Here is a 57,671-nt window from a genome sequence, read left to right on the forward strand (position 1 = left end):
GGTCAGTGGAGGCGCATTATAGGGAGTTCCTGACAGCCTGCAACCCCTAATTTCAAAAAACTTTTCAACCGTGTTTTATTTCAACAATTTGCGGTCATAACCACCATTATTGCTATTTTTCGTACTGTAGCGCCGAGAAATTCTGAGTAAAACTACTAACCTGTTGCCAATCGGTATACTCAACTTCTTTACTGGTATCCGTTTCTCCACCCGTCATACGCATAATAAGTTGAATCATGACCTTGTCTATCCACCGATAGCGAGGATAACGCAGGGCTCCAGCGAATACGGCGCACAATGTTGGCTGCCAAGGTGTGCTAAGTAAGAACTTGCGCACATAGGCATTAGTTTGTGGTGAACGCTTCTCTGGTTTGCGCGCAGTCAGATTGACGGCAAAGAACGCACTCGGCATCTGATTAAGTTGTTCGACGTGTTTATTGACGAATTTACTCAACACCGGACTGAAATGCCCATAACGAACAGAAGCGCCAATCATCACTTGTTGATACTGGCTCAGATCTATTTGCCCCACCTCGGCCAAGTCCTGTATTTCGCACGTAGCTGCGGTTGATAATTCCTTAGCTATATAAGAGGCGATGGTTTGCGTTTGGCCGTCTCGGCTGGAGTAAAGTATCAATACTTTCATAGCAATGTTCCTTATGCAGAATTACTCACGCCAGAATGTTGGGGTGAAGAGAACCAGCAAAGTGAAAACTTCCAACCGGCCAAACAACATTGTTATCACTAATATCCATTTAGCAGCAGGATTCATAGAAGTGAAGTTATCAGCGACAACACCTAAGCCGGGCCCAAGGTTATTCAAAGTTGCAGTCACTGCCGCGAAAGCAGAAAACTCATCAACACCCGTCGCAATGATGGCCAACATGCTGATAATGAAAACCAAAGCATATGCGGAGAAGAACCCCCAGACAGCTTCCAGTATTCGTTCCGGTAATGCTCGCCGCCCCAGCTTGATGGTGTAAACCGCATTCGGATGAACCAAACGTTTTAATTCACGCGAGCCTTGTAGATAGAGCAACAGGATACGGATAACTTTCAAGCCACCACCGGTTGACCCAGCACATCCCCCGATAAACGCGGAGCATAATAAAAGTATCGGCAGGAACAACGGCCACTTAGAAATACTGTCCGTTGTGAAGCCCGCCGTGGTCGCCATTGAGACCACTTGGAAAAATGCCTGATTTAAGGTTTCCAGCCCCGACTTATATACGCTGTGCTGCCAGAGCACCAAGGTACAAACGATAACTAGCGTCAATTGTACAAAGATAAACATACGGAATTCGGGATCACGCCAATAAACTTTCAAACTGCGGCCACTGAGTACAGCGAAATGCAAACCAAAGTTACAGCCCGAAATCAGCAAAAAAACACCAATAATGGTGTTAATCGTTGGGCTGTTGAAATAACCGATACTGGCGTCATGGGTAGAAAAGCCGCCTATCGCGATAGTCGAGAAGCTGTGAGAGATAGCATCAAACACCGACATCCCCGCGGCCCATAAAGAAAGTGCACAGGCAATGGTCAGCAAGACATAGATAAGCCATAGTGTTTTCGCAGTTTCGGCGATTCGGGGGCGCATTTTATTGTCTTTCAATGGCCCTGGCATTTCAGCTCGATAGAGCTGCATCCCCCCGACACCTAAAATAGGCAGAATGGCCACTGCCAATACGATAATCCCCATGCCGCCCAGCCATTGCAGCATTTGCCGATAGAATAAAATGGCCTTAGGCAGTGAATCTAACCCCACCAGCGTGGTGGCTCCAGTGGTGGTCAGCCCAGAAAAGGATTCAAAAAATGCGTCAGTTAGCGAAAGGTTCGGGCGCTCAGAGAATAAGAAAGGTAATGCCCCGACACTGCCCAGCACCGTCCAGAACAGCACTACAATCAGAAACCCCTCGCGCGGTTTCAATTCATGCTTCTGCTTTCGGTTCGGTAGCCACAGCAACAGGCCTATCGACAAAGCAACAAAGAAGGTTTCGCTGAAGGCACGGCCGGCACCATCACGATAGATCAAGGCCACTAGCCCGGGAATAAACATTGTCCCGGAGAATAAGATGACTAGCAGGCCAACAATACGGGTTATGGCACGAAAATGCATTCCGGCACGTTCCTTAGCAATTCACTTGGATGGGGATTATTGCGAAATGGGCGTCAATTGCAACGTACCACGACTGAGATCCCGCAATTTATCCCCGACCTGACTGGCTTGAGTTGCTGGCAAAGAGAGATGAAGAGTCACGAGTTGTGCATATTCACTCTGTAAAATTTGGCCTTCAACCTGCTGTAATAGTGTTTCGACCATCGCGAGCTGCGCATAGTCACACTGCAAAGTATATTCTACCTGCGGGACTTTATATTTTACTTCAATCTGTTTTAACGCTTGCTGAACACCACTGCCATAAGCTCTGACTAACCCGCCAGTACCCAGCTTGATACCGCCATAATAGCGCACAACAACCGCAGTAATTTCACCTATCCCACTGCCCATCAATTGAGCCAGAATTGGTTTACCCGCTGTGCCCGAAGGCTCGCCATCATCGGAAAAACCTAATTGCTGTGAATCTGTGGGTGTCCCGGCAACAAAAGCCCAGCAATGATGCCGGGCTGTTGGGTGTTGTTGCTTTACCTGCTGAATAAAATCTTTCGCTTCATTCACCCCACAGGTATGAGCCAGTAAGGTGATGAAACGACTTTTTTTAATCTCTTCGCTGATAGTCACCGGAGCCGCAGGTATCAAATAAGGCTGCATCAGTCCAGCTTCAGGTCGCGTGTCATGTTCTCAACCCGATTATCATGAATAACGATATTGTCTTCTATACGAATGCCACCATAAGGCTTCAGTGTTTCAATAAGATCCCAATTGAAATGCTGACTGAACTCTCCTGAGCGCCAAGGTGCCAAGAGTGATTCAATAAAATAGAGGCCCGGTTCGATAGTCAGCACCATGCGCGGTTGCAGAATACGGGTACAACGTAAGTAAGGGTACTTGGAGGGCGCGCTGAGATGCGTCCCTTTATCATCCTGCATAAAGCCCGCAGTATCGTGCACTTGCAAACCTAGCGGGTGACCCAACCCGTGCGGTAGGAATGGACAAGTAATGCCTTGTTCAACCATTGCCTCTTCGCTGATACCGGTGACCAGATTATGAGTGCGCAGTAACTTCGCAATACGTTGATGCATCTGAACATGATAATCGGTGTAGCGCTCACCACTTTTAATGGTTTTGATCAGCTCAAGCTGTTCATAATTAAGGTCTTTGATCAGTGCAGCAAAATCGTTTTCACTGTCTGCAGCATAGGTACGGGTCAAGTCAGCAGCATAGCCGTTGTATTCAGCACCCGCATCAATCAGGAAACTACGAATCTCTGCCGGCGGCTGATGCTGTAAGGTGGTGTAATGCAATACCGCCGAATGTTCATTCAGCGCAACAATATTATCGTATGGAACATCAGTATCACGATGCCCCGTGGCCATCAGATAGGCCAGATTGATATCAAACTCGCTCATACCGGACTGAAATGCTTCATGAGCAGCCCGATGCCCAGCCACTGCGGTCTTTTGCGCTTCACGCATGCACGCCAGCTCATAATCTGTTTTATAAGAGCGGTAGAAATGAAGGTAATCCAACACCGGTTTAGGGTTAATGTTTTCAGCACTGAAACCCAGAGCCTGAGCGCGTTGCTGAGCATAACCAATATAGGCAACTCGCTCGCGCTGCACCGGCAATTGCTGTGCAATATCATCGGCATTGGCTAAAGGCTGAATATCAAGTGATTTGGTCCAGAAGCTGTCTGGAAGTGGCTCAACACTGTGCCAATAATCTACTGGGGAGTAAAACCATAACTTCGGCGTATTAACGCCATCAACCCATAACCAGCAGTTTGGAACTTGTGTCACCGGTACCCAAGCTTTGAATTGAGCATTAACCTTAAAAGGATAGTCGCGGTCATCAAGGAAAATACGTTGTAACTCACCGGAATGAATCAATAAAGCATCCAACTGATGGCGCTCTAACACATCGCGGGTGCGTTGTTGCAGGGTGGACAAATGTTCGTTATATAAAGAAGCCAGCGTTTCCATCACAGTACCCTTCGCTATTAGAACTTAATTTTTTCATCTTATCATAGTCGCCAAAGTCATGTTTCGACGACCTCTTATTTGCGAGTTAATTACGCTACCTTACGCGCAAAACTGTCGTGAATAAATATGATAAAAATCAATTATCCCACCTGATTGACTGTGATCTTCACTGCAAAAAATCAATCTCTTGTTTGCAATTCATTAACAAAATATCCACACTTCCTGAATATCTGGTCATACCAGATCACATGCGCTTATTCAGGAGATAGATATGCTCTACCAAAGCGAAACACTAAAGCTTCACTGGCTGGAAAACGGCATTGCCGAGTTGGTGTTTGATGCACCAGGTTCAGTTAATAAGCTGGATACCCAAACTGTAGCCAATCTGGGCGAAGCCTTGGTTGTGTTAGAAAAACAAAGTGAACTCAAAGGGTTGCTATTACGCTCAGCCAAAGCAGCCTTTATTGTCGGTGCCGATATCACCGAGTTTCTATCCCTGTTTAATGAGCCACCAGAAAAGTTGCATCAATGGTTGGTTTTCGCCAACGATATTTTCAATCGTTTGGAAGACTTACCGGTGCCAACCATTGCAGCAATCAATGGATATGCACTGGGTGGCGGGTGTGAATGTATCTTAGCGACTGATTTTCGCGTGGCCTCGCCAGAAGCACGTATCGGCCTACCGGAAACTAAACTCGGTATCATGCCGGGCTTCGGCGGTTCAGTTCGCTTACCTCGGCTATTAGGCGCAGACAGTGCGCTGGAAATTATTGCGGCTGGCAAAGACATTATTGCCAAAGATGCCTTAAAGGTTGGGCTGGTTGACGCCGTCGTCGCCCCCGAAAAGTTGGTCGATGCCGCGTTAAGCATGTTGAGACAAGCGATTGACGGAAAACTCGACTGGCAAGCTGCACGTCGCCCGAAATTAGAGCCACTGAAGCTCAATCCGACCGAAGCTGCGATGTGCTTTACCATTGCCAAAGGCATGGTCATGCAAGTCGCCGGTAAACACTATCCGGCTCCCTTGACTGCCGTAAAAACTATTGAGGCCGCGGCGAAATTTGGCCGCGCTGAAGCATTGAAACTGGAAACCAATAGTTTTGTTCCCTTAGCTGGTTCCAATGAAGCGCGGGCATTAGTCGGTATTTTCTTGAATGACCAATATGTTAAAGGTCAGGCTAAAAAGCTATCCAAAGGTGTCAGCGCCCCCAAACAGGCCGCAGTGCTAGGTGCCGGGATTATGGGCGGTGGGATTGCCTATCAGTCGGCACTGAAAGGTGTGCCGGTCATCATGAAAGATATTAATGACAAATCCCTCACATTAGGGATGAATGAAGCGGCCAAGTTGCTGAATAAGCAGCTGGAGCGCGGCAAGATAGATGGCCTGAAAATGGCAAATATCTTAGCAACCATCCAGCCAACATTAGATTATGCCGGTATTGAACGCGCCCAAATCATCGTGGAAGCGGTGGTAGAAAATCCAAAAGTCAAAGCGGCGGTTCTGGCAGAGGTTGAAACGCTTATTGGCGAAGAAACTGTTCTGGCTTCTAACACTTCCACAATTCCGATTGATCAGCTCGCCAAATCCCTTAAACGCCCAGAAAACTTCTGTGGCATGCATTTCTTCAATCCAGTGCACCGGATGCCATTGGTTGAAATTATTCGTGGCACCAAAACCTCAGATAAAACTATCGCCACGATTGTGGCATACGCCACACAAATGGGTAAAACCCCGATTGTAGTCAATGATTGCCCAGGCTTCTTTGTTAACCGTGTTTTATTCCCGTATCTGGCGGGATTCGGCATGTTAGTCCGAGACGGTGCGGACTTCCGCCAAATTGATAAAGTGATGGAAAAGCAATTTGGCTGGCCAATGGGCCCTGCTTATCTATTAGATGTGGTGGGCATTGATACCGCGCACCATGCGCAGGCCGTGATGGCCGTTGGTTTCCCTGAACGCATGAATAAAGATTATCGCGATGCGGTTGACGTGATGTTTGATAACCAACGGTTTGGTCAAAAGAATGGCCAAGGCTTCTACCGCTATACCCAAGATACTAAGGGCAAACCGCGTAAAGAGAATGATGAACAAGTAGATACGTTACTGGCGCAAGTCAGCCAGCCGCTTCAGAAATTTAGCGATGACGATATTATCGCCCGTACCATGATCCCGATGATCAATGAAGTGGTGCGATGCCTGGAAGAAGGCATTATTGCCAGCCCGGCTGAAGGTGATATGGCGTTGGTATATGGCCTTGGATTCCCTCCATTCCACGGCGGCGTCTTCCGCTACCTTGATACTATCGGCAGTGCAAATTATGTCGAAATGGCTCAACGCTACACCCATCTTGGGGCGTTGTATCAAGTCCCGCCGGGATTGAGAGCCAAAGCCGAACATAACGAAAGCTATTATCCTGTGGCAGCAGCGCTGCTTGATGTTTCTATCAGTCAACCGGCATGAGGTCTGAAAACATGGAAAATGTAGTCATTATTGATGCCGTCCGTACACCGATGGGCCGCTCCAAAGGCGGTGCATTCCGACAGGTTCGGGCAGAAGACCTCTCCGCGCATTTAATGCGAGAAGTGCTGAGCCGCAACCCTAAGCTGAATGCCGCCGAAATCGACGACATCTATTGGGGCTGTGTGCAACAAACTCTAGAGCAGGGTTTTAACATCGCCCGCAATGCGTCTTTGCTGGCAGAAATTCCCCATAGCGTCCCGGCGGTAACCGTTAACCGCCTGTGTGGGTCCTCGATGCAAGCTTTGCATGATGGAGCTCGGGCTATCATGGTGGGTGATGCACAAGTCAGTTTGATTGGTGGCGTAGAACATATGGGCCACGTGCCGATGAATCATGGCGTGGACTTCCATCCTGGCATGGGCCGCACGGTGGCTAAAGCCGCTGGTATGATGGGGTTAACAGCTGAAATGCTGGCAAAAATCCACAATATCAGTCGCCAGTCACAAGATGAGTTTGCGGTACGCTCCCATCAGCGCGCTTATGCTGCTACTCAGGCGGGCCATTTTGCTAAAGAGATTGTCGCCACCAATGGGCATGATGCTGATGGCATATTAAAACGCTTTGATTTCGATGAAGTTATTCGCCCAGAGACCAATCTGGCTGGGTTAGCGGCTTTGCGTCCAGCCTTTGACCCGGTGAATGGCACAGTAACCGCAGGGACATCATCAGCACTTTCCGATGGTGCCTCTGCCATGCTTATCATGAGCGAATCCCGAGCAAAATCATTAGGTTTAACACCACGCGCCCGTATTCGCTCAATGGCTGTCGTCGGCTGTGATCCGTCGATTATGGGATATGGCCCAGTACCCGCCAGCCAACTGGCACTAAAACGTGCTGGGCTTAAGCTCGAAGATATTGGGTTATTTGAATTAAATGAGGCGTTTGCTGCTCAGTCACTGGCTTGCCTGAAAGGCTTGGGTTTGCTGGAAAGTATGGATGATAAGGTAAACCTGAATGGGGGAGCCATTGCTCTCGGTCATCCATTGGGCTGTTCAGGAGCGCGTATTTCTACCACGTTACTCAATCTGATGGAGCGCCGTGACGTGCAATTCGGTCTGGCAACCATGTGTATCGGCTTAGGCCAAGGCATTGCTACCATCTTTGAGCGCGTATAACCCAAAAACATTTAGGGCCTGAATACAGGCCCTGATACCAGAGTTTAGTTGCCGTTTTCCCGCCTGTCAGGGGCGGGCTTTTTTATCTGCCATTTTACTTAGATAAAAGCGAAAGCATCACCATAGATATGCGCTTCCAGTGCACCGCGCTCGGCACAAAAACGCTCACGAGCAATCTTCGCCATTTCAAAACGACCTGCAATATAAATATCCTGCTCGGCAAGAGAACCATAATCTTGCAATACGGCACTTAGCACAGTTCCGGTTCGGCCACGCCAGCCTTCTTCTGGTTGCTCAACTACTGGGATAACTTTCAACTGCGGATACTGAATCGACAGCGCTTCTAATTCGCTGAGGTCATATAAATGCACCGCTTCGCGCCCACCCCAATAGATAGAAACTTCACGATCAGGCTGTTCTGCTAACGCCGCCAACAAAATTGAACGCGCATAGGAAAAACCGGTACCGCCTGCAATCAGTATCAGTGGACGATGACTGCCCTCGCGGAACCATGCCTCACCGTGAGGGATGTCCACATCCAACGTTTTCTCTTTCAGAATTCGGTCCATTACCGCCATGGCGTATAAATTCAGCTCCGAAGCCCCGATATGCAGCTCAATGGAGTCTTTTTGCAGTGGCGTGGATGCCATAGAGAATGGACGCTTATCGCGTTCATCCATCACGACCATCAAATACTGCCCAGCACGGAAAGAAAATGCAGATGCAGGTACCAATTGCACCCGGTACACCGTATCGGTAATGGCCTCTACGGAGGTTACTTTACAGCTTAAAGTTGTCATGCCTTCCCTCTGTCGGGTCATCAAATGCAAAACTAAGGACAAAATGGACGCCGGTTAGCGTTTCGTCTCTTTGTCACTGAAAATAGCGAGCTCGTCCCAAATAGCGTCAACGCGGGCGCGGACTTCTTCATCCATTTTAATTGGACGCCCCCATTCACGCGGAGTCTCAGCTGGCCATTTGTTGGTGGCATCCAGCCCCATTTTCGATCCCAAACCGGAAACCGGTGAGGCGAAATCCAAATAATCTATTGGTGTATTTTCAATTAACACCGTATCGCGCGACGGGTCCATTCGGGTCGTAATCGCCCAAATAACATCATTCCAATCACGGGCGTTAATATCATCGTCACAAACAATAACAAATTTCGTATACATAAACTGGCGTAAAAACGACCAAACGCCCATCATCACGCGTTTAGCATGACCAGCATACTGTTTCTTGATGGTCACCACTGCCAAACGGTATGAACAGCCTTCTGGCGGCAGATAAAAATCAACAATCTCTGGGAATTGTTTTTGCAAAATAGGAACAAATACTTCGTTCAGCGCAACGCCCATTACCGCCGGTTCATCCGGTGGACGTCCAGTATAGGTTGAATGATAAATCGCGTCTTTGCGTTGGGTAATATGTGTGACGGTAAAGACAGGGAAGCTATCAATCTCGTTGTAATAACCGGTATGATCGCCATAAGGGCCTTCCGGTGCCATCTCACCCTGCTCAATATATCCTTCCAATACAATTTCTGCACTTGCAGGAACTTCAAGTGAGCTGGAAAGACACTTTACGACTTCGGTTTTATGCCCACGCAATAAGCCGGCAAAAGCATATTCAGATAAAGTATCTGGCACCGGTGTTACCGCAGCCAAAATAGTCGCAGGATCAGCACCCAACGCGACGGCAACCGGGAAACGTTCACCAGGATGCGCTTCGCACCATTCTTGATAGTCTAAAGCGCCGCCTCGGTGGGAAAGCCAGCGCATAATTAACTTGTTTTTGCCCAACACTTGCTGGCGATAAATGCCCAGATTCTGCCGCTCTTTATGCGGCCCGCGAGTCACCGTTAGCCCCCAAGAGACTAATGGGGCAGCATCCTCCGGCCAACAGTGCATAACAGGGATTCGGCTCAGATCGACATCCTCCCCTTCCCACACTTGCTCTTGGCACGGGGCAGAGCTTAAGCATTTCGTCGGCATATTCAATACCTGCTTAAATTTAGGCAGTTTATCGAACAGGTCACGAAAACCTTTCGGCGGATCAGGCTCTTTCAGGAAAGCCAATAGCTTGCCGACATCTCGCAATGCACTGACATCTTCTTGCCCCATCCCCATCGCAACCCGCTTAGCCGTACCAAACAGGTTACACAGCACCGGCATGTTATAGCCCTTCGGATTCTCAAAAAGCAATGCAGGCCCGCCAGCTCGCAAAGTACGATCGGCTATTTCTGTCATTTCCAGATAGGGATCAATAGGCTGGCTAATTCGTTTAAGTTCGCCCCTCTGTTCCAGCAACGAGAGGAAGTCACGTAAGTCACGGTATTTCATGCTGATCATTTCGGCGGCCAGGTGATGCGCCATTATAGGCTGTCTTTATAGCAGTTGCTGTCTTTTTGTTAAAAATGAATGCGGGCCAACTCGAAAAAATAGCATGCTGCTATTTGGCATTAACATTTACCCGCACCGATAGAATGTTGTCGATATAAAATATAGCTAACTCTTTACATAACAAATATATATATCAAATGACGTTTTTTTGCTCACTGTATATGTATCCCCACTTTTGTTATGCTGCCAAGTAGTACCTAAAGGCATATGAAATTATGAAACATTGGCATTTATTATATTGTAAACGTGGTCAGCTTTTGCGCGCTAAAGAGCACTTAGAGCGGCAAGAAGTGAACTGCTGGACACCGATCGTCACTATCGAAAAGATAATGCGAGGAAAACGAATTGAAACCACGGAAGCATTATTCCCGAATTATCTATTTGTGGAGTTTGATCCGGAACATATTCATACCACAACGATAAGTGCCACCCGAGGTGTAAGCCACTTTGTCAGGTTTGGTGTACAACCTGCGGTCATTCCGGCAATGGTGATTAGCGAAATGCAATCCCATACAACGGATAAAATCATTGCGCCAGAGATACCTACGCCTGGTGATACCGTGATTATTACAGAGGGTGTTTTTGCTGGGTTACAGGCAATTTATACCGAACCAGATGGCGAGGCACGCTCAATGCTATTACTGAATATGCTCAATAGCCCAGTGTTGCAAAGCCTGGATAATCGTCAATTCGAAAAACAGTAAGATACTTAACTCACAGTGCCAAGGTAGGTATTTCAGTGCCTACCTTGGCACTTATTATTGATAACCAATCTTCTTGATAACCAAACGGTTAACGCTGCATCTGATCGTCATGCAGCCATTGTGCGACTTGCTTGGCAAAATAGGTTAATACCCCATCCGCACCCGCGCGTTTAAAGCACAATAGTGACTCCATCACCGTCGGTTTCTCTTGCAGCCAGCCATTTTGTATTGCAGCCATATGCATCGCATATTCGCCGGAAACCTGATAGGCAAAGGTCGGAACCCCAAAGGTATCTTTCACCCGGCGCACCACATCCAAATATGGCATACCCGGTTTAACCATCACCATATCCGCCCCTTCCTGTAAGTCCTGAGCGATTTCTTGCAACGCTTCATCGCTATTAGCCGGGTCCATTTGATAGGTTTTTTTATTGCCACCTTTCAAATTGCTACTGGAGCCAATGGCATCGCGGAATGGGCCATAGTAACAAGAGGCATACTTGGCTGAATACGCCATGATTTGTGTATTTACCAGCCCTTCAAGTTCTAACTGATCGCGAATAGCACCAATACGGCCATCCATCATATCGCTCGGGGCAACTATCTCTGCGCCAGCTTCTGCATGTGATAAGGCCTGACGCACTAAAATTTCTTTGGTGATATCGTTAATGACATAACCATCAGCATCAATCACACCGTCTTGCCCATGTGTTGTGTATGGGTCAAGGGCAACATCCGTAAGAATACCTAACTCTGGTACTGCGTCTTTTAATGCACGCACAGTGCGTTGTACCAAACCATTTGGGTTATAAGCTTCTTCCGCGTGTAATGACTTCATACCTGGTTCAATGACCGGGAATAACGATATGACCGGGACGCCAAGCTTGGCAATGGTCTCAGCTTCTTTCACCAACAAATCAATCGTCATACGCGAGACACCCGGCATAGACGAAACGGCTTGCTGATGGTTGTTTCCTTCCATAACAAACACCGGATAGATCAAATCATTAACTGTCAGCTGATTTTCAGCGACCAGTCGACGACTGAAATCATGACGGCGCACACGGCGCATACGGCGACCAGGGAAAGTGCCCGGAAATGCATAGCTCATATTGTTCTCCTAACTCAAACCAACCGGAAAATCCGGCGGGCGTTTTCATCAGTTTTCTGTCCCAGCCATTGAGGGTCTTCTTGTCGCCAGACAGCAACCTGCTGGACGATATGAGGCAGAAAGCAGGGCTCATTGCGGCGAGATGCAGGTTTAGGATGTATATCCCGCGGCAATAAATATGGGGCATCAGTTTCTAACAGTAATTGTTGGGCAGGAATACGCGGCAATAACACCCTCAGCTCAAGGCCACGGCGTTCATCGCAAACCCAACCGGTGATACCGATAGATAAGCCCAATGCCAGACAGGAATCCAATTCATCAGCAGTGCCGGTAAAACAATGCACAACAGCTGCGGGGATTTTATCTAGCCAAGGTGAAAGTAGAGTGATGAAACGATCATGTGCCTCTCGGCAATGCAGGAATACCGGCAAAGAAAGTTCAGCGGCCAAGGCTAACTGTGCTGTAAAGGCAACTTCTTGCTCAACTGGAGTAGAGAAATTGCGATTAAAATCCAGACCACATTCACCAATGGCGACCACACTGACATTGGTTGCCAATGCCCTGATTTGCTGTTCCACATCTATTTGCCAACTGCTCGCATGATGGGGATGAACACCTGCGGTTGACCAGCAATAATCCGGATAAGCCATTGCAAGCTCAAGGGCTGCCTGACTCTCTTCAGCATTTGTACCGGTAATCAGCATACCGGTAACACCAGCCTCTTTTGCCCGAGCCACGACTTGAGGACAGTCTTTTGTAAATTGTGAGCTGGTTAAGTTCACACCGATATCAAACATAAGTGTCCCAAAACAGAAGCCGCCCAGAGGGCGGCTAAAATATCAAAGTAGAAACTTAAGACTCTTTAGGATGATTATCGACTTCTTCATCCTCTTCCTCAATATCTGTACGGCGTTGTTTGCCGGTGTAGAAACGAGCAAAGAACACTCCCACTTCAAATAACAGATACATCGGGATCGCTAATAATGTCTGTGATAACACATCTGGTGGGGTGAGAAGCATCCCCACAACAAAAGCACCAACAAACACATAAGGGCGTTTTTTCTTCAATGCTTCAGGCGTTGTCACCCCAGCCCAGCACAGAAGAATTATCGCAATCGGTACTTCGAAAGAAATACCAAAAGCCATAAAAAGTGCCATAACAAAATCAAGGTATTTAGTGATATCCGTTGCGATAAGCACACTTTCCGGCGCTGTTTTGGCAAAAAAACCAAAAGCTAACGGGAAAACAACAAAGTAGGCAAATGCCATTCCCAGATAAAATAAGAAGCTACTAGATATCAGCAGCGGGACCATCAAGCGGCGCTCATGTTTATACAGCGCAGGGGCTATAAATGCCCAAACCTGATAGAGGATCATCGGCGCTGAAACAAACACCGAGACCATCATGGTCAATTTAATCGGGGTAAAGAATGGTGATGCGACATCTGTTGCGATCATACTGGAACCAACAGGAAGTTGTTTGATCAACGGTGCTGAAACCAGGTGGTAGATATCATTGGCAAAAAAAACCAATACGAAAAAAACCACTAAAATAGTGATGATGCAATTCAATAGCCGCTTACGCAGTTCTATTAAATGAGTAATAAGGGGTTGGGTATCATCAACAGCCATGTTTACCGATCGCCGCCAGGTTGGTGAGTTCGAGGTTGGGCAGCACCCTGTGAATCTGTGCTATGGGTGTCCACTGTAGCCGTTTGTACCTGAGTTACGGGTGTGTTCGTAACAGGAACCGGCTCTCTATCTACAGAAGAGATAGACGCAGAAAATGCCTCAACCTGAACAATGGGTTTCTCATTGTTATTAGGGACAGTTTCAACCGCTGTCGGGGTGACAGCTTTATCAACGTCAGTAGCCGGTGCTTGAGGTGATGCTTGAGCCTTCGTTGCAGACTCGGCGGGCGTAACACCATCATGAATAGCTTCCGGTTCGGTAATGAGCGGATTATGGATCGTGTGAGGTGCTTCCGAACCAATGTCAGAATGATATGAACGTTTCAGTGCCTCAGCAGCCTCTTTGAGTTCATCCATTGAGGCTTTCAGCTCTGGTGTCAGGTTCTGCAAACCGGCTTCTTCTGCTTTTTTCAGGCTGTCTTGCAACTCTTGAATCTTAAGCTCTTGCGCTAATTCGTTTTGCACGGTGGCCGCAAGTGAGCGCAATGTACGAATCCAACCCGCAACTGTTCTAACAGCAACCGGTAGCCGTTCTGGCCCGAGTACGACCAGGCCTATTACAAGAACCAGCAGCAGTTCACTAAACCCGATGTCGAACACAGCTTATCCCTGCTCTTTGTCGTGACTCTTAGACTCTTCAGCTTTAGCAACTGGCTGCTGTTTTTCAGTAATCGATTTTGCAAAATCAGCATCGTTACTGGTTTTATTAGCGTCAGTTGGCGGAGTTTGTGGCTCATCACCCATCGCCTTTTTAAAACCTTTGATGGATGCGCCCAGATCTGACCCTAATGTCCGCAGTTTGTTAGTACCAAACAGCAGAACAACAATCACGGCAATGATTAATAACTGCCAAATACTTATACCACCCATTACATTCACCTCTATATACAAGGGTTATTCCACAGAGGGCCGCATTATACGTCATATAACCTCTGTGAATACCTATCTAACTTACCGCATTTTGAACTAGCGCATAGCTTCTTAAACAAATAAGCGACTTATTGAATAACTTTTACATAACTCATAAGCCGCCTAATAGCCTATCCACAGATACTTTCAGCGATAAGTCATTAACTGGTTCGCCGCCAACCAATAAACCAAGCCAATACTCCAGCGACAATGAACCCAATTGAGATTTCTACCGCATTGGCCAAGAATAAAATGGTACCACTGACTAATAGTGTAGCGCCAACACCGAACAAATACCGTGATTGGCCCTGACGTTGTTGCTGGCCTTGCATTTGAGTAGTGAGTTTATCGACACTTTGCTGTAATAACTTATGCTGCTGCAAACTGTCATACACAAGCTCTGGCAGCTCAGGAAATTTTTCAGCCCAAAATGGTGCTTTTTCTTTCAATGCACGAATAACCGCAGGCAACCCAACTTGATCTCGCAACCAGCTTTCCAGGAAAGGCTTGGCAGTCGTCCAAAGGTCAAGCTGAGGATAAAGTTGGCGTCCTAAACCTTCGACATACAACAAGGTTTTTTGCAGTAAAACCAACTGTGGTTGTACTTCCATATTAAAACGGCGTGCGGTGTTAAAGAGATTCAATAGCACATGGCCAAAGGATATTTCAGCTAGCGGTTTTTCAAAAATTGGTTCGCAGACAGTACGAATAGCGAATTCAAAATCTTCAACATTGGTATCACGAGGAACCCAGCCAGAATCAACATGCAGCTCTGCAACCCGCCGATAATCCCGATTAAAGAAAGCAATAAAGTTTTCAGCAAGATAGCGCTTATCTGCTTTATTTAGTGAGCCGACGATACCGCAATCAATACCGATATAAAGCGGGTCATGAGGATGCTCATAACTGACAAAGATATTCCCAGGGTGCATATCTGCGTGGAAAAAACTGTCACGGAAAACCTGAGTGAAAAAGACTTGAACCCCGCGCTCAGCCAGCAACTTCATATTGGTGCCTTGATCTTCCAAAGCTGCAATATCAGATACCGGAATGCCGTAAATTCGCTCCATGACCAATACGCTTTCCCGGCAATAATCAGAATAGACCTCGGGAATATAGAGCATTGGACTGTCTTCAAAATTACGACGCAGTTGAATAGCATTAGCTGCTTCCCGCAGCAAATTTAGCTCATCAAGCAGTGTTTTTTCATATTCACGCACAACTTCCCGTGGACGTAATCTACGACCATCAGGTAAAAGTTTGGGTACCCAGCCAGCCAGACGGTACATCAACCGCACATCAGCTTTAATTATTGGCAAAATATCAGGACGAATAACTTTGAGTACAACTTCCTGGCCGTTCTCTTTTAAACGCGCCGTATGTACTTGCGCGATAGAAGCGGAGGCTAAAGCTTCTTGTTCAAAATCGTCAAACCATGTTTCTAATGGCCCTCCCATCGCGATTTCAATGTGCTTGCGTGCTAGCGCACCATCAAATGGAGCAACTCTATCCTGTAACAACGCAAGTTGATCAGCAATTGCTGGCGGGAAGAGGTCACGCCGTGTGGACATCATTTGGCCAAACTTGATCCAAACTGGCCCTAGCTCCTGCAAGGCAAGGCGCAAACGCTCACCCAGCGGTTTATCTTTATGACGATTAGGCAACCAGAAAAATAGATGACGACCAACACGTAATGGCAACGTCAAACGTATATTCGGGATTAACTCATCCAGCCCGTAGCTCAAGAAAACCCGAATGATAAGATACAGGCGCCGAAGTTCTCCTGGCGTCATTGTTTTGTCTCCATGGTTGCCAATCTGGCAGTCAAAGCCTCGGTTGCACGAGCGGTAGCATCAACCTCTTCGTTAAACCACACCACCTCCAGCGGCGCTGGCGCTATTTTCCATTCTTCAGTTATTGCTTCAGCAACATAATACTGTTGCTGTTGAAACTGCTTACTGAGAAAACGGTTACTTTTATGGATGACCTGCCCAATGGTTTCCGCTGCAATATCACCAATATAGGGAGCCAACCACTCAGCTGGTTCCCATTCAGCAAGATCAAGTAAGGTGATAAGTTGCTGAACTACTTGGATATCACCTTCGACAATCAATTCACCACTACGCATCAAAGGTGAAAGCTGCTGACGATCCCGTAACTTTGCCAGCACAGCAACGTTCGTTTTCACTGTGCAATCCGCATCACCATCCCATTGGCTTAAAACATCAACCTGCCGCTCGCTAAATACTAATAGCAGAGGAAAGCTCACCTCACGCAACTCGATACTCAGCACTTTTCCTGCTAAGCGTAAACGTGCAGCTTTCAAACTTTTATCACGAAATAACACACTATTTAGTGATGTTTCTATAGCGGCAGTTATTAGTGGCGACAGCAAAGTTGGTTTCAGTGACAAGGATTTAAATATCAGTGATTTTAGCGGCATAACCAGATTCCTGTTAGAACTTGAAGCCCCGATGTAACGCAACAATGCCACCGGTTAAATTGGAATAGGTTACGTTTTCAAACCCGGCATCCATCATCATACCCTTCAGTGTTTCTTGGTCAGGGTGCATCCGAATAGACTCAGCTAAATAACGGTAGCTTTCAGAGTCCTGCGCCACAAGTTCACCAATCTTGGGCAAAATATGAAAGGAGTAAGCATCATAGGCTTTACTCAAAGGTTCCAGAAGTGGCTTAGAGAACTCAAGAACCAGTAAGCGACCACCGGGCTTTAATACCCGAAACATCGATCGCAGTGCCTTTTCTTTTTCAGTTACGTTTCTCAAGCCGAATGAAATGGTAATGCAATCAAAGTAATTATCAGGAAAAGGTAACGCTTCAGCATTCGCCTGAACATAGCTGACATTACCGACAATACCTTTATCGCGCAGCTTTTCACGGCCCATACGCAACATTGACTCGTTGATATCAGCCAGAACGACCTCACCCTGTTCCCCCACCAGACGAGAGAACTTAGCGGTTAAGTCGCCGGTACCACCTGCCAGATCCAATACCCGTTGACCGCGCCGAACACCGCTACAGTCAATAGTAAAGCGCTTCCAAATACGGTGAACACCGAATGACATCAGGTCATTCATCAGATCGTATTTAGCGGCTACGGAATGAAAAACTTCTGCCACCATGCCTTCTTTTTGTTCTTTGGCTACGGTGCGAAAACCAAAATGAGTGGTTTCCTTCTCCTGATCTACCATTTTCTGTGCCTGCTTTTCAGTCAATCTTTCGAGGAAGTGTACCAGAACTCCGATGAAAGCCCCACCTCACCTGGTATTAAGGCAACTGCTTAATCGCAGCTTTCTCAACATCATACAGAAGAGGAACATGCAACTAACCCTGATACTTCAGCGGTGCAGAATCACTTATCTCGGATTCTGCATCATCGGATAGCGCTAAATCGTCCTCAGGTTGATTTTCCAGACTGGCTTTCTCAGCCAGTGTTGGACTAATAGGCCGTTTTACCTCGACCCCCAGAGTACGAAAACCTTCAACTTGCCCTATCAGGTTACCACGGCCTTGCGACAGTTTGTTCATTGCCTGACGATAACTTAACTGTGCTTTATCGAGGCTTTGCCCCAACGACTCCATATCATCAACAAATAAACGTAATTTGTCATAGAGTTTGGCGGCTCTCTCCGCAATTCGTTGCGCATTTTGGCTTTGATGCTCGTAGCGCCATAAATTGGTAATAGTTCGTAAAGCCACCAGCAATGTTGTCGGACTAACCAACATAATATTGTGCTGTAGCGCTTCACTGATCAACTCAGGCTGACGGTCAATAGCCACCAAAAACGCAGGTTCAACGGGAATAAACATCAATACATAATCAAGCGAACGTAAACCAGGAAGTTGCTGATAATCCTTGCGACCCAGCATCCTGATATGCGCACGTAGTGACGATAAATGCTCACTTAATGCCGCTTCGCGCTCAATATCATCTTCACTGTTAAAATAGCGCTCATAGGCTGTCAGTGACATTTTAGCGTCAATAACAACATCTTTACCCTGCGGCAAGCGCACAATGACATCTGGCTGCATACGGCTATTAGTATCAATCTTTACACTAACCTGGGTTTGATATTCATAACCCTCGCGTAACCCCGAAGCTTCAAGTACCTTAGCTAAAACGACTTCACCCCAGTTTCCCTGGGTTTTATTATCCCCTTTGAGGGCCTTGGTCAGGTTTAGAGCTTCCCGCGCCATTTGAGCATTGAGCTGCTGTAAGCTACGGATTTCATGGGTTAAAGTATGGCGTTCACGAGCCTCTTGCCCAAAGCTATCCTGTACCTGTCTTCGGAAACCATCTAGCTGTTCCCGTAGAGGTAACAGTAAGCGATCCAAGCTTTGCTTATTTTGTTCATCTGCCCGACGGCCAGTTTGTTCAAAGATGCGATTTGCCAGATTTTCGAACTGAGTGGTTAGTCGTTGCTCACTATTAAGAAGCAGGCGTTGCTTCTCTTCTGCAGTCAGCCGTGTTTCTTCCAAACGAATAGTCACTTCGCGTAGTTCAGCTTCTTGCGCGCTATTGACTTCTCGTTGCGCTCGTAATTCTTGATTGAGCTGCTCACATTCATTGCGCCAATGAGCTAATTGTTGCAGTTTTTCAGCATTTGCCGCGAGCTGGCTGTGCAAATTACGCTGTTCTAATTCACTTTGTCGCAATTGCTGTTCATTGCGTTGCAAAAGGGCCTGCAATTCTAGAGTGTTTTGCTGAGACTGTTGCAATGACTGCTCCAGCAACCGCCGCTCAATATCCTGCTGTGCTTTATTGCGCTGCTGAGACAAACTGGCAATCAGCCAACCTATAAGCCCACCAAGCAGGCAGCCTCCCAGCCCATAAAATAAACTGATATCCACGGTTATCTCCCCATTAACCTAATGTCAGTCAAGGTAAGGGGATACTGTATGGATGTCCAGAGTGTTTTTCCGTTACATCCCATCTTGCGAAGCTGCGCGCATAAATAATAAGCAGATAAAAAACCGCTTATTTTACGACAAAGAAATGGGTTAAAACTGTCAGCCACAAAATATGGAGCAGCCTCAGAACTCATGCAAAGTTAATCTATCCAGTGAGATAGCCACTGAATACCAAAAGCACCAGGGGCAAGAATACCGAATGCCCAAATGATGGCAGATGTGATATTAGCCAACTGGAAATAGAATTTTGGCATAGCACATATTCCGGCGACTAACGGGACAACTGCGCGCAGTGGGCCAAAGAAGCGGCCAATAAAAGCACCAAAGAACCCCCAGCGCTCAAAGAAAGCATGGCCGCGGACGAGTAGCTGAGGGTTACGGGAAAGAGGCCACAGTGTGCCGACGCGATCTTTATAATGATCGCCAATCCAATAGGAGAGCCAGTCGCCAAAAAAAGCCCCTGCTACAGCAGCGGCCCAAATCGGCCAGAAGGAAATCCCACTTTCACCGATTAATGCGCCTAGTCCAAGCAAGATAACCGTGGCGGGTAGCAGTAAGGAAAGAAAGGCTAGCGACTCACCAAAAGCGAGAATAAACACGATAGGCATTGCCCATGTTTCATGTTCACGAACAAAATCAATAACTATAGTAATGACGTCATTTAAGGTCACAGGCATTTTCCTGTTATCAATACAGTAGCCATTAGCATACTCAATGTGTCGACATTTTTACTTAACAAAAAATAAACGGCCGGGAGATTCCGACCGTTTATCAGGACTAAAGCTATCGATTTAGGATATCAGGCGTTGGCAGTAACCACCTTATTGCCAGCCATCTCAGCTGATCTACGAATCCACAGCTCGCGCCATTTTTTCAGTGCTGATATCAGGATAATGACACCCAATGTCATCATGATGATAGAGATGATGCCATTAAACAGGTTGTAACCTTTCGCTGCTGAATTGAAGTACACGTGGGTGATCATCCAGTAACCAGCATAGTTTACGGTGACAAACAGGTAAGCCAATGGAATCACACAAGTCAGCATGTAAATCCGTTTGGTTGCCAGACGCAGAATAATAGTGGCACCGATAATCAAACCAACAGAAGCCATTAGCTGATTTGATACACCAAACAGCGCCCAGACTGAGTTGATATCACCAGAGTTAAGAAGGTAACCCCACAGCGCACAAGCAATAACACTGCATGCTAATGTGCCCGGCAACCAATCAGTACGTTTTAATGGAGCCCAAATATCGCCCAAGAAATCTTGCAGCAGGTAGCGAGCAACACGGGTACCTGAGTCAACAGCTGTCAGAATGAATACAGCTTCAAACATCACAACAAACTGGAAGAAATAAGCGGCCAGACTACTAAACCACGGCACACGAATGAAGATATCCGTCATACCCACAGCTAAGGTGACAGCACCGCCGGTACGACCATATAAATCTAAGCCAATTTCCTGACTCAGTTTTGGTAGATTAACCACTTCCATGCCCAGCACACTCCAGGCTTCGGCTGAAGAGTTAATCGCGAAGTAGTCAGCAGGATGCAGAGATGTTGCAGCGATCAAGGCCATGACCCCGACCATACACTCGGCCAGCATCGCACCAAAACCAACGGGTAAGATGTCACTCCATTTATCGATTTGTTTTGGTGTAGTACCTGAACCAATAAACGCGTGGAAACCAGAAATAGCGCCACAGGCAATGGTAATAGAGATAAATGGCCAAACTGGGCCAGCCAGAACCGGGCCACCGCCGTGGATAAACTGTGTTACTGCTGGGAATTGAATTTCAGGGTTAATAAATACAACGCCAACAATCAGTGCACCGAATACGCCGATTTTCATAAAGCTGGAGAGATAACCGCGAGGGGTCAATAACATCCAGACAGGTAGAGCCGTAGCGAAGAAAGCATACATTGGAAGAATGATACTGACGGTATCTGCTTTCAGCATGAGCCATTCGCCAAGCCAAGTATGTTCAATATAAGGGCCGACGAACACGCACACCATAATGGCGGCGATACCAACATAAGAAGCCCCTTTCATGCTGCCGGTCATGCGTTCCCATAAGCCAACACAAATCGCGATAGGGATTGTCATGAACACCGCGAAAGTACCCCAAGGGTTACGTTCCAGCGCATGTACTACAACCATTGATAACCCAGCCATAGTAATAGTAATTATAAATAGCATCGCCAGACCGGTACACCAGCCCGCGACTGGCCCGAGTTCTGATTTAGCCACTTCAGATAGGGATTTACCCTGATGTTTCATCGAAGCGAACAGCACAACGGTATCGTGAACGGCACCGCCGATAACACAACCAATCAATAACCACAGGAAGCCAGGTAAATAACCATACTGGGCCGCCAATACAGGGCCAACTAAGGGACCAGCCGCAGCAATGGCTGCAAAGTGGCTACCAAAGTTCACCCATTTTTTAGTTGGGACGTAATCTTTACCATCTTCAAAGGTGTGGGAAGGTGTTACTTCACTGTCATCGACGCGCAGGACCTTACGAACAAAAAAGATACCGTATAAACGGTAGCAGATCACAAGGACACACGCTGAGGCGATAACAAAGGTAATCGCATGTTGCATGAGCATTCTCTCCAGGGAATTTGTCAGGCGTTAACATACGCCTGCTCCCCAAGAGAAATATCAGCGAATTGGTTAAGCGGTAGTTTGCATCATTAAACGGTTAAAAAGAGCCACTTAGTGGCTCAGACTGCTGACAAACTTCGATAACTCGATCTTGGCTGGTGAGGACAGGTAGAAGAGTAAAGCGTGCGCGCCAGGGACGGCGCGGCTCGAGCCCCCAGGGAAGCTTGTTTTAACAAAAGAAGTATGGCGTCTTTACGAACTGCTTGTTTTCACCGTTACGGGCACTTTGTCATTAACCTCAGCCACTTAGTAGTGGCTCAATACAGGAGGAATAAGAAGATCAATCTCTTGGTAAACGATTACTCCAGGAAATATGACTGCAACTTTTCGCGCTCAATGCTGCCAAGACCAAATTCCTGCTGTAGCCATTGCTCGCGGCTCCCGTAACGCTCTTGAATACATCGCAGTGCAGTTTGAATAAACTCTTCTCGAGCCGACAATACAAATGCAAACTGCCCTAGCGCCTGAGAATTTAGTTTTAATGCCAATTCCGCCAGCATGTGTTCACGGAAAGGTGCCAGTGTTGTTTCAGTCAACAGGTAATCTTCCAATACCGTCGATTCATCAGCGCCTAAAGCAAACAACACCAAAGCCGAACCCACGCCAGTGCGGTCTTTCCCGACGGCACAATGCTGTACCACGCCAGCAGCTGCATGCTCTGGTGAGGCACTATTTTGTAGCAAACTGACTAACTGTTTATAAGCTTGATTATTAAATGGCAGGCGACGGTACAGCTCTAACATGAATGCTCTGGCATCAAATGTTGCTAACGTCTCGTTAGTCAGTTTTTCCAGATTGGCGTTAACTTCACTGCTGAGGGGGTTGGCTGGAATATTGTGATAACTGGCACCTTGCCACACAATATCGGGCTTAGCCTGAACTTCATCCGCATCGCGGTAATCAAGGATTTGAGCGACAGAGCCGCTGCTAAGAACAGCACAATCTTTGGTGCTCAAACGGTCAAGTGATCCTGAACGAAACAATAACCCGCGCTTAATACGCCGGCCATCGGCAACGACGTTACCACCAAGATCACGGAAGTTAATACCACCATCCAGTGGCAGTAGGGAAGGATGAGATAGAGCGGATGTCGTCATGTTTTCCTCTTATTTTACTGTCCATTATAAGAACTATGACATTAACAGATAATCAGCCGAAAAAAAGAACGGGCCAGTAAACTGACCCGCTCATTTGGTATTCATTGATTCGCTTATTGCGGGTTTTACCCATAGGCCGCTGTATTACAGCAGGCGACGAGCCGCCTCAACGACGATTTTTACTGCGTGGCTTTCAGTCGCTTTCATGGTTTCTTCGTTCGGGATCTCTTGCTGGGTGCGGTTAACAATCACACCTGCGACCATACCGGCACGCAAGCCTTGGCTAGCACACATTGTCAGCAAAGTGGCAGATTCCATTTCATAATTCATCACGCCCATAGATTGCCATTCTTCCATAGAACCTTTAAAGCGGCGAACAACACGTCCAGAGTATGTATCGTAACGTTCCTGCCCTGGATAGAAAGTATCTGAAGACGCGGTAACGCCAATATGAGTCGTCGCACCGACTGATTTAGCCGCGTTAACTAATGCCGTGGTGCAATCAAAATCAGCCACCGCCGGGAATTCCATTGGTGCAAAGTGCAAGCTGGCACCGTCTAAACGCACCGCTGCGGTGGTGACCAATACATCACCAACATTAATATGTGGCTGAATAGCACCTGTAGTACCAATACGTAGGAACGTCCGCACACCAAGTTGTGCCAACTCTTCAACTGCAATAGAAGTTGATGGGCCACCAATACCGGTTGAGCAGACAATCACAGCTTTGCCATCGAGTTCGGCACGCCACGAAGTAAATTCACGATGTGAAGCCAGATGCACTGGGTTATCCATCAATTTAGCGATTTTCTCAACACGCTGTGGATCACCCGGAACGATCGCCAGAGTCGCCCCTTGCAAATCATTTTTAGTCAGGCCCAAGTGAAAAACGTCTGATTTAGCCATGTGTGAGACTCCTCTTTCATGAGAGATGTTATGTCCGTCATACTTCAAGCTGCATATGCGTTGGCTACGTTTAATCCCCAGAATCACTTGCTTATGTAAACTCATCGGAATTAATTCACTTACCGCCTTCCTGCAACTCGAATTATTTAGGAATATAGGGAGGTACAAAGGAATACTTTACTCAAAATCATCACATAATTTCGTGACGACAATCACCTTGATAAAAGAAATGATAAATACAAATACATTAAAAATGTGATTTAAATCACACATTAAGACTGTATAGCCTGAAATTTATACAAACACCGCCCACCGCAGTAGTGATTTATATATGAATATCAATAGTAGGACTCATTGAGCAATGTTGGATGAATATCTTGTTATCAGCGACTGACTTATCTACCGTACTCATGCCGCAATAAAATGCTTAATTACTGTAAACCTCATCTCATTAATCCCAAAGATTACCTATAGTTAAAGTCGTCAACAGCAAATACCAAGGGCGATGGATAGCTCAACCCAATAAGATTTTACCGAGTCATACTTTCCTCATTTCATAAGGAGACCACCATGAAAACTGATCAATCTATGACTCTCAGGCAGGCGACAAGCGGATTCACACCCGCAGTAGATCCTCTGGCCTCGACGATCCGCCATACCGATCAACAAGGTATTCACTGCACAGAAACTACCATCCCATCTCAAGGCGATGAGTTGCCAGCTTATATTGCCAAACCGGCCCAACACTCGGGGCCATATCCTGTGGTGATTGTTGTGCAGGAAATCTTTGGTGTGCATGAGCACATTCAAGATATCTGCCGCAGATTGGCAAAGCAGGGTTATCTGGCCATTGCTCCTGAGCTGTTTTTCCGCCAAGGTGATGCCAAAGAATATGATGATATCAATGCGTTAGTTAAAAACTTGGTTAGTAAGGTACCCGATCGACAAGTCATGGTAGATCTTGATCATACTGCCCACTGGGCATCGCGCCACGGTGGCGACACCAGCAAATTAGCCATTACTGGTTTTTGCTGGGGTGGGCGTATTGCATGGCTATATGCCGCCCATAATCCACAATTAAAAGCCGCAGTGGCCTGGTATGGCAAACTGGTAGGAGAAAAAACTTTACTGTTACCAAGATATCCGGTTGATGTTGCCATCGACCTTAGCGCCCCCGTGCTGGGGCTGTATGGTGGTAAAGACGGTAGTATCACGCAAGAGCATATCGATACCATGCGTCAGGCATTGCGAGCAGCAAATGCTGATGCCGAAATCATTGTTTATCCAGATGCAGGGCATGCCTTTAACGCTGATTACCGCCCAAGCTACCACGAAGAATCGGCACTGGATGGCTGGCAGCGCATGCTTGATTGGTTTGCGCAGCACGGAGTCGCAGCGAATCCTATTAACGAAGATGATAAATAACAGCCATAAAAAAGGGCGCAAGATATGCGCCCAAAGTTTCACAACACAGAGTAAACCGTTATTAATCAGACTTGTTCTTCACGCAGACGTTGTGCTGCCAGTACCATGTTTGCCAGAGCCTGGCGGGTTTCCGGCCAACCACGGGTTTTCAGGCCACAGTCGGGGTTAACCCACAGACGTTCCGCCGGGATACGCTGGGCCGCTTTGCGCAGTAAAGCTTCAATCCATTCCACACTTGGCACATTCGGCGAGTGAATATCATAAACACCGGGACCAATTTCATTCGGATACGCGAAATCTTCAAATGATTCCAACAGTTCCATATCTGAGCGGGAGGTTTCGATGGTAATCACGTCAGCATCCAGCGCAGCAATGGAATCCATGATGTCATTGAATTCGCAATAACACATATGGGTGTGAATCTGAGTATCGTTTTGCGCAACCGCAGCATTCAATTTAAAAGCATCAACCGCCCACTGTAGATAAGCTTGCCAGTCAGTACGGCGCAGAGGTAGGCCTTCACGCAGCGCTGGTTCATCTATCTGGATGATACCGATACCGGCTTTTTCCAGATCTTCCACTTCATCACGCAGTGCCAACGCAATTTGCTTCGCGATGGTTTCGCGGCTGACATCTTCACGTGGGAATGACCAACACAGAATAGTCACCGGCCCAGTCAACATGCCTTTTACCGGTTTATCGGTAAGTGATTGAGCATATTTCGCCCATTCAACGGTGATGGCTTCAGGGCGGCTGATATCTCCAATAATCACTGGTGGCTTAACGCAACGTGAACCGTAGCTCTGTACCCAACCATTTTGTGTAAAGACAAAACCGTCCAGATGCTCGCCGAAATATTCCACCATGTCATTACGTTCAGCTTCGCCATGAACCAACACATCCAGCCCCAAACGTTCCTGTTCAGCAATAGCTTGTTTGATGTGTTCGCTAATACCGGTGCGGTAGTTTTTACCATCCAGGCGGCCTTGCTTGAAGTCCAAACGCAAGCCACGGATCTCGGTCGTTTGTGGGAATGAGCCGATGGTCGTGGTCGGCCAGGCCGGTAAGTTAAAGCGCTTACGTTGGGCAGTTGCACGTGCTTCGTAAGGTTGTTGGCGTTCAATATCTTGCGCGGTGATCGCCGCCAAACGCTGTTCTACTTGCGGATTATGCACACGGCTGGAAGCGCGACGAGCACGAATTGGTGCACTATAAGCCGCTAATTCAGCCAGTTTGGCTTCACTTGGTGCATTCAATGCCTGGGTCAACAGCGCCAGTTCGGCACATTTTTGCAGGGCGAAAGCAAACCAGCTCTTCACTTCAGCATCAAGACGCGTTTCTTCACTTAAATCAATTGGGCTATGCAATAAGGAACAAGAACTCCCCAGCCACAGCGGGCGGCTATTCACCAACGGTTGCAAGCGCTCAAACCAGTGACTCAGATCGGCACGCCATACGTTACGGCCATTGATAACGCCCAGTGATAGCAACCACTCTTGCGGCAATGTTGCATTCAGCTCAGCAATATCATCCTGACCGGCAACCACATCAACATGCAGCCCTTGCACTGGCAGAGCGCGGATAATGTCGAGGTTATGACCGATACTGTCGAAATAGGTGGTCAGCAACAATTTAACCTGACCTTGCAGCGCTTGATAAGCCGGTTGATAAGCATCCAGCCACTCTGGTGGCAATTCCAGCACCAATGCCGGTTCGTCAATTTGCACCCACTCGATACCGCGTTTGGCCAATTCACCCAACACTTGCTGGTAAACCGGCAGAATGTCATTCAATAATGACAAGCGATCAAACTGCTCACCTTTCACTTTACCCAGCCACAGATACGTTACCGGGCCAAGCAGTACCGGCTTGATTTTGTGACCTAATGCTAATGCTTCATCCACTTCATCCAACAGCTGAGTCCAGCCCAGTTTGAACTGCTGACCTTGTTGGAACTCTGGCACCATGTAGTGATAATTGGTATTAAACCACTTGGTCATTTCTGCCGCAGCTGCCGGTGTACCGGTTGGTGCTCGGCCACGGCCAATGCGGAATAAGGTATCTAAATCAATCGAACCATCAGCATTCTGATGGCGTTCCGGGACGTTACCTAACAGCAAACTAGTGGTCAGAACATGGTCATACCAGGCGAAATCACCGACTGGCACTAAATCAACGCCAGCTTGCTGTTGCTGTTGCCAATGGCGGGCGCGCAATTCACGACCCACATTGAGCAATTCTTCTTGCGTGGAGTTGCCTGCCCAGTAACTTTCTTGTGCTTTTTTCAGTTCACGTTTCAGACCTACACGCGGAAAACCCAGTGTGTGATTTAAAATTGTCATCGTCTTATTTCCCATTTAGCCATCCAGATGTTTACACATCCATAATCAGCAGGTACTGTATTAATCACAAGCGCAATTTGCTCACTGTCACTGTGAAGGACTCTCATGATCGAACTGAAACACTTACGCACCCTGCAAGCTCTGCGTAATACCGGCTCACTGGCTGCAGCAGCAACACAACTTCATCAGACTCAATCGGCGTTGTCCCATCAATTCAGTGATCTGGAACAGCGCCTCGGTTTTCGTCTGTTTGTGCGTAAAAGTCAGCCGTTACGTTTCACAACGCAAGGTGAGATCCTGTTGCAGTTGGCGGAACAAGTGCTGCCGCAAATCAAGCAAGCGCTGCAAACCTGCAACGAACCACACCAAACTGCGCTGCGTATCGCCATCGAATGCCATAGCTGTATTCAATGGCTGACACCTGCTCTGGATAATTTCCACAAAAGCTGGCCGCAAGTGGCGATGGACTTCAAATCAGGCGTGACTTTCGATCCACAACCAGCCTTGCAGCAAGGGGAGTTGGATCTGGTGCTGACATCGGATATTTTGCCGCGCAGTGGCCTGCACTATTCGCCGATGTTTGATTTTGAGGTGCGTTTGGTATTGGCACCTGACCATCCATTAGCCAATAAAGCTCGCATCGAGCCGGAAGATTTGGCACAAGAAGTGTTGATGATTTACCCGGTGCAACGCCAACGGTTGGATATCTGGCGGCATTTTCTGCAACCGGCGGGGATCAATCCCGCATTGAAAAATGTTGATAACACCTTACTGCTGATTCAAATGGTCTCAGCACGAATGGGGATCGCCGCCCTGCCACACTGGGTGGTAGAGAGCTTCGAACGTCAGGGGCTGGTGGTGACGAAAACACTGGGAAATGGTTTGTGGAGCCGGTTATACGCTGCCGTCCGAGATGGAGAACAGCGCCAACCGGTCACTGAAGCTTTTATTCGTTCGGCCCGGCAACACGCTTGCGAGAGTCTGCCGTTTGTAAAGAATGCGGAGCGACCCAACACCGGTGTACCCATAGCGAGGCCATTATCACAATTGCCCCAATGATAAAGCTGGGCCAATGGGGCTTTTCTTGCCAAATGGCCAGATTCACCAGTAACCCAGCCGGAACATGCACGTTATTCATGATACCCAGAGTGCCGGCATCGACTTGTGTCGCACCATAGTTCCACATGAAGTAGCCCAAGGCCGAAGCCCCGACACCCAGCCAAACCAGCACCCCCCACTGCAACGGCGTGGTGGGCAGTTTTTGTGGATTGCCGAAAGCAAACCAGGCAATGACAGCGACCATCAAAGCACCAACATAGAACCATGAAAAGGCCACATGCTGCGGGATAGGATGGACTTCCATCAAGCGTTTGTAGCCCACCTGTCCGATGGCAAAACAGATATTTGCCGCCTGAACCAGAACCAATCCCCACCAAAAATGTTCACTGAGATGGTCATAACGGATGATTGCCGCCCCAGCCACAGCCAACAAAGCGCTGAGGGCATAGCCCCACCGCAGCCGCTGGCGGCGCAGCAAATCATAGATTAATGTGACATACAGCGGTGTCATCACGGTGAACAGCAGAAACTCCGGTACCGTCAAATAGAGATACGCACGGAAGCTGAACAAGTACATGATACCCAGTTGGATTGCGCCCACCGTCATATACAGCACAATCACCCGCCAATTGATATTGCGCCAACGCAGGAAAGGCAAGAAGACCAGCGCTGCCAACCCGACGCGCATAAGCACAGAGAACCAGCTGTCCACCTGACCGGCCAGATATTCGCCAATCAGGCTAAAAGAGAACGCCCACAAGATAGTGGTAATAATCAGTAACAACACAATAATTGGCTCTTTGAGGTGATAAAGCGCAATTGTAACGGAAGTTGAACACTAATTATTAGCAAAGACAGTTTACATGTGAACAATAATAAACCAAACGAATGATATCCACTATCAGGAATGCCATTCGTTGGAGAAAACGCATTTTCTGCTGTTAAGACATCCCGACACCAATAATGGTCAGAATCAGTGGGGTCGTCACCGCCGCGAGCACCGTGGACATCACTAAACTGGCGGCGGCGGGGCCGGTCAGCACATTAAATTGGCGCGACATCAGATAGACGTTTACACCCGTTGCCATTGACCCGAGCAATACCACCACCTGTGTTTCCAGCGCGGGTAAATTCATTGCCCACGCCAGCGCCCATATCACCATCGGCTGTACTATCAGTTTCAGAAAGCAGATAGCACTGCTGATTTGCCAGCCCTCACTCACGCGATATTCCGCCAACCCCATGCCCAGCACAATCAATGACAGCGGCGGAGCCACCTGCCCCAGCATAGTGACCGGTTGGTCGATAAATTGCGGCAATTGTAAACCGGTCAGGCTAAATAAAGTACCGGATATGATCCCGATAATCAGGGGGTTAGTCAGTACACTACGGGCGGTTTTCGCAAACCCGGCTAACGTTGGTGAGCCATTGCGCGCCCACTCCACGGAGATAGTGACTAATGTCCACAAGATCAATCCGTTAAATACCAATACCAACGCCACTGCGGGAATAGATTTTTCTCCCAGCATAATGGTGGCAATGGGTAGCCCCAGCATCACGTTATTGGAAAAAATCCCCCCGAGGGCAAATACCGAGCCGGATACACCATCCAGATGAAATACCCGGCTGGCGATGATTCGCCCGATAACAAAGACCACCAGACAGCTGCCAAAAAAGGCAATCAACAAGCGGGCATCTACCGCAGGGCGTTCAGAGAAATCGCACATCATACGAAACAGCATGGCAGGTAACGCGAGGGAAAAGACAAAACGGGTCAAGCCATCGGTGATGGTAGATGGCCATTTACCAAATCGAACCAAACCGTAGCCCAGTGCGAGTAGAACAAACAGCGGCGAAGACAAAACAATCTGGTGCCAGAGCGAAATAACAAAGGCGGGCATGGTTCACTTCCTGTCAAGCCGGGCCAGGTCAGCCCGTAAATGTAAGAATGACTGACCGCTCTGTTTCCTTTTCTGTTTATATCAAAGTCATTGGAGTTACAGGTAGGCAGCAAGCTAACGCCCCTGTGGCTTCAAGGACGAGGATACTATATCAAAGTCATTGGCGTTACAGGTAGGCAGCAAACGAGCACATCCCGATGAGCATACACAAGTATGTGATTCGGGTGAGTGAGCGCAGCTAACGCCCCAGTAGCTTCAAGGACGAGGATATATCAAATCTATACGGTCAGTACAGACACAGTCAACGCCCCAATTTAACAATTCCTGCGCCCGCGCGGGTTGGTTGACGGTATAAACCAAAATACGCAGCCCTGCGGCTTTGAGTAACGCCACCCGCTCGGCTGTCAGTTGTTTGTGGTTGATATGCAAAGAAACGCAATCCAACTCGCGAGTCATCGCCTGCCAGTTATCATCCCATTTATCCAGCAATAAGCCGCGCGGCAACTCAGGTGCTGCCTGCTGCGCTGCCACTAATGCCTCATACGAAAAAGAGGATAATAACGGTGGAATCGCCTGACCTTGCCATAATAAGCGAGCAGCTAAAGCAATGGCCCGGCCGGTCGGGGTTTCAGCCCCGGTGGTCGGTTTAATTTCAATATTTACCGCCATACCATACTGGGCACAACGGGCCGCCACCTCAGAGAGCAATGGCAGGCGCTCACCACGAAATGCGGTGCTATACCAATCACCGGCATCCAGCTGAATCAGCTTTTCCCAAGGTAAATCTCCGGCCACGCCCCAGCCATTGCTGGTGCGATCCAGCGTGTCGTCATGCAGTAGAAATATCTGGCCGTCTTGCGATAACTTGGCATCAAACTCAATCATCTTGTGGCCGTGACGCGCGCCGACATCAATCGCCGCCAGCGTATTTTCTGGCGCTAATGAACCGCCACCGCGATGAGCAACAATCGTTGGATAAGGCCAGTTTTTACTCATGATTCCATCCGTAGTCCGCTTTCTGAATCAAAAAAGTGCAGCGCCGCAGGTGGCAGATACAAGTGCAATATACTGCCCGCCGCGGGCATCTCTTCATGGGATAAACGGGCGATCACACTCTGCCCCCCCCACTGCCCGTGCGCTAAATTATCCGCCCCCAACAATTCGAGCGTTAATAGAGTCATAGGCACACCCTGCGCTGAGGTTTTTTGCTGAGATACTGTTGGCTGAGATGCCGTTTGCTGAATATGCTCCGGACGGATACCCAGGGTCAAGCGCCGATCTGCCCATTGTGGCCGTGGAACCTCCAGCGGCAAAGTCATTCCGTCCGCTAAAATAAAGGCTCGCCCATCCGGGCTGACGGTGCCAGCTAATAGGTTCATCGCCGGTGAGCCGATAAAGCTGGCAACAAATAGAGTCGCAGGTCGTTGATACACTTCACTTGGCGTACCAATTTGCTCCGCCACGCCTTTGTTCATCACAATCACCCGCTGGGCCAGCGTCATGGCTTCAACCTGATCATGAGTGACATACAAACTGGTGGTTTTTAATCGCCGATGTAACTGTTGCAGCTCAAGGCGCATCTGTACCCGCAGCTTGGCATCGAGATTGGACAGCGGCTCGTCGAATAGGAACACCGCCGGTTCGCGCACAATGGCGCGGCCCATCGCAACCCGCTGGCGCTGACCGCCGGATAACTCGCGCGGTTTGCGTTTGAGCAGTGGCTCTAGTTCCAAAATACGAGCGGCTTCATCCACACGTAGGCGAATCTGCTCTTTGCCAAAACCACGGATTTTCAAGCCATAAGCCATATTGTCAAACACGCTCATATGGGGATATAGCGCATAGTTCTGAAACACCATGGCGATGCCACGATCTTTGGGTTCCATATCCGTCACCCGCAGATTATCGATATAGATATCTCCGCTGGTGGTACGTTCTAGCCCTGCGACCATACGCAGCAATGTCGATTTACCGCAACCGGACGGGCCGACCATCACGATGAATTCACCATCAGCGACATCTAAATCAATTTGCTTTATTACTGGCGTCACGCCGTCATAAGATTTGGTTACTGCTTGAAGCTTTAAACATGCCATATCAGATTACTTCTCACTGTCTACCAGGCCGCGTACAAACCAACGCTGCATCAGAAGGACCACCGCGACCGGTGGAATTAAAGTCAAAATCATTGCTGCCATCACCTGATTCCACTGAGTTGGAGCGCCCGAACTGGAAATCATGCTTCGGATCCCCGCTACCGCCGTCCCCATAGAAGCATCACTGGTAATCAGGATTGGCCAGAGATATTGGTTCCAACCATAGATAAAAGTGATAACAAACAGCGCTGCCAAATTGGTTTTTGATAGCGGCAAAACGATATCCCAGAAAAAGCGCATAGCACCCGCCCCATCAATGCGCGCTGCTTCCAATAGCTCATCTGGCAAGGTCATAAAGAACTGGCGGAATAAGAAAGTGGCGGTAGCGGATGCCATCAGCGGTAGAGTCAGACCGGTGTAGCTATCTAGCATATTCAGGTTGGCGATCACCTGAATCGTCGGGAAAATTCGCACTTCAACCGGCAGCATTAGGGTGAGGAAAATTAGCCAGAAGAACAGGTTACGTAGCGGGAAGCGGAAATAGACGATGGCATAGGCAGACAGCATCGATACCGTGATTTTGCCGACGGTAATCGCCAATGCCATCACAAAGCTATTAAACAGCATCAAGCCAAAAGGTGCGCTGTTATTGCCCACACCAGCATGCCAAATATGGCTGATGTTCTGCCATAAATGCGGGCCAGGAATCAGCGTCATTGGCACCTGGAACACCTGGGTGTCATCCAGAGACGCCGCGACAAAGGCCACGTACAGCGGGAACAGAATCAACAGCACGCCGATAATCAGCATGACGTGGCAAAAGATATCCAGCCCACGGCGATTCTCAATCATTGGTAACGCACCTTACGCTCAACAAAGCGGAACTGGATAACCGTCAGGCCAATCACCAGCAACATCAGAACAACCGACTGAGCCGCTGAACTGGATAAATCCAACCCGGCAAAACCTTCGCGGTAAATTTTATAAATCAGAGTGGTGGTCGCCTGCATCGGGCCACCGCCTGTTGCGGCATCAATTACCGGGAAAGTATCGAAGAAGGCATAGACCAGATTCACCACCAGCAGAAAGAAGCTCACCGGTGAAATCAGCGGCAAGACCAAATTGAAGAAGCGGCGCACTGGCCCGGCTCCGTCAATGGCTGCGGCTTCAACTAATGAGCGCGGGATGGATTGCAGTGCAGCAAGGAAAAATAAGAAGTTATAACTGATTTGCTTCCACACCGACGCCAATACCACCAGGAACATCGCCTGCCCACTATTTTGGGCGTGATTCCAGTTGTAACCGAGTGAGGCCAGAAAATGAGTGATCAACCCCAGACCGGGATTGAACAAAAAGATCCACAACACTGCCGCCACGGCAGGGGCTACGGCATAAGGCAGAATCATTAAAGTTTGATAGATACGGCTGCCGCGCAGCACATAATCCACCATCGCCGCCAGAAATAGCGACACCACTAAGCCAATTCCCGCCACCAGCGAGCTAAAAATCAGTGTGGTGTAAAATGAAGCCAAATAATATTCATCGTGAAACAGCGCAATAAAGTTACTCAGCCCAACAAATTCGCTGGAAAGGCCGAATGGATCGAGCATTTGTACCGAATACCACAGTGCTTCACCGGCGGGCCACAGGAAGAAAACGGCGGTAATAGCCAGTTGCGGTAATACCAGCAGGTAAGGTAACCAACTACAGGAAAAACCGGGACGGGAAGATGACATAAAATTAACCGTTTATCGAACAAGATGCTAATGGCAACACAGAGTCATTGGCCTGACGAATACGGCCAGTTTGGGTGCCAAAACATCTCACTCAAACTGGCTGGTAAAGTAGCCAAATAATATTACTTGTTGGTTTGCTCGAAACGACGCAGCAACACATCACCTCGTGACACAGCGGTATCTAATGCTTGCTGTGGCGTTTTCTTGCCAGTCCAAACACCTTCCAGTTCTTCATCCACCACCGTGCGAATCTGTGGCATATTGCCCAAACGCAAGCCCTTGGTGTACGGCAATGGCGGCTTGTTCAGCATTTGGCGAGTAGCAACATCAGCGCCTGGATTCTTGTCATAGAAGCCCTGTTGCTTAGTCAACTCATACGCGGCAGTGGTGATAGGCAAGTAGCCTGTCTTCTGGTGCCATTCAGCAGCAATTTCCGGCTGGGTCAGGAATTGTAGGAATTCAGCTACGCCCTTATAAGTATCTTTGTCTTTACCATCCATCACCCACAGGCTGGCACCACCAATAATGGCGTTTTGTGGCGCATTTTTGGCATCCGCGTCATAAGGCATCATGCCCACACCGTAATTAAATTTGGCGTAATGGCGTATATCCGCAAGTGATCCGGAAGAGGCGGTGGTAATAGCACAATCACCGTTATAGAACTTGGCAGTCGATTCATCTTTACGACCAAAATAGGTGAAATCACCTTTCTTGTTCATATCAGACAGCAATTGAATATGCTTAACTTGCAAAGGCTTATTGAATTCCAATACCGCATCGGTGCCATCAAAACCATTATTACGGCTGGCAATTGGCTGACCATGCCACGCACTGAAGTTTTCAATTTGAATCCACCCCTGCCAGCCGCTGGCATAACCACAACTTGATCCCGCAGCACGTAATTTAGCGGTATCTTCGGCCAATTCTTGCCAGGTTTTAGGCGGTTGATCTGGATTCAAACCCGCTTTTTTGAAAGCATCTTTGTTGTAATACAACACCGGCGTAGAGCTGTTAAATGGCTGAGATAATAAGTGGCCAGTTTTAGCATCAGTGTAATAACCCGCAACCGTCGGGACGAAAACCGATTCATCAAAATTAATATTGGCGTCTTTAAATACCTGGAATACCGGCTTAATCGCCTTACTCGCCATCATGGTGGCGGTGCCAACTTCATAAACCTGCAAAATAGCTGGCGCTTTCCCTGAACGGAAAGCAGCAATGCCCGCCGCCAGACTTTGTTCATAGTTGCCTTTATAGACCGGCACAATTTTATAATCGCTATGCGACTGGTTAAAGCGATCAGCTAACGAGTTAACTTCTACGCCTAACTCCCCTTCCATCGAGTGCCAGAAAGGAATCTCAGTTACCGCCATCGCATTGGCACTGAATGCCAAGGTCAGCGCGACACAAATCGACGTTTTACCAATAGAATTGTTAAACATATCTGGCCCCTGAATAAATCTGTATGGCCCATCACAATGAATTACGCGGATGAGCGAAATAAATCAGTTTTTGTTCGGAAGCAAACATGACACCTTTTCATGACAGAAATATAACCTTCATATGACAGGAAAGTGACAAAACAATGAAAATACCGGGTCAAACATGTGTCAGACAAGTTAATCTTTTAAATAACACTTATTAGTCAATAATGACTGTTTATTTCCTTAAAAAACAAACCCGACATAAAAATAATCGTGAAATTAATTAAACTTAAACGTCAATCAATCATTAATAATATACATCAAGCATAATAATATATTATTTATCACATTGAATAATAGAATGATGAAAACCAAATAAAATAGGACCAACTCTTACTTGAAGTAATGCCATTTAAAATGTTAGTGTTCTTCCCGGCTTCGGAGAGGTGTATTAACGCAACTATTTAACGCCCTCGTTATCATTGCCATATACACATAAGCCACTCGCATTATTAATTCCTTTCCATTTATGGATAAGGTTTTCATATAACACATAACGGACTATCGGATATTTACGATGAAAAAGACACTACTTTCAATTATGACTATGGCAGCACTAGCTAGTAGTACTGTTGTTTGCGCAGTACCAATGCATAAAGACATACCAATTACAGCAGAGATCCATAGCTCCATCTCTGTGACAAAAAATGGTGGTGATCAACTTAATAATATTGAGTTAGCATACGACTCTATAGCTAATGATGGTACATTCGAATATACCGAGGATATTACAATACAAAGTAACTCGGGTTCTAAAGTAAGAATAAAGCTCAGAGAACCTCTAACTATAGAAAATGATCAAGGTGCGCTTAAAGGATTTGATGATATTATAGTTAGGATAGGAGGAACTGAGTTAGCTACTGTCGATAAAACTTTTTTATTAAATGGTCATAATCAGACTAATAATAAACTAGTTATCCGGGCTAAAAAACCCGGAGATGCTGTATCAGGTGAAATATACACTGGGACTCTTGCTCTTGCTATCGAAGATGACATCTAATTAAGTAAATGTTGTAACTTTTATAGTTAATATATACAGCCAGCCAGGGGCTAACCTCTGGCTGCGATCCCAATTTAGTAAAATATATCGATTAATAGTATTAATAAAACTATTCATATAAAAATGTATTTATCAGAATGTACATATTGTCATTATTGAATGATGGAATGGAATCCTATGACAAATAACGCAATAATTAGAAAAATAAATTCATTTATTTTTCTAATTAGCATAATTAATTCAGCTTGTGCAGAAGATATAACCATTGAATATTTAGTTCCCGCTGGTTTTTCTGCCGCTGAAGAACATAATACACTGCAATTATTGGGTATATTAGACGGGAAACCACTGCCTAGCCCGCTGTTCTTCTCAGAAGAAAAGCAACAATTAAGCTTTGTTCAACAACAATATCGCGATAACCATATTGATGAATCTGCCATTGCATTATTAAGCGATATTTTACCGCAAATTCCTTATTTACAATGCCAAAATGGTTGTGACTATATCTTATCGAATCATCGTGTCACCGTAGATAAAGTCAATCATGTTGTTACCATATCCAATAACAGCAATCGATATTTTATGCCGGTAACCACTTGGGGGCTGGTACATAACCAATCCTTTGATCTGCGTATGACCGCCAAAAATTACCGCGCTATTTCCGCGCGAGGGCAAGGATATATTGGTTTGCCTTTTCAATCCTTTGGCTTTGTAAATTGGTTCTATAACGCCACTCGAACCAAAAATAATTACGCATTCGACAATCAATCACAATATCAGCAACAAACCCAGGTGGGCATCGGCAGTTGGTATCTACAAAAGAACTTTCAAGCACACTATTTGCGGGCTGGTCGGCAAAACAATCTTGATAACAGCGCGGGTAGCATTCACACCCTAATCTACCCGTCTTTAGACCAATTCGTTACTCTGGGTAGCCAAAGCTATTTAGCCATTGATAAACCTTCGGCAGGCAGTTTAGTGCTGTATGCCACCAGCGAGGGTGATTTTGAAATTTACCGCGATGGTCAACTGATCCGCCGTATTCCAGCCCAACTGGGCCGTAACGAAATTGATTACAGCCAACTGCCCGGTGGCTATTACACCGCTGAGATTCGTTTAGTGGATCGCACCGGAAAAGTCATCAATCAGGAAAGTCAGACCATCAGTAATATTGGTACACAAACCAATAATGGCTGGTTCCTGACCCTTGGCAAAGGTGCTGTGCGTAACAGTAGTCATCCTCATCTGATGCAATTTGGCCGCAGCATGAACCTGAAAAGTCTGCAAACTAATGTCACGCTACTAAAAGACACCGCCAGCCACTGGGCCGCAGAAGGTAATGCCTCGCATCCTTTGGGCGTTTCCAGTCTGGATATCACCCCAACGCTGGGAATAATGTCAGGTGAAAAACACAGTGGAGGATATTTACGCTTAACCGGTGGGAACTCTGATTTAGGGTATGCATCGGTTGCTCGTTACCAAACACCAGATGTCTCAATATACGCACCAAACGCGGGCAGCACCTCAGCCTCTTATAGCCGTCGTTTTGGGCCAACCCAACTAAGTTATCAATTCAATCAATATAAAAATAGCACTCAGCACCGTATTCAAAGTCGCTGGAACTGGCGGCGACCACAATATGGCATTGCTCTGTCACTCGGCGTGCAAAAGGGCGGCCAATGGAACAGCCAAAATAATTACGGCGTATTTCTCAATACCACTCTGTCTTTCCTCAAAAGTAGCGCCAGTATCAACAGTGCCTATACCCGACAACAGTTGACAACCAGTGCCAGCTATCAAAAAGAGTTTAGTGATAACTACGGCACCAGCACTTTTGGTATTAATGGCAGCACCAGTGGGAAAAGCAATAGCGTGGGTAGTTTTGCCAGTCGTAGAGGCAGCCGTGGCGATGTCTCGGCACGTTTTGGTATTGATAATAAGATAGCCAATGGTGGATTCAGCTATAACGGCATGCTGGCTATCGGCCCCCAAGGTATTGCACCAGGCCGCAGTAGCTACAGTGGCACCGCATTACTGATAGAAACACCGGATCTGGCGGGTACTCCTTATAGCTTCAATGCAGAAGGGCACCCAATAACTGGCGGCGGTACCTACGCAATACCCATTCCCCGCTACCAAGACAGTTTGTTCATCCGCACCCATAGCAATCGCAGTGATCTGGATATGAACATTCGGTTGCCGGTCAATATCGTGCGCGCTCATCCGGGCCAGGTCTTTTCCAGCAAAGCAAACATCACTTTAGATCTGCTTTATAACGGTTTTCTTAAAGACTCACAGGGGCAGCCAGTGAGTGGAGTTATTCAGGAAACCGGTGATAGCGTTCACCCCAATGGGCTGTTTTCTATCCAATCGGGCGTGATACTCAAAAATATCACGATTCAAAGTGCTTCTGCTCGTTACCGCTGCGATATGCGCCAGCAACACAATCACATTTACCTCTGTCATTTGGATTAAAATCAACAGGAATGGTCATGAAATACGCTTATTTATTCTCCGCAATTGCCTTATTGGTTACTCCTATTGCAGCCACTTATGCGCAATTAGTGGCTATCCCCACCCGCACCACGGTAGAGGCGTTGGATCAGCACCGCACTGTGCAGGTGTATAACAGCGGGGATAAGCCACTTTATCTGGATATCACATTACAGCGCGTCGATAACCCAGGAGTCAGTCCAGAACTGAAAACACTGATCAGCGACATCACTCAACCTGAAATGATTTTTAATCCTAATCGCATTACCTTAGGGCCGAAGCAAAAACGCGACATTAAGCTATTACCTCTGAAAGCACCCGCTCAGGAAACACTTTATCGCCTATATATCAATCCAGTGGTCGATATTAAAGCGGTTAACAAAAAAGAGGATGATAAGAAAATTCATGCTCCCGTGACCATCAGTATTGGCTACGGAGTACTTATTCATCATGTTCCCCCTCTGGCTGCACAAGCTCGTCACTGGCAGCATCAATGTTCACCTGATGGCACAATTGTCCTCAACTCCACCGGTACCGTTCATAGCAAATTTACACAGTTAAAATCGGGTGATAACCCAAAACTGACAGATAGCCTAAATCTCTACCCTGGCACCCCAGTCACTTTGTCAGCCAAACAACTTACCGGTGAGGCAGATAATGAAACCTTTACTGTGCATTGCGGCTAGTTTCCTGCCTCTTGGGGCTTTTGCTGCCATAAATATTCAGCCACATGTACAGGAAGTGCAGCAGGAAAGTGCGGTGGTCACAGTCACTAATCATGGCGCTGAAGCTGAATACGTCACCGTGCAACTGTATAAGCTCAATAACCCCGGTGAACCACCTGAACAGGAATTATTAACGCCGGTCGGCGAGCAACTGCAACCCGCCCTGTTTGCTGCCCCGGCCAAAATGACTCTTGGGCCGAAGCAGAGTGGGAAGATACTGCTTAAAGCGCTGAGTACGCCGGATAAAGAGCAAGTTTATCGATTAGCGGTTATACCGGTAAATAGCCGGAAAGTGACTGGAAATGGTGTTGTACTGGGGGTGCAACTCAGTTATATGGGGTTGATCCGGCACCTGCCAGCATCCCAACAGTACCAATGGTCACACCGCTGCATCAATGGTGCGGTGGAATTACACAATACCGGCAATACCCGCCTGCAGTGGTATCAATTAGAAGCTCGGGGGCACGTTATTGATGATTTTAATCTTTATCCCGGTAAGCAACGGCAGTTGGCTGTCAGTGAAGTGAAGGGAATGGTCGAGGATAAAATTTTCCACTTGCGTTGCCCTGCTGGCTAAAATAAGGAACGCTATGAACACACTAAAAATTGCGCTGATATTACTACTCCCCTGGCAGGTGAAAGCCGATGTGATTCATCTGAAGGACAATATTCGCATCACACTTGAGGTCACCGCACAACCCAAAATCGAGGTTGAAACACCCAGTAGTATTAACCTAATAAGCAGCCCCAAGAACAATGGGCTTTATGCGGCTAGCGTCCCAATAGCTGTAACTCTGCGCCGGCAAGAAAGCTTCCGTGTTTCAGTCACACAACCGCTAATTCTCACCCGTGACTCCAGTGTTGCTCAGGAGTTTTCTCCTGCATTAATCTACTTTGCCTACAAGGTAGGTACAGGTATAGGTGCCGCAAAAAAAGAGTTATCGGAAACGCCAGAAACTTTCAATCTAGCTAAGACCACTTCAAGCCAGAGCAGAATAGATCTTTTATTAAATATTTACGCTCAGGCACCCGATGGGCCAGATATAGCCGGTCAATATCACGGCCAGCTAACATTATTGTTTGAAACAAATAGCTGAGATTAATAACGGACAGTCATGGAGAGACCATCAAGTGAATGTGAACTATAAGAAATTAATAATGGGGCTATTGTTATTAGCACAACTCCCAGCCGCCAACGCAAATAGTGGAAGTACCATCGATTACACTGGCGTTACTTATTCCACTTCGTGCTCGGTAAATTTATTAGATGATAACAGCGTGGAAGTCTCTTTTGTGGTGCAGCAACCGAACTTAACATTTGCACCAATATTTCAGAGAGATATGGCTAAATTACTAAAAATTCCACAACAAGATGCCCAACATATTATATTTAACCCCAATAGTGCTCGGCTCTCGCTCTATTTCTATCGAGCTGATGGTATGCGAGATTCATCTATCCAGTTAAGTAATATCAAAAACCTTTTATTCAATGGTATCGCCCCTGACTTATTGAATTCAAAAGAGAATACTCAGAAAATACAGTTCAATAGTCAATCATTAATATATAGTGATAACCCTCCCACCGCTAAGGTATCGTTCAATGTTCCCGCGCATACCCTAACGAATATCAGCATAGCGGCTACTGTCGGTGGCGAATTAAAGTACAAAGATCAATCTCACTCATTTCTTTCCTCACAAGGCGTTTCTTTTAGCCCTGATGGCAAGCTTTGCAGGAGCTTCTATCCTCAAGCAGATATCGCCCCAGAAGCGCTGAAAATTGATCCTGAATTTCGGATGGATTCAGCTGTCTGGGAATTAGCGCCTCTCGATCTGGATGAATTACTTGATAAAACTGCCAATAATCGCGGTTTACCGGCTCTATTTAATCCTTCCAAAAATAATCGTTTTTGTCTCCATTATCGCTCAATTACCACACGAAATACTCAATATATGATTAGTGCCAATAATGACAATAAATTAGCGCCAAACAATCAACATTTTCAGTTAAAAGAAGCAGAAGGAAATAGCTTTATTAACTACAAGGTAGAGCTACGCAGTAATGAGAATGCTGGAACAGATTTTGAGCTTCCCAAAGACAAAAAATATATTCAGTTGAAGAGCGATGATAATCAGGTGATGTCAGATATGTGCTGGGAACCGAATATAACACTTTTCAGCACTGACACTACTGATAAAGGCAGTTATAGCGATACACTGAATTTTACTATCACACCTTTGGCATAAAGAAATTAATAAGGCCCAGATCTGGGCCTTAGAAAATAATAAATCGAAAGAGTTGAATACTTAACCGCCCAAATAAGCTGAACGCACCGCTTCATTTGCCAGTAAAGCAGCGCCCGTGTCTTCTAGCACGATACGGCCATTTTCCAGCACATAACCACGGTCTGCCAACTTCAGTGCCTGATTCGCGTTTTGTTCAACTAAAAAGATGGTCATCCCCTCTTCTCTTAGCTGTTGAATAGTATCGAATATTTGCAAAATAATAATCGGTGCCAGCCCCAGAGACGGCTCATCCAGCAGCAATAACTTAGGCTGACTCATCAAAGCGCGGCCAATCGCCAACATTTGTTGTTCGCCACCTGACATGGTGCCAGCGCGTTGAACACGGCGTTCGAACAACCGAGGGAATAAGTCGTAAACCCGCTCGATACGCTGTTGATATTGCTGGCGATCAGCAAAAAAACCGCCCATCGCCAGGTTCTCTTCCACCGTCATACGGGAAAACACCCTGCGCCCTTCCGGCACAATGGCAATCGCCTCACGCATAATACGTGCCGTCTGCCAGCCGGTAATATCCTGCTCGCCGAAAATAATACTGCCTTCGGTGGCTCGCGGTTCGCCACACAATGTGCCCAACAGGGTGGTTTTACCCGCACCATTAGCACCAATCAATGTGACAATTTCACCTTGTTGGATGTGCAAACTAACCTGATGTAATGCCTGAATTTTGCCGTAATGGGCTGAAACTTGATTAAATGACAACATGTTAGGTTAATGCCTCGCCCGTTTTTTATTGGCCTGATAGTAAGTTATTCACCCAAATAGGCTCGGATCACATCTGGATTATTACGAATTTCTATTGGTGAGCCTTGTGCCAACGGCGTTCCCTGATTCACCACATAAATACGATCAGAAATCCCCATCACCAGTTTCATATCATGTTCAATTAACAAGACAGAGACTTGGTGTTGGTCGCGTAATTCCATAATCAACTGATTCAGTTCATCAGTTTCTTTCGGGTTCAGGCCAGCAGCCGGTTCATCTAGCATCAATAGCTCAGGGCGAGTCACCATACAGCGGGCAATTTCCAAACGCCGTTGCTGACCGTAAGCCAGATTCCCCGCCTGGCGGTTGGCCAGTTCCAGCAACCCGACACGCTCTAGCCAGGTTGCCGCTCGTTCCAATGCATCAGCCTCTGCCCGCCGAAAGCCCGGCGTTTTCAGCAAACCGGCAAACACACCACTTTTAAGATGCTGATGCTGTGCCACCAACAGGTTCTCTACCACCGTCATCTCGCGGAACAAACGCACATGCTGGAAAGTACGAATCACCCCCATGCGCGCAATAACTTGCCCGGGTAACCCTTCAATATGGCGATCACGTAATTTAATTGTGCCGCCCGTCGGGCGATAGAAACCGGTCAGGCAGTTAAAGATTGTGGTTTTACCCGCGCCATTGGGGCCAATCAGCGAGACAATCTCCCCTTGATTGAGATTCAGGCCCACATTATTCACCGCCAATAACCCACCAAAGCGCATCGACAGCCCTTCGACCGCTAACAAAGGTTGCGTACTCATGCTTGCTCCCCTTGTTTAGCTTTGATATCAGCAACTTTCAGCTTCAATTGTGGCCTTTTCATCGGTAATAAGCCCTGTGGACGCCAAATCATCATCAATACCATCAATGCACCCAACAGCAACATACTGTACGCATTGAGGTCACGCATTAATTCACGCGACACCACCAGCAATATGGCCGCCAGAATAACGGCGAACTGCGACCCCATCCCACCTAAGACCACAATTGCCAATACAAAAGCCGATTCCACAAAGGTGAAAGACTCAGGGCTGACAAACCCCTGTCTGGCCGCAAATAGCGTGCCCGCAAAGCCAGCAAAAGCAGCACTGATGGTGAATGCGGTCAGCTTGATTTTTGTTGGGCTTAAACCTAATGAACGACAGGCAATTTCGTCTTCGCGCAGTGCTTCCCAAGCCCGCCCCAGCGGCATACGCAGCAATCGGTTAATCACAAACAAGGTCAGGATCACCAGCAACAGCGCCACCATATACAGGAAAATGATGCGGTCGCTTGGGTCATAAGTCAGGCCAAAGAAGTTATGGAAAGTATCCCAGCCACCGTCTTTTGCCGTGCGGCTGAACTCCAGGCCAAACAGCGTCGGTTTAGGAATTTGGCTAATCCCATTCGGCCCGCCAGTGATTTCCGTATTATTAAGCAGCAAAATACGCACAATCTCACCGAAGCCCAATGTCACAATCGCTAAATAATCCCCACGCAGACGTAAAACCGGGAAGCCCAACAGGAAGCCCGACAGTGCCGCGACAATCCCCGCCAGCGGTAAACTCTCCCAGAAACCCAGACCGTAATAGTGATTTAGCAGCGCATAGGTATAAGCGCCGATAGCATAAAAACCACCGTAACCCAGTACCAACAGGCCTGATAGCCCAACCACGACGTTTAATCCCAAGCCCAACATGACGTAAATCAGTGTCAGAGTCGCGATATCAACGGAACCTCGGGAGACCAAAAATGGCCAGGCTATTGCGGCGATAATAATCGCAGCTGCCAATAATTTCTGGCGCGGGGTGGTGCCGTCAAAGCTGGGCAATACCCATGCCGGGCCAGAGACTTTTTTAATCCCTTGCTGGATGAACGGACGCACCAATTGGAAGAAAAACACCACAATGCACGCCGCGCCGATCCACAGCCAGCGCACTTCTGACGCCCCTTGCACGATGAGTTTGGTGCCGTCTAACTGCAACTGCAACCCCATCACAAACGAAGCGAGGACGAGCAAAACAAAACTGGAAATAATGGCGTTAAGGAAATTGAGTTGTTTCATACTTTTTCAACCTCCGGACGGCCTAAGATCCCGGTAGGCATCACTAATAGCACAACAATCAGCAGTGCAAATGAAACTGCATCTTTGTATTCTGTGCTGAGATATGCAGAAGTTAATGCTTCCGCGATCCCCAGAATCAAGCCACCGATCATCGCGCCCGGAATACTGCCGATACCACCAAGTACAGCGGCAGTGAACGCTTTCATGCCAGCCATAAAGCCGATGTATGGGTTAATGACACCATAAAACTGCCCCAACAAGACCCCAGCGACAGCGGCCATCAGCGCACCGATAACAAAAGTCAGCGAGATAACACGGTCAGTATTAATGCCCAGCAAACTGGCCATTTTTAAATCTTCGGCACAGGCACGGCAAGCGCGGCCCATACGGGAATAGCGGATAAAGAGTGTTAGCGCCAACATTGCCAGGAAGGTCACTATCCAAATGGTCAACTGCATGGTGCTAATGGTTGCGGCAAAGCCATTGGTTTCTGCCAATGTCCACTGGCCGGTCACCAAACTCGGTAAAGCCAGATCCCGCGAACCTTGGTTAAGGCTGACGTAGTTTTGCAGAAAGATAGACATCCCGATCGCCGAGATCAGCGCGATCAAGCGCTTAGAGCTGCGAACCGGTTTATACGCAACTCGCTCAATACTCCAACCATAAGTACTGGCAATGACAATTGAGACGAGAAAAGCAGAGCCTATCAATAGCCAACTGGCATCAATCCCCACCATCATCAATGCGGCAATCACGATAAAGGAGACGTAGCTGCTGATCATATACACTTCACCGTGAGCGAAGTTGATCATGCCGATAATGCCGTACACCATGGTGTAACCGATGGCGATCAGCGCATAAGTGCTGCCCAACGTCACTCCGTTGAACATCTGTTGCAGGAAATAAAGAAACTGCTCTGACATACCCTAACCCTTTGATTCACTTGCCTGGCTGCCCTAGCCAACTGCACCTAATCTACTGTGTGCAGTAAGGAAAAATCCCCCCGGAACGTGGGGGGATACAGTTGGTAAAAGGGGCCGGATTGCTGCAACAACAACCCTATAACTTATTGATTCTAATATTATTTGACTGCGGTAGATGAGCCATCTGCATGCCATTCAAAAATACCGAATTCAAACCCTTTCAGATCGCCTTTTTCATCCCAGCTCAATGGCCCCATCACTGTTTCCACCGGCTTACCGGTTTTCAGATCTTTGACCAAATCGGCAGGTTCCTGGCTGCCACTACGTTCCATCGCGGTAGTCAGCGATTGCAGTGCGGCATAGGTTGTCCAAACGAACGGGCCAGTTGGGTCCAGTTTCTTCGCTTTCAGCGCATCAACGATAGGTTGGTTAGCAGGAACCTGATCATAGCGTTTTGGCAAAGTCACCAGCATGCCTTCAGAAGCATCACCAGCGATATTAGACAGTGAGGAGTTGCCAACACCCTCTGGGCCCATAAAGCGTGCTGTCAAGCCAGCCTGCTTAGCCTGACGTAGGATTTGCCCCATCTCTGGGTAGTAACCGCCGAAATAAACAAAATCGACGTTCTCTTTCTTGAGGCGAGCCACCAAGGTAGAGAAATCTTTATCACCTGCGGTTACACCTTCAAACAACACAGGTTCTGTACCTTGTTTTTTCAAACTATCACGCACAGAGCGCGCCAAACCTTCACCGTATTGCTGTTTATCATGTACCACAGCAATGCGTTTTGGTTTGATGGTTTCAAGAATATATTTAGCCGCAGTTGGGCCTTGATCCGAGTCCAGACCAGTGGTTCGCATAATCATTTTGTAACCACGAGTGGTTAGATCAGCGTTGGTCGCAGCAGGGGTGATCATAATCACGCCTTCATCTTCATAAATATCTGAAGCAGGCTGAGTTGAAGAGGAGCACAGGTGGCCGATAACGTAACGAATACCATCGTTAATCACTTTGTTAGCAACAGCTACGGCTTGTTTCGGGTCGCAGGCATCATCGTATTCCACGCCAACCAGTTTATCGCCTTTAATTCCGCCTTTGGCATTGATATCAGCAATAGCCTGACGTGCACCGGTAAATTCCATGTCACCATATTGGGCAACCGGGCCGGACATCGCGCCAACAATGGCAACTTTAATGTCTTTCGCCAGCACAGAATGGCTCATCGCCATTGCTATACACCCCGCCAGCAACACTTTACCTTTTGTTAATTTCATCCGCGAATTCCCCATCTGTCGTTGTGAACGTGCTTGTTGTGTTGGTCTTAACGTTTTATAGCACCGTAACGTTTTATTCATAAGTAATAATGATTTAGTCTCAAAAGTGATGCTTTTTTCTAATAAGACTTTATTTTTCATGCCATTAAACAGGATTTTTATGCTGCAAATCAACTGAGACAAGCAGAAACAAGCGGTGTAAACAGCATAAAATTAGGATTAAATTGAATGGGTTTTGCGCAAATGCTAGTGAGATGTGCTGGTTATGTGATCGTTTACTCTGTTAAAACTCGGAAAATGCAGTAACGAAAAAACATTTTCCCCCATGAACGTACAGAAAAACTTACACAACGCTCTGACCTGTGATCTAGTACAATAAACCACAGCCCTATAACCCTTACATCTTAGCGGTCTATTGACGATGAAACTGACTATTGAACGTTTAACAAACCTTACTCATCAGGATCTTATCGATTTAGCTAAAATTTGGCCCGAACAGCAACAAACCACTTGGCTGCAATGGATTAATGACGGCAAACCACTCTTTGCGGCGCGCTTCAATGAACGTTTACTCGGCGCAGTGAAAGTCATGGTGGATGGCCAACAGGCCGAGCTTGAGGATTTATATGTCAGGGAAGTGACGCGACGGCGCGGGGTAGGGCTTTATCTTATTGAAGAAACGTTGCGGCAGCTACCCACCATTCAACAGTGGCATCTGAGTGATAAGCAAGTGGTCGCCGCAAACTACGAAGCAATGGATGGCTTTATGCTGGCCTGTGGTTTTAGCCGCAATAAACAAGGCTGGCAACGGTAGGTTTTTTGGCAGTAAAAAGCAAAAGGGCGATATGAGTATCGCCCTTTCTTCGTATCACACAGCATTATGTCGCTGTATTAGGCTTCAATCGCCATACGTAATTTTTTCATCGCATTTTTTTCAAGCTGACGAACACGTTCAGCAGATACGCCGTACTGATCAGCCAGCTCCTGCAGCGTTGACTTGTTGTCATCGTCCAGCCAACGAGCACGAATAATATGCTGACTCCGCTCGTCCAGCCCTTCCAAGGCATATGTCAATTTGTCTGCCGCATGGTTATCCCAGTTATCCTCTTCGATGCCATCGGCAAAGTCTGAGGTTTTATCCTGCAAATACAGGACAGGAGCCATAGATTGACCATCACGTACTTCATCATCTGGAGTTGGATCAAAAGTCATGTCTTGCGCAGACATGCGTGACTCCATCTCGCGAACATCTTTACTGGTCACACCCAGTTCTTTGGCAACCAGCTCGACTTCATCCTGATTGAACCAGCCCAGACGCTGCTTAGTTTTCCGCAGGTTAAAGAACAATTTACGCTGAGCTTTAGTGGTCGCAACTTTAACAATCCGCCAGTTACGCAGAACATATTCATGAATTTCTGCTTTGATCCAATGTACCGCGAAGGACACCAGACGCACCCCGACTTCAGGGTTAAAACGGCGAACTGCTTTCATCAAGCCAATATTACCTTCCTGAATAAGGTCAGCCTGTGGCAAACCATAACCGGAATAGTTACGGGCAACATGAGCAACAAAGCGCAGGTGAGACAGGATTAGCTGTTTAGCCGCCTCCAGATCGCCCTGGTAATGCAGCCGTTCAGCCAGTTCCCGCTCTTCCTCTGCTGTCAGCATTGGATAGGCATTGGCAGCCCGAATATAGGCTTCCAGACTACCTTGGGGTACTAAGGCTAAAGTTTGCATTTCTTTGGTCATTCGAAACCCTCTCATTGCATGCATGTTTAGTGCAAATTTCTCTCAGCGCCGATATTTTATCACCTGCTTAAGCAGATTCAAGCGCTGGGCACCTTATCATTTCACTGTGTTGTTCGACCGATTATTGCCATAAAAGTTCAAACTGGATCACATTTTCTACCGCTGATCTTAGCAGATCAGCGGTTGTGCGTATCAGGCAGATTCAATGGGATTAAGTGGCCTACAATACCTCTTTCCCTGCCTCAAATGAACACCGCAGGGAAAGAGTATAACAAACATTTTTTACTGCGGTGTAAATCGGCGTAAATGTTGAACCGTTGCCAGCCAGGCGGCGATCCAGCCGATCATCGCCGAGATTAATACCAACAACAGGCATTCATCCCAGCTCAAACCATGTAGGGTAAAGCTGGTGCCAAACACGGTCGCTACCTGCGTCACAACGGAGCCTAGCTTCCATACCAGCGCTTCTGAGAGTATCAGTGATAACACCGCACCACCAAAGCCCAGCATCGCGCCACCATTCAAGAATGGCCGCAGAATAAATCCATCGGTTGCACCGATCAGCTTCATGACATTGATTGTATCGCGACGGCTAAAGATACTCAGACGTACACTGTTACCAATAACCAGGAATACGGCAACCACCATCAATACACCAATCATGGCCGCAACTTGTCCAACCAAGCCGGTTAATGCCGCTAAACGAGCAAACCAGCTGTCATCCATACGAACTTCCGCGACCCCTTCAACCTTACTCACCCGGTCACGCAGAGTATCGAGGGTACCAGAGCTTTGGAAATCCAGCTTAGGCGTGATGATGGCCACTGCGGGCAACGGGTTTTCTTCCAACATATCCAGAGCACCGCCAAAACCAGACCAGTTGCGGAACTCACCCATCGCTTCTTCCCGCGACAGATAATTAACTTTCTCCACACCGGCTTCTGTTTTCAGCGTAGTCACGACATTTTCAGCCGCGTTATCATCCAGCGCTTTATCCAGATAGACCGTCAATTGCGGGGTTGGATACCATTGATCCGCCGCCTGACTGACGTTTTTCCACACGATATAACACACGCTTGGCAAGGTCAGTGAGATGGCAATCACCATCACGGTTAACAATGTCGCCAATGGTTGGCGCATCATATCGGCAATAGCATTGACCCACGAATAGCGCCACTGCTCGCGCCAGCCACCTTTCAGTGCCTTGGTTTTTGCTTTCTGCGCACTATTATTCGCCATGATGCGCTCCTGACATCCGCCCCTGACTTAATGTCAGAATCGGGTAGCGACGCCGGGCAATTAACGACGTGTCGTGGGTTGCCATTAATACGGTAACGCCCACACGGTTAAATTCTTCAAACAAACGCAAAATACCTTCTGATAATGCATCATCCAGGTTACCAGTCGGTTCATCTGCCAATAATACCGCTGGCTTATTTACCACCGCGCGAGCAATACCGACACGCTGTTGCTCGCCACCAGAAAGCTGAATTGGGAAATTCTTTGCCTTATCCAATAATCCGACTTTATCCAGCGCAGCTGACACCCTGCGGCGAATATCTTCGGTACTGGCACCAGCAATAATCAATGGCATAGCGACATTGTCATATACCGTTCTGTCCAACAGCAAATGGTGATCTTGGAAGATCATCCCGATCTGGCGGCGCAAAAAAGGCACTTCGCGGTTTTTCAGGCGGCTGATGTCGTGACCACCAAACCAGATATGGCCGGCACTGGGGCGCTCAATGCCACAAATCAGTTTCAGCAGAGTACTTTTCCCTGCACCGGAATGGCCGGTCAAAAACGCCATTTCCGCCGGACGCAGATGAAAATCTACCCCTTGCAGCGCCTGTCGTCCGCCCAGATAAGCTTTACTGACCTGTTCAAAGCGAATCATCCGTATTAATCCTCTCGGGCAAAAAGAGCCTCAATAAAATCGTCAGCCTTAAATGGCCGTAAATCCTCTATACCTTCCCCAACACCGATATAACGGATTGGGATACCGAACTGATCTGCGATGGCAAAAATCACCCCGCCCTTAGCGGTACCATCAAGTTTAGTCAGAGTGATTCCGGTCAGACCCACTGCTTCATTAAACAGTTTTGCCTGACTAACCGCATTTTGTCCGGTACTGGCATCCAACGTCAGCATAACCTCATGAGGGGCATCGCCGTCCAGCTTTTTCATCACGCGGACAATCTTCTTCAGCTCTTCCATCAAATGGGCTTTATTTTGCAAACGCCCGGCAGTATCAGCCAACAACACGTCGATACCACGCGCTTTAGCAGCCTGAATAGCATCGAAAATAACTGACGCTGAGTCTGCACCAGTATGCTGTGCGACGACAGCAATCTTGTTGCGATCACCCCAAACTTGTAGCTGCTCTACTGCCGCTGCACGGAAAGTATCACCCGCAGCCAGCATGACGGATTTCCCTTCAGCCTGGAATTGGCGTGCTAACTTACCGATGGTGGTTGTTTTGCCCACCCCATTGACGCCAACCATTAAGATGACAAACGGATTTTTACCACTGACATCCAATGGCTTGTCTACTTTGGACAAAATTTCAGACATTTCCTCTTTGAGCTTGCCATACAGAGCTTCGGCATCTTTTAGCTGCTTACGGCTGGCATGTTCTGTCAGAGAGGTAATAATTTTACGGGTTGTTTCGACGCCAACGTCGGCGATCAGGAGCTGTTCTTCCAGTTCTTCAAACAGATCGTCGTCGATTTTCTTACCGCTGAACAACCCCATAAAACCGGAGCCAAGATTCTGCTTGGTTTTGATTAAGCTGCGTTTTAAACGGGCAAAAAAGCCTTCTTTGGTTGGCCGCTCTTGTTCTTGAGCCACAACCGCTACGACTTCCTCTTCAGCTTCAATTTCTTCTTCAAGAACAATCGGTTCTTCAATAACCTCAGCCTGAGACTCTTCCACAATAGCTTGCGGTGCTGGTGTATCAATAACGACATGGTGTTCCGTCAACGGTAATTCTGGCGCACTGACGGTGCCTTCATCCCATGAGTCAACATTGTCTTTATCATTTTGATTTTGTGAGAAATGATGCTGTAAATACTGCGGATCTTCAGCGAAATTTATAGGCTCTTCAACTGATTGCGCTGCCGGTTCCGCCCCGACTTCCGGCAAGGTTTCAGCCGCGACTTCACTGATCGCGGTGCTATCCCATTCACCTGGAGCCAGTGTAGAGTGCTCAGCCACAGACTCGCGCGCTTCTGCCTCGACAGAGATGTTATCGGGCGCGATTTCAGCCTGTTTTTCGCTGAGAACCTGCTCTTCAACAGCTGGATTTTCAACAAGTTGCTCAGCCGTTTCTTCTTTCTCAGTAGCCAATGGCTCTGCGGTGTGTTCTTCATTCTGACGGCCTAAGCCCAGCCAGGAAAAAAATCCACGTTTTTTTTCTTTTGCCATTTTTGGACTCTAATTACTTTGGGTTTGCATAAATAAGATAATAGTTCGCAAGTCTATCACTTTCCCCTGAACAGCAACACGCGCACGATGCTGCTTTCTATGGTGAATTCAATCAACAAAGGTTTAACGTTTCCCCCTCACTGCACACATAGGTAGAATGAGAGCTAACTTTTATATTCAGTGCTGCAATACTGGCCAATTTTCAAGCAAAGCAATCTATGGCAAAGCGACCTTTAGCAAAGCGATCTACAACCGAGCGATCTATAACAATGGCAAAACAAGCGCCACAACAGTCGGCAGGCCAAATCCGCATCATCGGCGGTAAATGGCGTGGGCGCAAATTACCGGTACCGGTTAGCCCTGGGCTACGCCCTACCACCGACCGGGTCAGAGAAACCCTATTCAACTGGCTCGCCCCCATGATTCAAGGTGCCCGATGCCTGGATTGCTTTGCGGGCAGCGGTGCCTTAGGGCTGGAGGCTCTATCCCGCTATGCCGGTTTTACCGTTCTGTTAGAAGCTGACAGACATGTCGCTAAGCAATTGAGCAATAACCTGACGTTATTGAGTGCCGACAATGGCCAAGTGGTCAATACCAACTCTTTACAATGGTTAGCCCAGCCAGGGCAGCCTTTTGATCTGGTTTTCCTTGATCCCCCTTTTCGTAAAGGTTTGCTGGCGGAAACAGTCAATTTATTAGAGCAATTCAACTGGTTGACAGCTGATGCCTGGATTTATGTTGAGGCAGAGGCCGAAAGTGCCGCCGCAGATGTCCCTGCCAGTTGGCAGTTACATCGAGAGAAAATTGCCGGACAGGTTGCCTACCGCCTCTATATTCGTAACAACGATGTTCCCCAAGACCGGGTATCAGTTGAAGAACAGGAGCAACATCATGTGGATTAATATCGGGCGGTTATTGATGTTAGGGGTATGGTTTTTCCTACTGCTGAATCTATTCCAGCCGTTCCCTAAGCCTTTGAGATATTTTATTGATGTCGCTATGATCTTCATGGTCTTGATGCATGGCTTACAACTAATATTACTTAAATCCACGCAGCCCAAAGACCAGCCAATCAGTGGATTACAACAATTTAAAATTTTTGTATTCGGGGTTTTCGAGCTGTTGGCCTGGCAAAAGAAACAACCGCCACTACCTAAAAAATAATACCCACTGTCGTTACATATATTTCTGTTATGGCGACAGGTTATTTATTTAGCGACTGAATTTGGGGCAAAGCTAATATAGCGAGTCCCTTGAAGGCGTAGAGTGCCCTTTGCGCCTTGCTCGACACGATTATATTCCTGCTGTGGAAGTACCATTTTGATTTCATTGCTCTTTTTTACTTCTATCCCGCTCAGCAACGGTTGAAAATAAACTTCATAGCGTTTTTCTTCCGCCACAATCTCTTCACGCTGCCGTGAACGACGATTGGGGGCTAAAACCTCACGTTTATCGATAACTTCAACTTGTAAACTGCGTACAGGTGAACGGTCATTTTCCGCGTCTTGCCGTTTCTTCTGCCAGTACTGGCGTGTTGCCAGCACCACAATCAATACCACCACGGCAATAAATAATAATGGAGGTTTATTCATCATAATCTTGCCCACTAAATCTCACTCTGAAGAGGGATTTAAGGTTTATTACCCGGTAGATAAGGGAAGCTCATCACGTTACTACCCAGTTCGGAGATTCGGGCGCTGCCCTTTTCAGTTACTGCATCAATGCGAATCACTGAATGAAGGGGGATATAGCTACGGTTAACACCGGAAAATTCTGTCTTCAATTTTTCTGTGGAGGGGTCAACCAGTAAGGTCGATTGACTATCAAAGACAAAATCAGCAATTTCAATAAACCCAAACAAAGTACTTGGGCCGACTTCTCGGACATAGAGCTGATAATTCTTGCCGTTATTTATAAACTGAATGCGATAAAGCAATTGTTCATTGGCCATGTGCTATTGCCTCTATCCCTTGATTTAGCGAACGGAAATCGGCGTTAACATAACATGTGGGCCGGACAAGACCAAGACTTCAGCTGGCCGACCTCTCCACTAAACCTGATTATGCGCACTACTACGCATTAAGTGGCACAAATCATGCAATTCACTGTAGTGTTGCTATCACTCTTGTGTTCCATCCCTTACACTTAATTAATGTATTATCAGAGTTGTTGGCATTGCGGATTATCATTACAACACAGGTATTTTCACTGAAACCTGTATAGAAAAAAGGATAAATAATGAGCTGGCCATTCCTTGCCGTATTCTTTTCTGGTTGGTTGTTTGTTGATGCAACTTACCGAGGCCCACGCTGGCAACGCTGGGTATTCAAACCCGTCACTCTGTTACTGTTGCTGTTACTTGCATGGCAAGCACCTATTCTTGGCCCTGCGGGCTATCTGATTGTTTTAGGCCTATTGGCAACGCTGGTTGCTGACGCCTTATTGCTGCTACCCAGTGAGCGCTTACTTTATGCTCTGGGTGCATTCTTCCTCTCTCATTTACTGTATACCATCAGTTTTGCCAGCCAGATGACATTCACCCTATTCTGGCCGCTTCCCTTGGTACTCATTATTGTGGGTGCATTGCTGTTAGCCACTATCTGGACTCGGCTGGATGAAATGCGCTGGCCTGTCGTTGCTTTCGTCGGAATGACATTGCTTATGGTATGGATGGCAGGCGAACAATACTTTGCACGTAGCACGGACATGAGCTTCTCATTGCTGACCGGGACGGTGCTATTGTTGGTATCCCACACCATCTGGTTGCTAAACCGCTATCGTTTTTCTTTCCGGGCTTCAGATGCCATCGTCGCTGGATGCTATTTTGTCGGGCATTTCCTAATTGTCAGGTCGCTATACTTGTAACTAACTTATTGCTGCAAAACATAATTTTATAATTTCTCTTTTTAGAAATGCTATTTTGCCAAGTTATCTTTTGCAATAGTAATGCAACCATAGGGTTCCAAGGATGGAGCCTGAATACCAAACGCGGCATGCGTTCCTTTCCGTTATACCTTTATCTTGGCATCAACCCCGTTTAGTAATTATTCTCATTTACCCTCTTGACTCTGGAGTTGACTCCAAGGTGTAGAGTGCAACCATACCGGCAAAATCCTGTATACCTTTTACATTCTGTCCAGGAGGTACCATGCATTCACATTCCGAACATCGACACTCAACAGATACACACAATCACTGTGGCTGTGGTCATGATCATGCGAAAAAACAAACAGGTTGCAGCAGCCAGCCCGCTGCCAATATTAGTCATGACAGCTCGAACTCAGTGAGTGAGCATTCACACCAGGAGGGGGGATGCTGTAGTCAGAGTAGTCATACCGATGACGGCGATGAGGAAAGCGACAGGCTAGCTAACGCAACACCCGCGGGTAGCCAGCGTTTTAGTTGGCAAGTGAAAGGGATGGATTGCCCAAGCTGCGCACGTAAAATTGAAAATGCAGTCAGTAACCTGGTCGGAATTGAAAATGTAAAAGTTCTGTTTGCTACAGAAAAACTGGTAGTCGATGCCCGTTCAGACATTCGTCCCCAAGTTCAGCAGGCCGTCATACAGGCAGGATTCAGTCTGGTCGATACTCAATCCCCTATCGCAGGCAAAAACACTGAGTCAGAGTCACGTTTTCGTGAATATCTACCAATTGTATTACTAACCACGCTGATGCTCCTCAGTTGGGGAATCTCTTTATTCAGTGTAGAGCTGAGCGAATTAGCCTTTACCGTGACCACAATTGTCGGCTTGATTCCGATTGTCACTAAAGCCTGGAAACTTATTCGCTCCGGCACACCATTTGCGATTGAAACCTTGATGAGCGTCGCGGCTATTGGCGCGATGTTTATTGGCGCAACCGCTGAAGCGGCAATGGTATTGCTGCTGTTTATGGTCGGCGAGTTACTCGAATCCTATGCAGCAAACCGCGCACGTCGTGGCGTGACAGCACTCATGGCGTTAGTTCCTGAAGAAGCCTTACTACTCAAAGATGGTGAGCGGCGACAGGTTTCCGTTGCCAGCTTGCGCCCTGGCGATATCATTGAAGTCTCACCCGGGGGGCGCTTGCCCGCTGATGCTGAATTAATGACTCCATTTGCCAGTTTCGATGAAAGTGCTCTCACTGGCGAATCTGTTCCTGTTGAACGCGTGCAAGGTGAAAAAGTCGCGGCAGGAAGCTTGTCAGTCGATCGCGCGACCGAAATGCGGGTTATCTCTGAGCCGGGTAATAATGCCATTGACCGTATTTTACAACTCATTGAATTGGCAGAAGAACGCCGTGCGCCTATTGAGCGTTTTATTGACCGTTTCAGCCGTATCTATACACCTGCCATTATGTTTCTCTCAGCACTGGTGATACTGGTTCCACCTTTGGCTTTCGCCGAGCCTTGGGAAACCTGGATATACCGTGGCCTGACATTACTGTTGATCGGCTGCCCATGCGCATTAGTCATTTCCACTCCGGCAGCCATCACCTCGGCACTGGCTGCCGCGACGCGGCGTGGAGCGTTGATTAAAGGTGGTGCCGCGCTTGAACAGCTTGGCCGCATTCAAACTGTCGCTTTTGATAAAACGGGCACGCTGACTGAAGGTAAGCCGCAAGTCACTGATATCCTGCCCATCTCTGGTGTGAGTGAAACTCGCCTGTTGTCACTGGCCGCAGCGGTCGAAGCTGGTTCGCATCATCCTCTGGCTGTCGCGATCATGCAGCGAGCGCAGCAAAATACCCCGATGCTGCCACTCGCCGAAGAACGGCGTGCGCTGGCTGGCATT

At 47.4% G+C, this 57,671-nt stretch carries 54 protein-coding genes (1 of these 54 running past the window's edge); 16 read left to right on the forward strand and 38 right to left on the reverse strand.

Going from position 1 to position 57,671, the window contains the following annotated elements; translation table 11 throughout:
• Window positions 1-112: 112 nt before the first annotated feature.
• Genes hemG through pepQ form a run of 4 tightly spaced genes read right to left on the reverse strand, consistent with a single transcriptional unit; the run spans window position 113 to window position 4,101 of the window.
• Window positions 113-646 (reverse strand): menaquinone-dependent protoporphyrinogen IX dehydrogenase, encoded by a 534-nt coding sequence (gene hemG, locus QSV56_RS15760; RefSeq protein ID WP_019084308.1) that lies wholly within the window; start codon window positions 644-646, stop codon window positions 113-115.
• A 21-nt stretch (window positions 647-667) separates the two neighbouring features.
• On the reverse strand, window positions 668-2,119 hold the full coding sequence (trkH, locus tag QSV56_RS15765; protein ID WP_005178118.1) for a Trk system potassium transporter TrkH: 1,452 nt from the start codon (window positions 2,117-2,119) through the stop codon (window positions 668-670).
• Window positions 2,120-2,155: 36 nt separating this feature from the next.
• A complete protein-coding gene (locus QSV56_RS15770) occupies window positions 2,156-2,770 on the reverse strand; it encodes an IMPACT family protein (RefSeq protein WP_019080134.1) in 615 nt (204 codons plus the stop codon).
• Window positions 2,770-4,101: a Xaa-Pro dipeptidase gene (pepQ, locus tag QSV56_RS15775; RefSeq protein ID WP_219642987.1), complete on the reverse strand. Its 1,332-nt coding sequence runs from the start codon at window positions 4,099-4,101 to the stop codon at window positions 2,770-2,772. Before pepQ ends, QSV56_RS15770 begins: the two co-directional genes overlap by 1 nt.
• Window positions 4,102-4,372: 271 nt before the next feature.
• Here pepQ and fadB point away from each other — a divergent pair, with 271 nt between their 5' ends.
• Together fadB and fadA are read left to right on the forward strand one after the other, a co-directional pair.
• Complete coding sequence (fadB, locus tag QSV56_RS15780) at window positions 4,373-6,562, forward strand: fatty acid oxidation complex subunit alpha FadB (protein WP_050132298.1); 2,190 nt, start codon at window positions 4,373-4,375, stop codon at window positions 6,560-6,562.
• Window positions 6,563-6,573: 11 nt separating this feature from the next.
• A complete protein-coding gene (fadA, locus tag QSV56_RS15785) occupies window positions 6,574-7,737 on the forward strand; it encodes an acetyl-CoA C-acyltransferase FadA (RefSeq protein WP_019080137.1) in 1,164 nt (387 codons plus the stop codon).
• Between the two features lie 98 nt (window positions 7,738-7,835).
• On the opposite strand, the gene fre is transcribed toward fadA, so the two are convergent.
• Window positions 7,836-8,537, reverse strand: a complete 702-nt coding sequence (fre, locus tag QSV56_RS15790; protein WP_046050043.1) for an NAD(P)H-flavin reductase — start codon at window positions 8,535-8,537, stop codon at window positions 7,836-7,838.
• A gap of 54 nt (window positions 8,538-8,591) precedes the next feature.
• The gene (ubiD, locus tag QSV56_RS15795; RefSeq protein WP_032900832.1) at window positions 8,592-10,088 is read right to left on the reverse strand and encodes a 4-hydroxy-3-polyprenylbenzoate decarboxylase; all 1,497 of its coding nucleotides are present in this window, start codon (window positions 10,086-10,088) and stop codon (window positions 8,592-8,594) included.
• A gap of 266 nt (window positions 10,089-10,354) precedes the next feature.
• Between ubiD and rfaH the strand changes: the two genes are divergently transcribed.
• Window positions 10,355-10,843 (forward strand): transcription/translation regulatory transformer protein RfaH, encoded by a 489-nt coding sequence (rfaH, locus tag QSV56_RS15800; protein WP_019080140.1) that lies wholly within the window; start codon window positions 10,355-10,357, stop codon window positions 10,841-10,843.
• Between the two features lie 88 nt (window positions 10,844-10,931).
• Here rfaH and hemB read toward each other — a convergent pair whose 3' ends face one another.
• The 13 genes from hemB to udp form a co-directional block, all read right to left on the reverse strand.
• The gene (gene hemB, locus QSV56_RS15805; RefSeq protein ID WP_046050042.1) at window positions 10,932-11,954 is read right to left on the reverse strand and encodes a porphobilinogen synthase; all 1,023 of its coding nucleotides are present in this window, start codon (window positions 11,952-11,954) and stop codon (window positions 10,932-10,934) included.
• Window positions 11,955-11,968: 14 nt separating this feature from the next.
• Window positions 11,969-12,751, reverse strand: coding sequence for a 3'-5' ssDNA/RNA exonuclease TatD (tatD, locus tag QSV56_RS15810; protein WP_019080142.1), 783 nt, complete (start codon window positions 12,749-12,751; stop codon window positions 11,969-11,971).
• Window positions 12,752-12,806: 55 nt separating this feature from the next.
• Window positions 12,807-13,586 carry a Sec-independent protein translocase subunit TatC gene (tatC, locus tag QSV56_RS15815; RefSeq protein ID WP_019080143.1) on the reverse strand — a complete coding sequence of 260 codons (780 nt, stop codon included), beginning with the start codon at window positions 13,584-13,586 and terminating at the stop codon, window positions 12,807-12,809.
• 2 nt (window positions 13,587-13,588) lie between these two features.
• Window positions 13,589-14,245: a Sec-independent protein translocase protein TatB gene (gene tatB / locus QSV56_RS15820; RefSeq protein WP_019080144.1), complete on the reverse strand. Its 657-nt coding sequence runs from the start codon at window positions 14,243-14,245 to the stop codon at window positions 13,589-13,591.
• A 3-nt stretch (window positions 14,246-14,248) separates the two neighbouring features.
• Window positions 14,249-14,515, reverse strand: a complete 267-nt coding sequence (gene tatA / locus QSV56_RS15825) for a Sec-independent protein translocase subunit TatA (protein ID WP_005165598.1) — start codon at window positions 14,513-14,515, stop codon at window positions 14,249-14,251.
• 200 nt (window positions 14,516-14,715) lie between these two features.
• Entirely contained in the window at window positions 14,716-16,347 is a 1,632-nt protein-coding gene (ubiB, locus tag QSV56_RS15830) for a ubiquinone biosynthesis regulatory protein kinase UbiB (RefSeq protein ID WP_019080145.1), read from the reverse strand.
• Window positions 16,344-16,997 (reverse strand): SCP2 domain-containing protein, encoded by a 654-nt coding sequence (locus tag QSV56_RS15835; protein ID WP_301212974.1) that lies wholly within the window; start codon window positions 16,995-16,997, stop codon window positions 16,344-16,346. The genes ubiB and QSV56_RS15835 overlap by 4 nt, the downstream gene beginning before the upstream one ends.
• A 13-nt stretch (window positions 16,998-17,010) precedes the next feature.
• Window positions 17,011-17,766, reverse strand: a complete 756-nt coding sequence (gene ubiE, locus QSV56_RS15840) for a bifunctional demethylmenaquinone methyltransferase/2-methoxy-6-polyprenyl-1,4-benzoquinol methylase UbiE (protein WP_019080147.1) — start codon at window positions 17,764-17,766, stop codon at window positions 17,011-17,013.
• A 133-nt stretch (window positions 17,767-17,899) separates the two neighbouring features.
• Window positions 17,900-19,426, reverse strand: coding sequence for a DNA recombination protein RmuC (gene rmuC, locus QSV56_RS15845; RefSeq protein WP_019084315.1), 1,527 nt, complete (start codon window positions 19,424-19,426; stop codon window positions 17,900-17,902).
• A 200-nt stretch (window positions 19,427-19,626) separates the two neighbouring features.
• Window positions 19,627-20,157: a DedA family protein gene (locus QSV56_RS15850; protein WP_005176305.1), complete on the reverse strand. Its 531-nt coding sequence runs from the start codon at window positions 20,155-20,157 to the stop codon at window positions 19,627-19,629.
• Between the two features lie 128 nt (window positions 20,158-20,285).
• The gene (locus QSV56_RS15855; RefSeq protein WP_005165604.1) at window positions 20,286-22,097 is read right to left on the reverse strand and encodes a carbon starvation protein A; all 1,812 of its coding nucleotides are present in this window, start codon (window positions 22,095-22,097) and stop codon (window positions 20,286-20,288) included.
• Window positions 22,098-22,459: 362 nt separating this feature from the next.
• Window positions 22,460-23,257 (reverse strand): tyrosine-protein phosphatase, encoded by a 798-nt coding sequence (locus QSV56_RS15860; protein WP_011815367.1) that lies wholly within the window; start codon window positions 23,255-23,257, stop codon window positions 22,460-22,462.
• Between the two features lie 144 nt (window positions 23,258-23,401).
• Complete coding sequence (gene udp / locus QSV56_RS15865) at window positions 23,402-24,163, reverse strand: uridine phosphorylase (protein WP_019084316.1); 762 nt, start codon at window positions 24,161-24,163, stop codon at window positions 23,402-23,404.
• 570 nt (window positions 24,164-24,733) lie between these two features.
• On the opposite strand from udp, the gene QSV56_RS15870 reads away from it, so the two are divergent.
• A complete protein-coding gene (locus QSV56_RS15870; protein ID WP_019084317.1) occupies window positions 24,734-25,588 on the forward strand; it encodes a dienelactone hydrolase family protein in 855 nt (284 codons plus the stop codon).
• 65 nt (window positions 25,589-25,653) lie between these two features.
• Here QSV56_RS15870 and metE read toward each other — a convergent pair whose 3' ends face one another.
• On the reverse strand, window positions 25,654-27,930 hold the full coding sequence (gene metE, locus QSV56_RS15875) for a 5-methyltetrahydropteroyltriglutamate--homocysteine S-methyltransferase (protein ID WP_050160486.1): 2,277 nt from the start codon (window positions 27,928-27,930) through the stop codon (window positions 25,654-25,656).
• A gap of 105 nt (window positions 27,931-28,035) precedes the next feature.
• On the opposite strand from metE, the gene metR reads away from it, so the two are divergent.
• Window positions 28,036-28,989: an HTH-type transcriptional regulator MetR gene (metR, locus tag QSV56_RS15880; protein ID WP_050163269.1), complete on the forward strand. Its 954-nt coding sequence runs from the start codon at window positions 28,036-28,038 to the stop codon at window positions 28,987-28,989.
• Here the strand turns inward: metR and QSV56_RS15885 are convergent.
• The 7 genes from QSV56_RS15885 to ugpB form a co-directional block, all read right to left on the reverse strand.
• On the reverse strand, window positions 28,877-29,776 hold the full coding sequence (locus QSV56_RS15885; RefSeq protein ID WP_050298864.1) for a carboxylate/amino acid/amine transporter: 900 nt from the start codon (window positions 29,774-29,776) through the stop codon (window positions 28,877-28,879). The genes metR and QSV56_RS15885 overlap by 113 nt on opposite strands.
• 154 nt (window positions 29,777-29,930) lie before the next feature.
• Window positions 29,931-30,890, reverse strand: coding sequence for an AEC family transporter (locus QSV56_RS15890; protein WP_019080156.1), 960 nt, complete (start codon window positions 30,888-30,890; stop codon window positions 29,931-29,933).
• Window positions 30,891-31,145: 255 nt separating this feature from the next.
• Window positions 31,146-31,886: a glycerophosphodiester phosphodiesterase gene (gene ugpQ, locus QSV56_RS15895; protein WP_046050036.1), complete on the reverse strand. Its 741-nt coding sequence runs from the start codon at window positions 31,884-31,886 to the stop codon at window positions 31,146-31,148.
• Entirely contained in the window at window positions 31,883-32,986 is a 1,104-nt protein-coding gene (locus QSV56_RS15900) for a sn-glycerol-3-phosphate import ATP-binding protein UgpC (protein ID WP_046050035.1), read from the reverse strand. The genes ugpQ and QSV56_RS15900 overlap by 4 nt, the downstream gene beginning before the upstream one ends.
• A gap of 6 nt (window positions 32,987-32,992) precedes the next feature.
• On the reverse strand, window positions 32,993-33,838 hold the full coding sequence (ugpE, locus tag QSV56_RS15905) for a sn-glycerol-3-phosphate ABC transporter permease UgpE (RefSeq protein ID WP_019080159.1): 846 nt from the start codon (window positions 33,836-33,838) through the stop codon (window positions 32,993-32,995).
• Window positions 33,835-34,722 carry a sn-glycerol-3-phosphate ABC transporter permease UgpA gene (gene ugpA / locus QSV56_RS15910; protein WP_004703935.1) on the reverse strand — a complete coding sequence of 296 codons (888 nt, stop codon included), beginning with the start codon at window positions 34,720-34,722 and terminating at the stop codon, window positions 33,835-33,837. Before ugpA ends, ugpE begins: the two co-directional genes overlap by 4 nt.
• A gap of 122 nt (window positions 34,723-34,844) precedes the next feature.
• Window positions 34,845-36,164: a sn-glycerol-3-phosphate ABC transporter substrate-binding protein UgpB gene (gene ugpB / locus QSV56_RS15915; RefSeq protein ID WP_019084323.1), complete on the reverse strand. Its 1,320-nt coding sequence runs from the start codon at window positions 36,162-36,164 to the stop codon at window positions 34,845-34,847.
• Between the two features lie 559 nt (window positions 36,165-36,723).
• On the opposite strand from ugpB, the gene QSV56_RS15920 reads away from it, so the two are divergent.
• The 6 genes from QSV56_RS15920 to QSV56_RS15945 all read left to right on the forward strand — a co-directional run bounded on the left by QSV56_RS15920 (window position 36,724) and on the right by QSV56_RS15945 (window position 42,668).
• Entirely contained in the window at window positions 36,724-37,206 is a 483-nt protein-coding gene (locus QSV56_RS15920; protein ID WP_046695560.1) for a CS1 type fimbrial major subunit, read from the forward strand.
• A 162-nt stretch (window positions 37,207-37,368) separates the two neighbouring features.
• Window positions 37,369-39,681, forward strand: a complete 2,313-nt coding sequence (locus QSV56_RS15925) for a TcfC E-set like domain-containing protein (RefSeq protein ID WP_072091603.1) — start codon at window positions 37,369-37,371, stop codon at window positions 39,679-39,681.
• Between the two features lie 17 nt (window positions 39,682-39,698).
• Window positions 39,699-40,385: a molecular chaperone gene (locus QSV56_RS15930; RefSeq protein ID WP_301212975.1), complete on the forward strand. Its 687-nt coding sequence runs from the start codon at window positions 39,699-39,701 to the stop codon at window positions 40,383-40,385.
• Entirely contained in the window at window positions 40,357-41,001 is a 645-nt protein-coding gene (locus tag QSV56_RS15935; protein WP_019080164.1) for a hypothetical protein, read from the forward strand. Before QSV56_RS15930 ends, QSV56_RS15935 begins: the two co-directional genes overlap by 29 nt.
• A gap of 13 nt (window positions 41,002-41,014) precedes the next feature.
• A complete protein-coding gene (locus QSV56_RS15940) occupies window positions 41,015-41,521 on the forward strand; it encodes a hypothetical protein (RefSeq protein WP_046695561.1) in 507 nt (168 codons plus the stop codon).
• Window positions 41,522-41,555: 34 nt separating this feature from the next.
• Window positions 41,556-42,668: a hypothetical protein gene (locus QSV56_RS15945; protein WP_301212976.1), complete on the forward strand. Its 1,113-nt coding sequence runs from the start codon at window positions 41,556-41,558 to the stop codon at window positions 42,666-42,668.
• A gap of 60 nt (window positions 42,669-42,728) precedes the next feature.
• Here QSV56_RS15945 and livF read toward each other — a convergent pair whose 3' ends face one another.
• The 5 genes from livF to QSV56_RS15970 form a co-directional block, all read right to left on the reverse strand.
• Window positions 42,729-43,430: a high-affinity branched-chain amino acid ABC transporter ATP-binding protein LivF gene (gene livF / locus QSV56_RS15950; RefSeq protein ID WP_019080167.1), complete on the reverse strand. Its 702-nt coding sequence runs from the start codon at window positions 43,428-43,430 to the stop codon at window positions 42,729-42,731.
• A gap of 44 nt (window positions 43,431-43,474) precedes the next feature.
• The gene (gene livG / locus QSV56_RS15955; RefSeq protein ID WP_005176349.1) at window positions 43,475-44,242 is read right to left on the reverse strand and encodes a high-affinity branched-chain amino acid ABC transporter ATP-binding protein LivG; all 768 of its coding nucleotides are present in this window, start codon (window positions 44,240-44,242) and stop codon (window positions 43,475-43,477) included.
• Window positions 44,239-45,525, reverse strand: coding sequence for a high-affinity branched-chain amino acid ABC transporter permease LivM (locus tag QSV56_RS15960; RefSeq protein ID WP_019080169.1), 1,287 nt, complete (start codon window positions 45,523-45,525; stop codon window positions 44,239-44,241). Before QSV56_RS15960 ends, livG begins: the two co-directional genes overlap by 4 nt.
• On the reverse strand, window positions 45,522-46,448 hold the full coding sequence (gene livH, locus QSV56_RS15965) for a high-affinity branched-chain amino acid ABC transporter permease LivH (RefSeq protein ID WP_005163935.1): 927 nt from the start codon (window positions 46,446-46,448) through the stop codon (window positions 45,522-45,524). Before livH ends, QSV56_RS15960 begins: the two co-directional genes overlap by 4 nt.
• 158 nt (window positions 46,449-46,606) lie before the next feature.
• On the reverse strand, window positions 46,607-47,722 hold the full coding sequence (locus QSV56_RS15970) for a branched-chain amino acid ABC transporter substrate-binding protein (protein WP_005163937.1): 1,116 nt from the start codon (window positions 47,720-47,722) through the stop codon (window positions 46,607-46,609).
• Window positions 47,723-48,143: 421 nt separating this feature from the next.
• On the opposite strand from QSV56_RS15970, the gene panM reads away from it, so the two are divergent.
• Window positions 48,144-48,536, forward strand: a complete 393-nt coding sequence (gene panM, locus QSV56_RS15975; RefSeq protein ID WP_046695562.1) for an aspartate 1-decarboxylase autocleavage activator PanM — start codon at window positions 48,144-48,146, stop codon at window positions 48,534-48,536.
• A gap of 77 nt (window positions 48,537-48,613) precedes the next feature.
• On the opposite strand, the gene rpoH is transcribed toward panM, so the two are convergent.
• From rpoH to ftsY, 4 genes are all read right to left on the reverse strand, one after another.
• Window positions 48,614-49,471 carry an RNA polymerase sigma factor RpoH gene (rpoH, locus tag QSV56_RS15980; protein WP_005163942.1) on the reverse strand — a complete coding sequence of 286 codons (858 nt, stop codon included), beginning with the start codon at window positions 49,469-49,471 and terminating at the stop codon, window positions 48,614-48,616.
• Between the two features lie 282 nt (window positions 49,472-49,753).
• Window positions 49,754-50,710, reverse strand: coding sequence for a permease-like cell division protein FtsX (gene ftsX / locus QSV56_RS15985; protein ID WP_019084329.1), 957 nt, complete (start codon window positions 50,708-50,710; stop codon window positions 49,754-49,756).
• Window positions 50,700-51,368 (reverse strand): cell division ATP-binding protein FtsE, encoded by a 669-nt coding sequence (gene ftsE, locus QSV56_RS15990; RefSeq protein WP_004391337.1) that lies wholly within the window; start codon window positions 51,366-51,368, stop codon window positions 50,700-50,702. Before ftsE ends, ftsX begins: the two co-directional genes overlap by 11 nt.
• A 5-nt stretch (window positions 51,369-51,373) precedes the next feature.
• Window positions 51,374-52,897 (reverse strand): signal recognition particle-docking protein FtsY, encoded by a 1,524-nt coding sequence (ftsY, locus tag QSV56_RS15995; protein ID WP_219650324.1) that lies wholly within the window; start codon window positions 52,895-52,897, stop codon window positions 51,374-51,376.
• Window positions 52,898-53,115: 218 nt separating this feature from the next.
• On the opposite strand from ftsY, the gene rsmD reads away from it, so the two are divergent.
• Both rsmD and QSV56_RS16005 read left to right on the forward strand, forming a co-directional pair.
• Window positions 53,116-53,799, forward strand: a complete 684-nt coding sequence (gene rsmD / locus QSV56_RS16000; RefSeq protein ID WP_050870761.1) for a 16S rRNA (guanine(966)-N(2))-methyltransferase — start codon at window positions 53,116-53,118, stop codon at window positions 53,797-53,799.
• Complete coding sequence (locus QSV56_RS16005; RefSeq protein ID WP_005163952.1) at window positions 53,789-54,061, forward strand: DUF1145 family protein; 273 nt, start codon at window positions 53,789-53,791, stop codon at window positions 54,059-54,061. The genes rsmD and QSV56_RS16005 overlap by 11 nt, the downstream gene beginning before the upstream one ends.
• 44 nt (window positions 54,062-54,105) lie before the next feature.
• Here the strand turns inward: QSV56_RS16005 and QSV56_RS16010 are convergent, their stop codons facing one another.
• The gene (locus QSV56_RS16010; RefSeq protein ID WP_046695565.1) at window positions 54,106-54,489 is read right to left on the reverse strand and encodes a DUF2500 domain-containing protein; all 384 of its coding nucleotides are present in this window, start codon (window positions 54,487-54,489) and stop codon (window positions 54,106-54,108) included.
• Window positions 54,490-54,527: 38 nt separating this feature from the next.
• Window positions 54,528-54,848 (reverse strand): DUF1820 family protein, encoded by a 321-nt coding sequence (locus QSV56_RS16015; protein WP_004710182.1) that lies wholly within the window; start codon window positions 54,846-54,848, stop codon window positions 54,528-54,530.
• Between the two features lie 287 nt (window positions 54,849-55,135).
• On the opposite strand from QSV56_RS16015, the gene QSV56_RS16020 reads away from it, so the two are divergent.
• Window positions 55,136-55,762, forward strand: a complete 627-nt coding sequence (locus QSV56_RS16020) for a lysoplasmalogenase (RefSeq protein WP_005176373.1) — start codon at window positions 55,136-55,138, stop codon at window positions 55,760-55,762.
• Between the two features lie 283 nt (window positions 55,763-56,045).
• On the forward strand, window positions 56,046-57,671 hold the 5' portion of the coding sequence (locus QSV56_RS16025; RefSeq protein WP_019080177.1) for a zinc/cadmium/mercury/lead-transporting ATPase. The gene runs 705 nt beyond the window's last position; the window shows 1,626 of its 2,331 coding nt (coding positions 1-1,626); it begins with the start codon at window positions 56,046-56,048; its stop codon lies off the right edge, out of view.

It is taken from the genome of Yersinia sp. 22-579 (genome assembly GCF_030433455.1).
GTDB lineage: Bacteria > Pseudomonadota > Gammaproteobacteria > Enterobacterales > Enterobacteriaceae > Yersinia > Yersinia enterocolitica.

What these genes read in the sequence shown, in the direction of transcription:
- hemG (WP_019084308.1), bottom strand. Translation starts at nt 646, where the DNA reads ATGAAAGTATTGATACTTTACTCCAGCCGAGACGGCCAAACGCAAACC.
- trkH (WP_005178118.1), bottom strand. Translation starts at nt 2,119, where the DNA reads ATGCATTTTCGTGCCATAACCCGTATTGTTGGCCTGCTAGTCATCTTA.
- QSV56_RS15770 (WP_019080134.1), bottom strand. Translation starts at nt 2,770, where the DNA reads ATGCAGCCTTATTTGATACCTGCGGCTCCGGTGACTATCAGCGAAGAG.
- pepQ (WP_219642987.1), bottom strand. Translation starts at nt 4,101, where the DNA reads ATGGAAACGCTGGCTTCTTTATATAACGAACATTTGTCCACCCTGCAA.
- fadB (WP_050132298.1), top strand. Translation starts at nt 4,373, where the DNA reads ATGCTCTACCAAAGCGAAACACTAAAGCTTCACTGGCTGGAAAACGGC.
- fadA (WP_019080137.1), top strand. Translation starts at nt 6,574, where the DNA reads ATGGAAAATGTAGTCATTATTGATGCCGTCCGTACACCGATGGGCCGC.
- fre (WP_046050043.1), bottom strand. Translation starts at nt 8,537, where the DNA reads ATGACAACTTTAAGCTGTAAAGTAACCTCCGTAGAGGCCATTACCGAT.
- ubiD (WP_032900832.1), bottom strand. Translation starts at nt 10,088, where the DNA reads ATGATCAGCATGAAATACCGTGACTTACGTGACTTCCTCTCGTTGCTG.
- rfaH (WP_019080140.1), top strand. Translation starts at nt 10,355, where the DNA reads ATGAAACATTGGCATTTATTATATTGTAAACGTGGTCAGCTTTTGCGC.
- hemB (WP_046050042.1), bottom strand. Translation starts at nt 11,954, where the DNA reads ATGAGCTATGCATTTCCGGGCACTTTCCCTGGTCGCCGTATGCGCCGT.
- tatD (WP_019080142.1), bottom strand. Translation starts at nt 12,751, where the DNA reads ATGTTTGATATCGGTGTGAACTTAACCAGCTCACAATTTACAAAAGAC.
- tatC (WP_019080143.1), bottom strand. Translation starts at nt 13,586, where the DNA reads ATGGCTGTTGATGATACCCAACCCCTTATTACTCATTTAATAGAACTG.
- tatA (WP_005165598.1), bottom strand. Translation starts at nt 14,515, where the DNA reads ATGGGTGGTATAAGTATTTGGCAGTTATTAATCATTGCCGTGATTGTT.
- ubiB (WP_019080145.1), bottom strand. Translation starts at nt 16,347, where the DNA reads ATGACGCCAGGAGAACTTCGGCGCCTGTATCTTATCATTCGGGTTTTC.
- QSV56_RS15835 (WP_301212974.1), bottom strand. Translation starts at nt 16,997, where the DNA reads ATGCCGCTAAAATCACTGATATTTAAATCCTTGTCACTGAAACCAACT.
- ubiE (WP_019080147.1), bottom strand. Translation starts at nt 17,766, where the DNA reads ATGGTAGATCAGGAGAAGGAAACCACTCATTTTGGTTTTCGCACCGTA.
- QSV56_RS15855 (WP_005165604.1), bottom strand. Translation starts at nt 22,097, where the DNA reads ATGCAACATGCGATTACCTTTGTTATCGCCTCAGCGTGTGTCCTTGTG.
- QSV56_RS15860 (WP_011815367.1), bottom strand. Translation starts at nt 23,257, where the DNA reads ATGACGACATCCGCTCTATCTCATCCTTCCCTACTGCCACTGGATGGT.
- udp (WP_019084316.1), bottom strand. Translation starts at nt 24,163, where the DNA reads ATGGCTAAATCAGACGTTTTTCACTTGGGCCTGACTAAAAATGATTTG.
- QSV56_RS15870 (WP_019084317.1), top strand. Translation starts at nt 24,734, where the DNA reads ATGAAAACTGATCAATCTATGACTCTCAGGCAGGCGACAAGCGGATTC.
- metE (WP_050160486.1), bottom strand. Translation starts at nt 27,930, where the DNA reads ATGACAATTTTAAATCACACACTGGGTTTTCCGCGTGTAGGTCTGAAA.
- metR (WP_050163269.1), top strand. Translation starts at nt 28,036, where the DNA reads ATGATCGAACTGAAACACTTACGCACCCTGCAAGCTCTGCGTAATACC.
- QSV56_RS15890 (WP_019080156.1), bottom strand. Translation starts at nt 30,890, where the DNA reads ATGCCCGCCTTTGTTATTTCGCTCTGGCACCAGATTGTTTTGTCTTCG.
- ugpQ (WP_046050036.1), bottom strand. Translation starts at nt 31,886, where the DNA reads ATGAGTAAAAACTGGCCTTATCCAACGATTGTTGCTCATCGCGGTGGC.
- QSV56_RS15900 (WP_046050035.1), bottom strand. Translation starts at nt 32,986, where the DNA reads ATGGCATGTTTAAAGCTTCAAGCAGTAACCAAATCTTATGACGGCGTG.
- ugpE (WP_019080159.1), bottom strand. Translation starts at nt 33,838, where the DNA reads ATGATTGAGAATCGCCGTGGGCTGGATATCTTTTGCCACGTCATGCTG.
- ugpA (WP_004703935.1), bottom strand. Translation starts at nt 34,722, where the DNA reads ATGTCATCTTCCCGTCCCGGTTTTTCCTGTAGTTGGTTACCTTACCTG.
- ugpB (WP_019084323.1), bottom strand. Translation starts at nt 36,164, where the DNA reads ATGTTTAACAATTCTATTGGTAAAACGTCGATTTGTGTCGCGCTGACC.
- QSV56_RS15920 (WP_046695560.1), top strand. Translation starts at nt 36,724, where the DNA reads ATGAAAAAGACACTACTTTCAATTATGACTATGGCAGCACTAGCTAGT.
- QSV56_RS15925 (WP_072091603.1), top strand. Translation starts at nt 37,369, where the DNA reads ATGGAATGGAATCCTATGACAAATAACGCAATAATTAGAAAAATAAAT.
- QSV56_RS15930 (WP_301212975.1), top strand. Translation starts at nt 39,699, where the DNA reads ATGAAATACGCTTATTTATTCTCCGCAATTGCCTTATTGGTTACTCCT.
- QSV56_RS15935 (WP_019080164.1), top strand. Translation starts at nt 40,357, where the DNA reads ATGAAACCTTTACTGTGCATTGCGGCTAGTTTCCTGCCTCTTGGGGCT.
- QSV56_RS15940 (WP_046695561.1), top strand. Translation starts at nt 41,015, where the DNA reads ATGAACACACTAAAAATTGCGCTGATATTACTACTCCCCTGGCAGGTG.
- livF (WP_019080167.1), bottom strand. Translation starts at nt 43,430, where the DNA reads ATGTTGTCATTTAATCAAGTTTCAGCCCATTACGGCAAAATTCAGGCA.
- livG (WP_005176349.1), bottom strand. Translation starts at nt 44,242, where the DNA reads ATGAGTACGCAACCTTTGTTAGCGGTCGAAGGGCTGTCGATGCGCTTT.
- QSV56_RS15960 (WP_019080169.1), bottom strand. Translation starts at nt 45,525, where the DNA reads ATGAAACAACTCAATTTCCTTAACGCCATTATTTCCAGTTTTGTTTTG.
- livH (WP_005163935.1), bottom strand. Translation starts at nt 46,448, where the DNA reads ATGTCAGAGCAGTTTCTTTATTTCCTGCAACAGATGTTCAACGGAGTG.
- QSV56_RS15970 (WP_005163937.1), bottom strand. Translation starts at nt 47,722, where the DNA reads ATGAAATTAACAAAAGGTAAAGTGTTGCTGGCGGGGTGTATAGCAATG.
- panM (WP_046695562.1), top strand. Translation starts at nt 48,144, where the DNA reads ATGAAACTGACTATTGAACGTTTAACAAACCTTACTCATCAGGATCTT.
- rpoH (WP_005163942.1), bottom strand. Translation starts at nt 49,471, where the DNA reads ATGACCAAAGAAATGCAAACTTTAGCCTTAGTACCCCAAGGTAGTCTG.
- ftsX (WP_019084329.1), bottom strand. Translation starts at nt 50,710, where the DNA reads ATGGCGAATAATAGTGCGCAGAAAGCAAAAACCAAGGCACTGAAAGGT.
- ftsE (WP_004391337.1), bottom strand. Translation starts at nt 51,368, where the DNA reads ATGATTCGCTTTGAACAGGTCAGTAAAGCTTATCTGGGCGGACGACAG.
- ftsY (WP_219650324.1), bottom strand. Translation starts at nt 52,897, where the DNA reads ATGGCAAAAGAAAAAAAACGTGGATTTTTTTCCTGGCTGGGCTTAGGC.
- rsmD (WP_050870761.1), top strand. Translation starts at nt 53,116, where the DNA reads ATGGCAAAGCGACCTTTAGCAAAGCGATCTACAACCGAGCGATCTATA.
- QSV56_RS16005 (WP_005163952.1), top strand. Translation starts at nt 53,789, where the DNA reads ATGTGGATTAATATCGGGCGGTTATTGATGTTAGGGGTATGGTTTTTC.
- QSV56_RS16010 (WP_046695565.1), bottom strand. Translation starts at nt 54,489, where the DNA reads ATGAATAAACCTCCATTATTATTTATTGCCGTGGTGGTATTGATTGTG.
- QSV56_RS16015 (WP_004710182.1), bottom strand. Translation starts at nt 54,848, where the DNA reads ATGGCCAATGAACAATTGCTTTATCGCATTCAGTTTATAAATAACGGC.
- QSV56_RS16020 (WP_005176373.1), top strand. Translation starts at nt 55,136, where the DNA reads ATGAGCTGGCCATTCCTTGCCGTATTCTTTTCTGGTTGGTTGTTTGTT.